At 61.4% G+C, this 41,018-nt stretch carries 36 protein-coding genes, 2 tRNA genes and 1 rRNA gene; 26 read left to right on the forward strand and 13 right to left on the reverse strand.

Annotated features, from left to right (window positions below; translation table 11 throughout):
• The 6 genes from FJ319_06185 to FJ319_06210 all read left to right on the forward strand — a co-directional run.
• Positions 1 to 1,068: PGF-pre-PGF domain-containing protein (locus FJ319_06185; protein ID MBM3933879.1), on the forward strand; the 1,068-nt coding region annotated here is incomplete at its 5' end.
• 237 nt (positions 1,069 to 1,305) lie between these two features.
• Positions 1,306 to 2,403, forward strand: a complete 1,098-nt coding sequence (locus FJ319_06190; GenBank protein MBM3933880.1) for a hypothetical protein — start codon at positions 1,306 to 1,308, stop codon at positions 2,401 to 2,403.
• A gap of 24 nt (positions 2,404 to 2,427) precedes the next feature.
• Positions 2,428 to 3,885, forward strand: coding sequence for a menaquinone biosynthesis decarboxylase (locus tag FJ319_06195; protein ID MBM3933881.1), 1,458 nt, complete (start codon positions 2,428 to 2,430; stop codon positions 3,883 to 3,885).
• Positions 3,882 to 4,766: a 4-hydroxybenzoate octaprenyltransferase gene (locus FJ319_06200; GenBank protein ID MBM3933882.1), complete on the forward strand. Its 885-nt coding sequence runs from the start codon at positions 3,882 to 3,884 to the stop codon at positions 4,764 to 4,766. Before FJ319_06195 ends, FJ319_06200 begins: the two co-directional genes overlap by 4 nt.
• Positions 4,767 to 4,788: 22 nt before the next feature.
• The gene (locus tag FJ319_06205) at positions 4,789 to 5,376 is read left to right on the forward strand and encodes a UbiX family flavin prenyltransferase (protein MBM3933883.1); all 588 of its coding nucleotides are present in this window, start codon (positions 4,789 to 4,791) and stop codon (positions 5,374 to 5,376) included.
• 121 nt (positions 5,377 to 5,497) lie between these two features.
• Positions 5,498 to 6,067, forward strand: a complete 570-nt coding sequence (locus FJ319_06210) for a thiamine pyrophosphate-binding protein (GenBank protein ID MBM3933884.1) — start codon at positions 5,498 to 5,500, stop codon at positions 6,065 to 6,067.
• A gap of 108 nt (positions 6,068 to 6,175) precedes the next feature.
• On the opposite strand, the gene FJ319_06215 is transcribed toward FJ319_06210, so the two are convergent.
• Entirely contained in the window at positions 6,176 to 6,931 is a 756-nt protein-coding gene (locus FJ319_06215) for a hypothetical protein (GenBank protein ID MBM3933885.1), read from the reverse strand.
• 198 nt (positions 6,932 to 7,129) lie between these two features.
• Between FJ319_06215 and FJ319_06220 the strand changes: the two genes are divergently transcribed.
• The 3 genes from FJ319_06220 to FJ319_06230 all read left to right on the forward strand — a co-directional run bounded on the left by FJ319_06220 (position 7,130) and on the right by FJ319_06230 (position 11,362).
• On the forward strand, positions 7,130 to 7,792 hold the full coding sequence (locus FJ319_06220) for a histidinol phosphate phosphatase domain-containing protein (GenBank protein ID MBM3933886.1): 663 nt from the start codon (positions 7,130 to 7,132) through the stop codon (positions 7,790 to 7,792).
• 421 nt (positions 7,793 to 8,213) lie between these two features.
• A 23S ribosomal RNA gene (locus FJ319_06225) occupies positions 8,214 to 11,179 on the forward strand.
• 108 nt (positions 11,180 to 11,287) lie between these two features.
• Positions 11,288 to 11,362 (forward strand) — tRNA-Met (locus tag FJ319_06230).
• Between the two features lie 152 nt (positions 11,363 to 11,514).
• Here the strand turns inward: FJ319_06230 and FJ319_06235 are convergent.
• Positions 11,515 to 13,056 carry an FAD-binding oxidoreductase gene (locus FJ319_06235; protein MBM3933887.1) on the reverse strand — a complete coding sequence of 514 codons (1,542 nt, stop codon included), beginning with the start codon at positions 13,054 to 13,056 and terminating at the stop codon, positions 11,515 to 11,517.
• Between the two features lie 210 nt (positions 13,057 to 13,266).
• On the opposite strand from FJ319_06235, the gene FJ319_06240 reads away from it, so the two are divergent.
• Together FJ319_06240 and FJ319_06245 are read left to right on the forward strand one after the other, a co-directional pair.
• Positions 13,267 to 15,063, forward strand: coding sequence for an ABC transporter ATP-binding protein (locus tag FJ319_06240; GenBank protein MBM3933888.1), 1,797 nt, complete (start codon positions 13,267 to 13,269; stop codon positions 15,061 to 15,063).
• On the forward strand, positions 15,063 to 16,910 hold the full coding sequence (locus tag FJ319_06245; protein MBM3933889.1) for an ABC transporter ATP-binding protein: 1,848 nt from the start codon (positions 15,063 to 15,065) through the stop codon (positions 16,908 to 16,910). The genes FJ319_06240 and FJ319_06245 overlap by 1 nt, the downstream gene beginning before the upstream one ends.
• On the opposite strand, the gene FJ319_06250 is transcribed toward FJ319_06245, so the two are convergent.
• Positions 16,907 to 17,329 (reverse strand): RidA family protein, encoded by a 423-nt coding sequence (locus FJ319_06250; GenBank protein ID MBM3933890.1) that lies wholly within the window; start codon positions 17,327 to 17,329, stop codon positions 16,907 to 16,909. The two genes, FJ319_06245 and FJ319_06250, sit on opposite strands and share 4 nt — an antisense overlap.
• Positions 17,330 to 17,480: 151 nt before the next feature.
• Here FJ319_06250 and FJ319_06255 point away from each other — a divergent pair, with 151 nt between their 5' ends.
• Positions 17,481 to 18,827, forward strand: a complete 1,347-nt coding sequence (locus FJ319_06255) for an MFS transporter (protein ID MBM3933891.1) — start codon at positions 17,481 to 17,483, stop codon at positions 18,825 to 18,827.
• A 4-nt stretch (positions 18,828 to 18,831) separates the two neighbouring features.
• Here FJ319_06255 and FJ319_06260 read toward each other — a convergent pair whose 3' ends face one another.
• The 3 genes from FJ319_06260 to FJ319_06270 all read right to left on the reverse strand — a co-directional run bounded on the left by FJ319_06260 (position 18,832) and on the right by FJ319_06270 (position 22,045).
• Positions 18,832 to 19,296: a GyrI-like domain-containing protein gene (locus FJ319_06260; protein ID MBM3933892.1), complete on the reverse strand. Its 465-nt coding sequence runs from the start codon at positions 19,294 to 19,296 to the stop codon at positions 18,832 to 18,834.
• Position 19,297: 1 nt separating this feature from the next.
• Positions 19,298 to 20,263 carry a pirin family protein gene (locus tag FJ319_06265; GenBank protein ID MBM3933893.1) on the reverse strand — a complete coding sequence of 322 codons (966 nt, stop codon included), beginning with the start codon at positions 20,261 to 20,263 and terminating at the stop codon, positions 19,298 to 19,300.
• 324 nt (positions 20,264 to 20,587) lie between these two features.
• Positions 20,588 to 22,045: an RtcB family protein gene (locus FJ319_06270; protein MBM3933894.1), complete on the reverse strand. Its 1,458-nt coding sequence runs from the start codon at positions 22,043 to 22,045 to the stop codon at positions 20,588 to 20,590.
• A 132-nt stretch (positions 22,046 to 22,177) separates the two neighbouring features.
• Between FJ319_06270 and FJ319_06275 the strand changes: the two genes are divergently transcribed.
• A complete protein-coding gene (locus tag FJ319_06275; GenBank protein MBM3933895.1) occupies positions 22,178 to 23,287 on the forward strand; it encodes a DSD1 family PLP-dependent enzyme in 1,110 nt (369 codons plus the stop codon).
• A 67-nt stretch (positions 23,288 to 23,354) separates the two neighbouring features.
• Complete coding sequence (locus FJ319_06280; protein ID MBM3933896.1) at positions 23,355 to 24,458, forward strand: hypothetical protein; 1,104 nt, start codon at positions 23,355 to 23,357, stop codon at positions 24,456 to 24,458.
• Between the two features lie 602 nt (positions 24,459 to 25,060).
• Here FJ319_06280 and FJ319_06285 read toward each other — a convergent pair.
• The 4 genes from FJ319_06285 to FJ319_06300 all read right to left on the reverse strand — a co-directional run bounded on the left by FJ319_06285 (position 25,061) and on the right by FJ319_06300 (position 27,824).
• Positions 25,061 to 25,810 carry an SDR family oxidoreductase gene (locus tag FJ319_06285; GenBank protein MBM3933897.1) on the reverse strand — a complete coding sequence of 250 codons (750 nt, stop codon included), beginning with the start codon at positions 25,808 to 25,810 and terminating at the stop codon, positions 25,061 to 25,063.
• 216 nt (positions 25,811 to 26,026) lie between these two features.
• Complete coding sequence (locus FJ319_06290) at positions 26,027 to 26,305, reverse strand: MoaD/ThiS family protein (GenBank protein ID MBM3933898.1); 279 nt, start codon at positions 26,303 to 26,305, stop codon at positions 26,027 to 26,029.
• A 28-nt stretch (positions 26,306 to 26,333) separates the two neighbouring features.
• Positions 26,334 to 26,579, reverse strand: coding sequence for a FeS-binding protein (locus tag FJ319_06295; GenBank protein ID MBM3933899.1), 246 nt, complete (start codon positions 26,577 to 26,579; stop codon positions 26,334 to 26,336).
• Positions 26,580 to 26,594: 15 nt separating this feature from the next.
• Positions 26,595 to 27,824 carry a threonine synthase gene (locus tag FJ319_06300; GenBank protein ID MBM3933900.1) on the reverse strand — a complete coding sequence of 410 codons (1,230 nt, stop codon included), beginning with the start codon at positions 27,822 to 27,824 and terminating at the stop codon, positions 26,595 to 26,597.
• A 234-nt stretch (positions 27,825 to 28,058) separates the two neighbouring features.
• Here FJ319_06300 and FJ319_06305 point away from each other — a divergent pair, with 234 nt between their 5' ends.
• Entirely contained in the window at positions 28,059 to 28,706 is a 648-nt protein-coding gene (locus FJ319_06305; GenBank protein ID MBM3933901.1) for a peptidase S16, read from the forward strand.
• A gap of 4 nt (positions 28,707 to 28,710) precedes the next feature.
• Here FJ319_06305 and FJ319_06310 read toward each other — a convergent pair whose 3' ends face one another.
• The gene (locus FJ319_06310) at positions 28,711 to 29,424 is read right to left on the reverse strand and encodes an alanyl-tRNA editing protein (protein MBM3933902.1); all 714 of its coding nucleotides are present in this window, start codon (positions 29,422 to 29,424) and stop codon (positions 28,711 to 28,713) included.
• Between the two features lie 324 nt (positions 29,425 to 29,748).
• On the opposite strand from FJ319_06310, the gene lhgO reads away from it, so the two are divergent.
• The 4 genes from lhgO to FJ319_06330 all read left to right on the forward strand — a co-directional run bounded on the left by lhgO (position 29,749) and on the right by FJ319_06330 (position 31,611).
• On the forward strand, positions 29,749 to 30,987 hold the full coding sequence (gene lhgO, locus FJ319_06315) for an L-2-hydroxyglutarate oxidase (protein ID MBM3933903.1): 1,239 nt from the start codon (positions 29,749 to 29,751) through the stop codon (positions 30,985 to 30,987).
• Between the two features lie 64 nt (positions 30,988 to 31,051).
• Positions 31,052 to 31,126 (forward strand) — tRNA-Gly (locus FJ319_06320).
• A 1-nt stretch (position 31,127) separates the two neighbouring features.
• On the forward strand, positions 31,128 to 31,385 hold the full coding sequence (locus tag FJ319_06325) for a type II toxin-antitoxin system HicA family toxin (protein ID MBM3933904.1): 258 nt from the start codon (positions 31,128 to 31,130) through the stop codon (positions 31,383 to 31,385).
• 1 nt (position 31,386) lies between these two features.
• Entirely contained in the window at positions 31,387 to 31,611 is a 225-nt protein-coding gene (locus FJ319_06330) for a type II toxin-antitoxin system HicB family antitoxin (protein ID MBM3933905.1), read from the forward strand.
• Between the two features lie 60 nt (positions 31,612 to 31,671).
• Here the strand turns inward: FJ319_06330 and FJ319_06335 are convergent, their stop codons facing one another.
• Together FJ319_06335 and FJ319_06340 are read right to left on the reverse strand one after the other, a co-directional pair.
• The gene (locus FJ319_06335) at positions 31,672 to 32,145 is read right to left on the reverse strand and encodes a hypothetical protein (protein ID MBM3933906.1); all 474 of its coding nucleotides are present in this window, start codon (positions 32,143 to 32,145) and stop codon (positions 31,672 to 31,674) included.
• A 347-nt stretch (positions 32,146 to 32,492) separates the two neighbouring features.
• On the reverse strand, positions 32,493 to 33,314 hold the full coding sequence (locus tag FJ319_06340; protein ID MBM3933907.1) for a 2,4-dihydroxyhept-2-ene-1,7-dioic acid aldolase: 822 nt from the start codon (positions 33,312 to 33,314) through the stop codon (positions 32,493 to 32,495).
• Positions 33,315 to 33,373: 59 nt separating this feature from the next.
• On the opposite strand from FJ319_06340, the gene FJ319_06345 reads away from it, so the two are divergent.
• The 7 genes from FJ319_06345 (at position 33,374) to FJ319_06375 (ending at position 40,719) form a co-directional block, all read left to right on the forward strand.
• The gene (locus tag FJ319_06345) at positions 33,374 to 34,537 is read left to right on the forward strand and encodes a Gfo/Idh/MocA family oxidoreductase (GenBank protein MBM3933908.1); all 1,164 of its coding nucleotides are present in this window, start codon (positions 33,374 to 33,376) and stop codon (positions 34,535 to 34,537) included.
• Between the two features lies 1 nt (position 34,538).
• The gene (locus tag FJ319_06350; GenBank protein MBM3933909.1) at positions 34,539 to 34,949 is read left to right on the forward strand and encodes a Gfo/Idh/MocA family oxidoreductase; all 411 of its coding nucleotides are present in this window, start codon (positions 34,539 to 34,541) and stop codon (positions 34,947 to 34,949) included.
• A gap of 18 nt (positions 34,950 to 34,967) precedes the next feature.
• Entirely contained in the window at positions 34,968 to 35,681 is a 714-nt protein-coding gene (locus FJ319_06355) for a hypothetical protein (GenBank protein MBM3933910.1), read from the forward strand.
• A 332-nt stretch (positions 35,682 to 36,013) separates the two neighbouring features.
• Entirely contained in the window at positions 36,014 to 37,999 is a 1,986-nt protein-coding gene (locus FJ319_06360) for a hypothetical protein (protein MBM3933911.1), read from the forward strand.
• A 219-nt stretch (positions 38,000 to 38,218) separates the two neighbouring features.
• Positions 38,219 to 38,812: a hypothetical protein gene (locus FJ319_06365; GenBank protein ID MBM3933912.1), complete on the forward strand. Its 594-nt coding sequence runs from the start codon at positions 38,219 to 38,221 to the stop codon at positions 38,810 to 38,812.
• A 3-nt stretch (positions 38,813 to 38,815) separates the two neighbouring features.
• Entirely contained in the window at positions 38,816 to 40,063 is a 1,248-nt protein-coding gene (gene phnA, locus FJ319_06370) for a phosphonoacetate hydrolase (protein MBM3933913.1), read from the forward strand.
• Positions 40,064 to 40,200: 137 nt separating this feature from the next.
• Positions 40,201 to 40,719, forward strand: a complete 519-nt coding sequence (locus FJ319_06375) for an NUDIX hydrolase (GenBank protein ID MBM3933914.1) — start codon at positions 40,201 to 40,203, stop codon at positions 40,717 to 40,719.
• Positions 40,720 to 41,018: the final 299 nt, after the last annotated feature.

The raw sequence follows: 41,018 nt of genomic DNA on the forward strand, positions 1-41,018 counted from the left end.
CCAATCGACCAGATACTTGCGCGCTACTCGCAGCCTATTCCGAAAGCGAAGGTAATTGTCGCGGATGTTCTGCAGCTTCCCCAGAACGTTCCGGCGCTACCCAGCAGGAAGGTTGTATCGCACTACATGACTCTGTCGCCTGAAGGGTTCACTGAAACCCAGATGGTGGCAGCCCATGTGACCATGTTTGTGGAGAAGGCCTGGCTGCAAGCCAACGATCTGCATGAGTGGTCCGTGGAGTTCAGCCGGTTCGATACGGCAAAGGGGACTTGGGAACCCGCTCCGGCCAAGAGGCAGCGCGAGGATGAGACCCGCGTGTTTTACACGGTAGCGATCCCGGGATTCTCGCTGTGGGCCATCACCGGCAGCAGCGAAGTCCAGGAGAACCGCTTTGACGTTGATAACCTTAAGCTTTCTACCTACACCCTTCAGCAGGGCCAGACGTCGGTTGCAAGGTTCCAGGTTACAAACCTGACCAACCAGGCGGCGGACTACTTTGGCACGTTGTGGCTGAACTCGCAGGTCGATCAGACCCAGCGCGTAACCGTCCCTGCTAATGGCACGGTCACTGTTACGTTCAACATCGCGCCGAGCATCGGCACCTACGAAGTTCGCGTGGACAGGCTGCTTGCGGACGCCAACCTGGTGGTTTCGGCTCAGCAGGCAACAGCTACGCCGGTGCCGCCCACTGCGACCGCTGTGCCTCCGACAGCGACGCCCACGAGGACGCCGGCGCCGCCGACGGCTACAGCGACCCTCGTGCCGCCGACGCCGACGGCAACACCCGCGCCGGGCGTTACGCCGGTGGCCCCGACAGCCACGGCGGTCCCGCCGACTGCGGTGCCTCCGACTGCGACGGCCGTGCCTCCCACAGCAACGGCTGTTGTGGTAGCACCGACGGCTACCACGCCGCCGGCGGTAGTGCCTACGCCGACAATTACGCCTCCGGTTGAGGAGGGCGGCGGCATAAGCCCGATTGTAATCGTGCTGGGCCTCGCAGTCCTTATCGGCCTGGGCGCGGCAGCCTGGTACTTCCTGATCAGGCCCAAGCCGGGCGCGCCGGTATAGTGCAGGTCTTGAGAAACGAGTAGTGTCAGGGGCCCCGTAACGCACGGGGCCCCTGATGTTTTTCCGACGGTGACCGATCAGCGTCACTTCTCGCCTGTGGGCAGGGAAGCCATGGCCCGTTGCGGTTGCCGGTGCATGGTCTTATAGTTATCTGGACTTGTGCCGCAACAACTTGCAAGGGATAGCCTTTTGGACCATGTCTTCCGGTCAGCTATTGAGAAGATCCACGAGTCGCCCGTGAAAATGGTCGTCGCTGTCACCGGCGGCGGTGTCCAGGCCATCTCGTGGCTGCTGACCGTCCCCGGCGCGTCCCGCACCGTTCTCGAATGCAGGGTCCCATACTCGGGAGAGGCGTTGAGGGAATTCCTGGGATTTGATCCGGCGCAGGCAGCATCGCAGGCTACTGCCGTTGCGATGGCACGGGCGTCCCTTGCTCGGGCGAGGTTGCTCGCAGGCCCGCAGGCCGCGGTTCTTGGCGTTGGGTGCACGGCGGCGCTGGCCACAGACCGGCCCAAAAGGGGCGAGCACCGCTGCCATGTCGCAGTGGCCGACGGGGCCACGATGACGGCGTGGGACCTGGTGTTCGAGAAGGGTCGTCGCAGTCGCGAGGAAGAGGACGACCTTGTGAGCCGGCTGGTCCTGTCGGGCATTTCTTCTTCGGTGATCGCAGGGAACGGCGTGGAGATCGTCCTCGCGCCGCCCGAGAGTGTGACCGAATCTCGTGTGGCCGAAGGCGACCGGCTGGGAGCTCTGCTCGCAGGCTGGACGGATATGGTGGTTGTGAATGCCGACGGAGGACTCACGGACCATCTGGGGGCAGGCACCTGCGTTTTGCCGGGCTCCTTCAATCCCGTGCACGAGGGCCATGAAGGACTCGCACGCGCAGCATCCGGCGAGTGCCACGCTGAGTCTGCATTTGAAATCTCCGTCACCAACGTGGACAAGCCGCCTCTGGGCCGGCAGACGCTGGATCGACGACTCAAGCAGTTTAGCGGCAGGCATACTGTGGTTGTGACTCGAGCGCCCACCTTCGCAGAGAAGGCCAGGCTCATGCCCGGAAGCGTCTTCGTCATTGGGGCCGACACCGCCGAGCGGCTGGTAGACCCGGAGTACTACGGCGGCAGTCCGGGAGGGATGCTCGCTGCGCTGCGGGTTATCAGAGAGCGACGGTGCCGGTTCATCGTTGCGGGGAGAGTGCGGAAGGGGGTCTTCGTGACGCTCGACGGCATAAGCATCCCGGCCGAATTCAGGGATCTCTTTCAGCAATTGCCGGAGAGTGAATTTCGCAGTGACGTTTCCTCCACCGAGATCCGCAAGAGCCTTGGGCAACAGTAATAGAACGGCAGGCAATCCCACGTCATGAAGTACAGAGACCTCAGGGAATTTATCGCGCTCCTGGAAAAAAAGGGAGACCTGCGCCGCATAAAGACGCGGGTGAGCCGTGATCTGGAGATTACGGAGATAACTGACCGGCTCGTGAAGTCCGGTGGGCCCGCGCTGCTATTTGAGAACGTCGATGGTTTCGACACCCCCCTGGCAATCAACCTGTTCGGAACGCATCAGCGCGTCGCCTGGGCGCTTGGCGTGGACCACATCGATGAGCTGACAGACCGCGTGCGAAAGCTGCTCGGCATGGTCCAAAGCCCGCCTCCCCCCGGACTTATGGGGAAGCTCAAGGCGCTTGGTGAGCTGGCGGGACTCGCGAGGGCGCAGCCGAAGCTTGTGGACAGGGCGCCCTGCCAGGAGGTTGTGCTAACCGGCGACGAGGTGGACGTGAACAGATTCCCCATCCTCAAGTGCTGGCCGGACGACGCGGGGCGCTTCATCACCCTGCCGCTGGTGATCAGCCGCGATCCGGTGAGCGGGCGTCGCAATGTGGGCACGTACCGGATGCAAGTGTACGACGGCAAGACGGCTGGGATGCACTGGCAGTCCCACAAGGTGGGGGCGCGGCAGTACCGCCGCGCGGAGGAGCAGGCGCTGGAGAAGATGCCCGTCGCGGTCGCGCTGGGCGGGGACCCGGCGACGATCTGGACGGGCTCGATGCCGCTGCCGCCGGACGTGGACGAGATCATGGTGGCCGGGATAATCCGCGAGGAGCCGGTTGAGATGGTAAGGTGCAAGACGATCGATCTCGAGGCGCCCGCCCACGCCGAGATCGTTCTTGAAGGCTACGTCGTGCCGGGGGAGTCTCGCATCGAAGGGCCGTTCGGGGACCACACGGGCTACTACTCGCTGCCGGATGAGTACCCTGTCTTTCACATAGAGGCGATAACTCACCGCAAGCGGCCCATCTATCCGACTACAATGGTAGGGAGGCCCCCAACAGAGGACTTTTTCATGGGCAAGGCCAGCGAGCGGGTGATGCTCCCCGCCCTGCAGATGGCGCTGCCGGAGGTTGTGGACTACAACATGCCGGCCGAGGGCATATTCCACAACTTCCTCATCGTGTCCATACGCAAGGAGTATCCGGGCCACGCCCGTAAAGTCATGTACGCGCTCTGGGGCATCGGCCTGCTCATGCTCACAAAGGCGATCATCGTGGTGGACGCGCACGTGGATGTGCAGAACGTCTCCGAGGTCGCGTGGAGAGTGGGGGCGAACATCGACCCCTCGCGCGATATCCTGTTCGTGGACGGCCCGGCCGATGACCTCGATCACGCGACATCGACGCCGCGGTTCGCAAGCAAGATCGGCATAGACGCCACGGCAAAGGGCAAAGGCGAGGGCAGGGCGCGCGAGTGGCCGGCGGACATCGTCATGACCGATGAGATCAAGAGGCTCGTGGACTCAAGGTGGAAGCAGTACGGGATATGACGTCCGACGCCGCATCCACACCGGTATTGCGCCGGCTCCTCAGATTCCTGGACGCTATCAAGTTCCAGGAAACGGTCTTTGCTCTGCCGTTCGCGTACTCCGGCATGGTGCTCGCCGGCCGCGGCCTGCCCGGCTGGGACCCGTTCCTTTGGATCACTGTCGCGATGGTGGGGGCGCGCACACTCGGCATGGCGGCGAACAGGCTGATCGACAGGCGTATCGACGCCGGGAACCCCCGGACCGCGAAGCGGCACCTGCCACAAGGTACTCTGAAGACGGCGGATATGGCGGCGCTGTGCGCGGTGGCCGCTGTAGTCTTCTTGCTGGCGGCATGGCGGCTCAACACGCTGGCGCTGGCCCTTGCGCCGGTCGCGGCGGGGTTCCTCATCCTTTATCCGTTCACGAAGCGGTTTACGTGGGCTGCCAGCTTCTTCCTCGGATGGGCGCTGGCTATCGCGCCATCTGCAGCGTGGATCGGCGTGACGGGGTCGCTGGCATGGCAGCCGGTGCTGCTCTCGTGCGCGGTCGCGTGCTGGGCGGCGAGTTTCGACATCCTTTATCACGCGCAAGACTTCGACTACTACACGAAGAACGGCCTGCATTCAGTGTCGCAGCAGTTCGGCGTTCGCGCGGCCTTCAGGACCGCTCGCGTGCTGGATGTTGTCGCTCTCGCTTGCCTCGTGGCCCTTGGTGTGTGGATGGGGCTTGCATTTCCGTACTTTGTGAGCTGCGTGGTCGCGGCGGCGTTCATGGTGTACAAACACAGCCTGGTTTCTCCGGTTGACATGTCCCGTGTGGGCGTTGCGTTCTTCCGGATAAATGCTTACGTCTCGCTGACCATGTTCTTGGGGACTCTCATCTCCGTGCTGGCGTTCCAATAGAGGAGACCGATTGGCCAAGTCATTGCCGGTGGTAATAGGGATATCCGGCGCGAGCGGCGCTGCGCTGGCCCGGGCGACTATAGACCGCGTGCTGAAGCTGGACGTGCCGGTGATCGTGACGGCGTCTTCGGCCGGGCGGATGGTGTGGCGCGAGGAGATGGAGGAGTCTTTCGGCGAGGCGGTGGAGCGGTGGACGGCGACGGGGCTTTTCACCCAATACGCCATCAGTGACCTCATGGCACCCGTCGCCAGCGGGACGTTCCCCACGCGGGGGATGGCGATAGTGCCTTGCAGCATGGCGACAGTGGCGGCGATCGCGCACGGCATGGCCGATAACCTGCTGCGCAGGGCGGCGGATGTTTGCCTGAAGGAGCGGCGCCCGCTGGTTCTCGTGCCCAGAGAGACGCCACTCCACGCCATTCACCTCGAGAATATGGCAACGCTGGCGCGCCTTGGGGTGACAATACTGCCGCCGGCGCCCGCGTTCTACATAAAACAGCAGTCGATCGCAGATGTTGTGGACTTCATCGCCGAGCGCACGCTGCTCGCGCTCGGGCTGACCACCGAGATGCCGCCGGGGATGGTCTATCGGAGCGGTGCGGGAGAGTAGAGGCCAGGCCTGCGAAGGCGTCCCGTACTTGAAAGCTCGGGGTTCTGCGTCTACAATTCGTAAGGTTTGATTTCGGACGGCCTCTCTAATTGGAGAGGAACATTACGCCACGGAGACGTAGATGATACCCTGCCTCGATGCCGTCAAGGCGCTCATAGCGCTGCGCAAGGACCAGATCGTCGTTCCGACGATGACGCCGAACAGGTACTGGACGAAGCTGTCAACGAACAAAGACATGGACCTGCCGATCTTCGGCGGGATGGGCAAGGCATCGTCGGTGGCGCTCGGACTGGCGATGGCGCAACCGGGCAAGCAGGTAATATGCATCGACGGCGATGGCTCGTTGCTCATGAACCTGGGCTCGCTGGTCACGATCGCCGGCATGAAGCCGAAAAACCTCGTTCACATCGTATTCGACGACCGCGCTTACCACACGACGGGCGGGCAGCCAGTGCCGGGCGCGGACGTGTACAACTTCAAGGTGATGGCAGAGGGCGCGGGCTATAAGAACAGCTACCAGTTCGACAACCTGGAGGACTGGGTAAGCGAGCTCCCCAAGATCCTGAAGCAGCAAGGGCCGACGTTTGTTTCCCTGCAAATACACTACCCGGACGGCGGCCCGGAGTTTTTCATGGCCTCCACGCGTGAGCCTGCGAAGCGGATGAGGGAAGTGCTGACGAAGGGGAAGTAGTCGGCAGTCAGCAGTTGGTAGTCGGCAAGTACTTAGCACATAAGAAGGGGCGGGATCCGTTGAGGTCCCGCCCCTTCTGTTTAGGGCCTATTCAGTTATTGCTACGGCCTAGGAGCCTGAGGGCCCCCCTACGGGCGCTGCCTGCGGCGTGGCAGCAGGCGTGCCGGTTGGCGCCGTCATGGGCGCGCTGGTCGGCGTTACGGTAGGCGCCGCCGTCGGCGAAGCGGCCGGAGAGGTGGCGTTCGGCGTGCGCGCCGGTGTTGGCGTCGTGCCGGTCGTCGGGGTGGTCTTGCCGCCGTCATCGTCGACGTTAACTTCGATTGTCTGGGCGACGTTCGTCGTCTGGTCTATCTTGATTACGACGTTCACGTTGACTTCGTCGCGAAGGTCCTCGACGTTAGTGTCGCGGTTGTTCTTCTTCACCTTCGTCTTATCGTCGTCGACCTTGATGACGACCTCTTCGCCGTCGCTCTTCAGGACGCGGACCTGGTCGTTCTGGACGTTAACGATCTTGCCTGTCACGGTCGTCTGGTTGTTGACGGTCGTAGACTGAACGACCTTGATGTTGTTGACGACCTTTACCGTGTCGGCGTTGTCGTTATCGTCGCCCTCTACATCTACCTCGACGCGCTGGCCGGTGGCCAGGTTCTCCTGCTGACAGTCAGGCGTGTCGATGGTCATATGGAAGGTCTTGCCCTCGTCCGTGACCACCGTGAGGTCGCCGTTCGCGCAGTCGATCTCATTCAGCGTGCCCACGATAGCCTGCTCGTCCGTCACCACACATCCCGCGAGAAGCAGCGATATGGGGACCCCCAGAAGGAAGACCCTCAACCCCAACTTTCGACCAAAAGCTTGTAGAGTCATGATGGACCGCCTCCTCCACTGGTCATAGAGACCGTATTCCCCCTCTATGCCTGATAAAACGTTCGGGCCTTGAACGCTGTCAGGCGCCGACCCGTTTTTAATGCCTGCCTGGCTTTGGATTTTGCGCGGGATGGGCGGGCGGCTCCCATATCTGCTACCATTTCGGCGATATCCGAACACTGGCTGCAGGAGACACCCGTGCACGACTTCCATACCCATACCTTCTTGAGCGACGGCGTCCTTTCGCCGATCGAGCTTATCCGACGCGCGATTGCCGTGGGATACCGGACGATGGCGATAACCGACCACGTTGGGCACGGGAACCTTGAGTACATCCTCAAAGTTCTTATCAAGGACTGTGAAGTAGCCAATCGGCGATGGGATATCCTGGCGCTGCCGGGGGTGGAGATCACCCATACGCCGAAGGATGAAATCGACGGGCTGGCGAGGGAGGCAAGGGCGATGGGGGCCAGGGTGGTCAACGTGCACGGCGAGACGATAATGGAGCCGGTGGAGCCGGGCACCAATTCGGCCGCTGTCAGGTCAAAGCATGTCGATGTCCTCGCGCATCCTGGGCTGATCACGCCGGAGGAGGCGGCCATCGCTGCGGGGAATGGCATATTTCTGGAGGTCTCTGGCCGGAAAGGGCACGGATTGGCTAACGGCCACGTTGTGGCGACGGCGCGGGCAGCGGGGGCGCGGCTTGTTCTGGACTCCGATGCGCACGAGTCCGGCGATTTGATGACACGTGCTTACGCGATGAAGGTTGCGCGGAGCGCCGGTCTGACCGAGGCGGATGCTACCGAACTGCTGGACCGGTCTCCATTTGAGCTCCTTAAGAAGCTGGGGATCGCGCGCTAAGACCTTCTCGGGAGCTCTTGGCCAGGGCGTGGGTGTGCTGTATATTAACCTGCGCGCGTTTTTCGGAGTGGCGGTGCAGGGCATCGGCGGAGGCTCGGGAGCGAAATTCTGCCGGGTACTTCCAAAGCTCCAAAAGGCGTGCTAAGATATAAAAACCTCTGCGGCGAAAGCCGCCTCGGGACGAGCGAAAACCTGGTAGGAACCCTAAACAAAGTTCTAAACAGGCGCTTGACTCGATTAAAATGCGGTGGTAGAATAGTCTTCTGGCCCGCGAAAAGGCGATAGTCTGGAGCGGTCTGGAAGCATAAAAAGCGGTAGGCTTGAGGTCCGCCAGCAGGCGGGCAGCGAGTCGTCGCAAGCACCTTAACAACCGAATCCTGCGCAATGTAGCAAAAACTTGCAGTAAACAGACCCTAATGTGGGTCAAGTTACTAAGGGTTTGCGGTGGATGCCTTGGGTCCAAGAGCCGAAGAAGGGCGTGGCAAGACTACGAAAAGCCTCGGTCCGCTGTCTAGCAAGCACAGCCGGGGATGCCCGAATGGGGAAACCTATACGGAGTAATATCCGTATGTCCGAAAGGACGGTAAGCGGGGGAACTGAAACATCTTATTACCCCGAGGAAAATAAATCGATGAGATTCCGCTAGTAGTGGCGAACGAAAGCGGAGGAGCCCAAACCTTTGCGACTTAACGGGCAGGAGCCCTATGTCGTGAAGGTGTTGTAACGCGCGCCTCTCCACCTCCTGGATGGAGAAAGAAGTCAAAAACCACTTCTGTAGACGAACGTGCCTGGAAGGGCCGACCATAGAGGGTGATAGTCCTGTAGACGAAACTGAAGTGGCTTCTGGCGTGCCGTTGAGTACCACGGGACACGGGAAATCCTGTGGGAAGCTGGGGTGACCACACTCCAAGGCTAAATACTCTTGGACACCGATAGTGTACCAGTACCGTGAGGGAAAGGTGAAAAGCACCCCGGGAGGGGAGTGAAATAGATCTGAAACCGCAAACTTACAAGCAGTGGGAGGGGTAGCTTGCTATCCTGACCGCGTGCCTATTGAAGAATGATCCGGCGAGTTAATCTGTACAGCAAGGTTAAGGGATAGAAGTCCCGGAGCCGAAGCGAAAGCGAGTCCGAATAGGGCAACGAGTTGTACGGATTAGACCCGAATCGGGGTGATCTACCCATGGCCAGGCTGAAGCCCAGATAGTCTCTGGGTGGAGGGCCGAACCCGTATTTAGTGCAAAAAGTTGGGATGAGCTGTGGGTAGCGGCGAAATGCCAATCGAACTCCGTTATAGCTGGTTCTCCCCGAAATGTATTGAGGTACAGCCTCGTCTCAAGTCTCAGGGAGGTAGAGCGCTGGATGGGCTAGGGGGCGTAAGCTTGCCAAACCCAACCAAACTGCGAATGCCTTGAGATGGTGAACGGGAGTGAGACAGCGGGGGATAAGCCTCGTTGTCAAAAGGGAAACAGCCCAGATCGCAGGCTAAGGTCCCTAAGTGCATGCTAAGTGTGAAAGGAAGTGGGATTCCTAAAACAGCTAGGAGGTTGGCTTAGAAGCAGCCACCCTTTAAAGAGTGCGTAACAGCTCACTAGTCGAGGGGTCCTGCGCCGAAAATATTCCGGGGCTAAAGCATGCCACCGAAGCCGCGGGCTCCGATTTATCGGAGCGGTAGGGGAGCGTTGTCAGCGCATTGAAGCTGAAGGCGTAAGCCACAGTGGAGTGCTGAGAAGTGAGAATGCCGGAACGAGTAGCGACAATCCTGGTGAGAATCCAGGACACCGTAAGTCTAAGGATTCCTACGCAACGTTGATCGACGTAGGGTAAGTCGGTCCTAAGCCGTAGCGCGCAAGCAAAGGCGATGGACAGCACGTCAAAATTCGTGCACCGCCGTTGTATCGTTATTAACAAAGGGGGGACGGGGAAAGATAGGCGAGGCGCACCCATTGGACATGGTGCGTTTGCCCCTGTAGGCCATGCCGGTGTAGGCAAATCCGCACTGGCGTTACGAGCTGAGCGGGGTGAAAACCAAAGGGCTTCGGCCCTGAAGAATCTCGCTGAATCTAGGCCTCCAAGAAAATCCTCGTTGTGAGATGCAGCGACGACCGTACCGCAAACCGACACAGGTAGACTGGGATAAATGTCCCAAGGTGAACGAGAGAACCATCTTTAAGGAATTAGACAACTTAGCCCCGTAACTTCGGGAGAAGGGGTGCCCGGGCGGTGCAAGCCGCATCCGGGCCACAGTAAACGGGCTCTAGCGACTGTTTATCAAAAACACAGGTCTCTGCCAAGCCGAAAGGCGATGTATAGGGGCTGACACCTGCCCAGTGCCGGAAGGTTAAGAGGAGAGGTTCGGTCTTCGGGCCAAAGCTTTGAATCGAAGCCCCGGTGAACGGCGGCCGTAACTATAACGGTCCTAAGGTAGCGAAATCCCTTGTCGGGTAAGTTCCGACCCGCACGAATGGTGTCACGACTGGAGCGTTGTCTCGAAGGTGGACTCGGTGAAACTGCAAGAGGGGTGAAGATGCCCTATACCCGCAACAGGACAAAAAGACCCCATGAAGCTTTACTGTATCCTGGCAGTGGACTGGGATGTCAGATGTGTAGCATAGGCGGGAGACTTTGAAGCCGCGGCGCCAGCCGTGGTGGAGTCGCCGTTGAAATACCGCTCTTCTGTGATTTCGGCCCTAACCCCGAAGAAATCGGGGGACCCTGCCTGGTGGGCAGTTTGACTGGGGCGGTCGCCTCCAAAAGAGTAACGGAGGCGTCCAAAGGTTCCCTCAAGGTGGATGGAAATCACCTGCAGAGTGCATTGGCATAAGGGAGCTTGACTGCGAGACCAACAAGTCGAGCAGAGACGAAAGTCGGGCAAAGTGATCCTACGGTTCCGAGTGGAAGGGCCGTGGCTTATCGGATAAAAGCTACTCTGGGGATAACAGGCTGATCTTGCCCAAGAGTTCACATCGACGGCAAGGTTTGGCACCTCGATGTCGGCTCGTCGCATCCTGGGGCCGAAGAAGGTCCCAAGGGTCCGTCTGTTCGCCGGTGAAAGCGGCACGCGAGCTGGGTTCAGAACGTCGTGAGACAGTTCGGTCTCTATCCGTTGTGGGCGCAGGAGATTTGAGGAGAGCTTTCTCTAGTACGAGAGGACCGAGAAGGACAGACCTCTAGTGTACCAGTTGTTCCGCCAGGGGCAGCGCTGGGTAGCTATGTCTGGCTGTGATAAGCGCTGAAAGCATCTAAGCACGAAGCCAACTCCAAGATTAGATCTCCCATCCGTATGGAATAAGGCCCCATCTAGACTAGGTGGTTGATAGGCCGCAAGTGTAAGGCGAGCAATCGCTTCAGCTAAGCGGTACTAATAGGCCGAGGACTTGACCCACATTAAGGTGGGTTTACTGACAAGTTTGACATTGCGCAAGGTTCGGTTTTCCGCACGTCGCGGAGGTGGGGCAATGGTCTGCATCAGCGGGCCAGGCCCGAATCCAACGTCGCGGGGTGGAGCAGCGGCAGCTCGTTGGGCTCATAACCCAAAGGTCGCAGGTTCGAGTCCTGCCCCCGCAACCAATAGTTGATTACAAAAGGCCCCCGGGTAACATCGGGGGCCTTTGCTTTTGCCGCAATTTTGCAGCCGAGAGATGGGCGGCGGGTGCAACGTGGTCTGCCAATGTAGCTGCACAGCATGCTGTGCACCGACATTGATCGCGCCGGGACTTCCGTTAAACGATCTCCGGCCACTTGTGGCCGCGCGGGTCCAGGACGCGCGTGGGCGAGAAGTACTCGCGGGGGTAGTCGTCAGGGCCGGGGATGCCGAGGACCTGGTCCACGACGTGGCGGGCGGCGTTGAAGTGGACGCCGGAGCCGGAGCCGCACATGCCGGCAATGATGTACTGGCGGCGGCCGTCCATGACGCCGACGATCGGGAATTCGTCGTCAGTGAAGCCGGCTGTGCAGCTCCATTCACGGGTCAGGTTCATGCGACTACGGCCGAAGCGGCGTTGCACCTCGGCGATCATGTACTTTGTTATGAAGTGCGAAGGCTTGATGCGGCCGGCGCCGCGGTAGCTGATGCGTGTGGCGTCCGAGCCGAAGATGACGCCGTCGTGGTGCTTGCCGAACCAACCCTCCGTGGACTGTATGCTTATGTCGCGCTTCATGCTGTCCGGGCCGCCCTCCACGTATCCCCCCTGCGTTTGCGTGGGGTGGAGCCTCCCGATGAACTGCGGGTGTAGAAGAGCGGTGTAGGACTCGGTCGCGTTGATTATGTACTTTGCGCGGATTGAGCCGCGGGTGGTGCGGACCTCGTACAGATCGCCCTCCGTTAGCACGTCGGTGACTCTGGTGTTGCTGAAGAAGGAAATGCGCTCGTCTTCCAGCGCCCTGCCAAGGAGCGACCACACCCACTTTGCCGGGTGCCACGAGCCGGCGCGCTGCGAGAAGCCAGCCGAGTGGTCCAGGCTCATGCCGGTGAGCTCCAGCACCTGCTTGGGCGGAATTTTGACCCAGTCGTCGAAGCCGGCCTCGCGGCCGAGGCGGACCGACTCGTCAAGGGCTTCCTGCGCCTGCACGCTGCGGCCCTGCACCCAGCCATTGCGGGCGTAGTCGACGTCGAACCCTTCGTCCTTGATCGTTTGCTGAATCATGTCCGCGTTCTTGTATGCGGCCTTGACGTACGCCGCAGCGAACTGCGAGGCGAGCCTGCCGCTCTGCTCCGGGGTGAGGTCCGCCCTGAACTTGTCAAGGTGCTTGAGGACGGTGTGCCGGGCGTAAGCGTAGAAGCGCCCCATGACTATGGTGCCCTCGTTGCGGCCGCTGGAGCCGGAGGATGCCTCGTTCATTTCAAGGACGGCCATAGTGCCGCCCTTGCGCTTCGACCAGTGGTACGCGCACGCGGCGCCGGTGAAACCCGCGCCGATGACGACGACGTCCACTTGTTGGGGCAGCGTTGCCTCCGGGTCTTTCGCCCACGGGTGGTTGGCGAGAGGGTTGGTGGCGGCGAGCCAGATGGAGGTGGTCGAGACGGCCTTTGCGGAGGTTACAGTGGTGAGGGCGTCGGGGATCTCAATGAAGGTCTGGCGGAATCCCCAACCCATGAAACGCAGGATCTGCAGGGGTCTCGGTTGGCCCGGCCACTTGATTTCCAGGTAGCTGCGGGCGGCCGCGAAATCATGGCCATGCAGGCCGGTGAGGAGACCGGCGGCGACTTTCAGGCGGAATACCGGAGAGGCCCGGGGCGCCTTCTGGTCGAGTCTTGGCGGCATCGGCGAACTCCAAAACGGACTTTCGGGGAGTTTACATCCGCCAAAATCGATATGTCAAAGCTGGTCTGCGGGAATGGGCCTTTTCGGCCACGTATAACCTTTCTTTTGTTGTTAAGCGCGCCGCGCCGTTGTAGACTAATTCCATTGTTCAAATCCGCACTTGCTCTCCCCACTTCCCTCAGGGCCTCCGGCGTAATCCCAGGCAGGTAAATGAAAGTACTTCTCAGGATTCTGAGCATGGCCGTCAACCACAAGGTCTGGTTGGCGGGTGCTTATTTCTGCATGATCGGCGGAGCAGCATCCTCGCTCCTGCTGCCGCACCTCTTTGGGGACGCCATCGATGAGTTCGCCCTCATCCTGGAAACCGGTGTATTCACGAACGCCGTCCTGGTGAGAATGGCGCTAGCCATCCTTGCAACTAGCGTTGTGATAGGCCTGATGGGGTTCGGCCAGTCCTTTTTCGCACAGTCGCTCAGCGAGGCGACCGTATACGACATCCGCAATAACTTCTTTGACAGGGTCCAGCGTCTGAGCTTCGCTTTCCACGACAAGCAGCACACCGGCAACCTGATGTCCCGGGCGATCAGCGACGTGGAGTCGATGAGGGTATTTGTCTACATAGGCCTCGTCGAGCTGCCCTGGCTCGTGCTGGTCTTCACCGCCACCGGCGTGCTGATGGTTATGGTGAACTGGAAGCTCGGGCTGGTTGCGGTGACGATCATGCCGATAATAGGCGCGATCTCGATAGTAATCCGCGGCAAGATCCGGGGCACCTGGAACGAGATCATGGAGTATATGTCCAGGCTCAGCACGGTGCTCCAGGAGAACCTGACGGGGGTCCGGGTGGTCAAGGCGTTCGGCATCGAGCGTTTTGAGCAGGCCAAGTACGACGTTCACAACACGGATGTGCGGAAGCGTTACTTCCGCCTGTCTAAGCTGCAAGCGTCCAATAACACAATGGTGGGCACTACATACTTCTCCGGAATGGGCCTGACGCTACTTTTCGGCGGCTACATGGTGGTCAACGGCGAGATGACGGCAGGCCAACTAGCCCAGTTTCTGTTCTACCTGCAGATACTTATGGGGCCGATCTGGAGCATCGGCGGGCAGGTGAACGCGGTGGCGAGGGCCCTCCCGGCGGGACAACGCCTGTTCGAGATACTCGACACAAAGTCGGCGGTTGTTGAGCGCGAGAAGCCCCTGGAGCCTCAGAGGACCCGGGGCGCAGTAAGGTACGAGGGCGTCAACTTCAGCTATAAGGCCGGAACGCCGGTCCTGAAGAACGTGGGCATCGCGGCGGCGCCGGGACAGGTGATAGCCCTGGTGGGCGCGCCGGGCAGCGGCAAGAGCACTATCGTTAACCTGATGCCGCGGTTCTACGATGTCGACTCCGGCCGCATCACCATCGACGACATAGACATCAAGGACGTTTCGCTGAAGTCTTTGCGGCGCAACATCGGAATTGTCCAGCAGGACGTGTTCCTCTTCGGCACGACAATCCGGGAGAACATCGCGTACGGCCGCGAGGACGCGACTCTAGAGGAAGTGATCGCCGCCGCGAAGGTGGCGCAGCTCCATGAGCACATTGCGTCGCTGCCCGCGGGCTATGAGACCGAGTTGGGCGAGCGGGGATCGACGCTGTCCGGCGGGCAGCGCCAGCGCCTTTCCATCGCCCGCGCGGTGCTTCTGGACCCGCCGATTCTCATCCTCGACGACTCAACATCCAGCGTGGACGCGCATACGGAGGAGCAGATCCGGACCGCGATGGAGGCGGTGATGAAGGGCCGGACCACCTTTGTAATTGCGAACCGGCTGGGCACCGTGCACCGGGCCGACCAGATCCTCGTGCTCAAGGACGGGCAGATTACGGAGCGCGGGACGCATATGGAGTTGCTCGCCAAAGGCGGGATATACAAAGACATTTACGACCTGCAGCTGAGGCCGCAGGAAGAGGTGCTGCACGAGTTCGACGTGAACACGCCTTCGGCGCTGCAGGAGGCCAAGTAGTGGCAACCGCAGTCAAGCTTGATGAGAAGGCCCGGAAGGACCGCGAGAAGCTGGAGAGCGAGACTTTCGGCTCCGCCTATAACAAGGCGGTGGTGGTGCGCTTCGTCAAGTACGTGGCGGCGCTGCCGATCCGGAAGATGGTGCTCCTGGCATTCGTCTCCCAGGTCCTGTACGGCGTCACGATAGTCTGCCTGCCGTGGATCATCAAGCTGGCCGTGGACGGCTACATCCTCAAAGGCAACCTGGACGGCCTGAAATGGGTCGTCCTCCTGTTCTTCCTCAACTTCGGCTTGAACAGGGTGGGCCAGTTCTTCATGGAGGTCTCGCTGATCCGGGCCGGGCAGACGATCCTCTACAGCCTGCGGCGTGACATGTTCGCGCACATGCAGCGACTCTCCCTTTCCTTCTACAACAAGACCGAGGTTGGCCGCCTCATGTCGCGCGTGCTGGGGGACGTGGGCCAGCTCCAGGAGCTGCTCACCATGGGCGTGGCTATGACGGGCGACCTTATCACGCTCGTCGGGATCACAATTGCGCTGGCGCTGATTGACGTCAAGCTCGCGCTCCTTTCGCTTTGCTTCCTGCCGGCGCTCTTCATCATCGCTTATTTCTGGCAGCCGAGAGCGAAGAAGTCGTTCATCCGCGCTCGGCAGGCTATTTCCACGGTCAACGGCGAATTGAACGAGAACATCACGGGCGTCCGTGTAGTCCAGAGCATGAACCGGGAGCAGCGGAACCTCCAGATATTCGACGGCAAGAACCGCGAGAACTTCAACGCGACCGTTGCGGCAACGAAGATATCCACCAGCCTGGTCCCGATTGTCGATATTCTGAGGGCCCTGTCAATCGGAGCGGTCATATTGCTCGGCGCACGGATGGTCGCGGCCGGCGAGATCGAAGTGGGCGCGCTGCTGGCCTTCATGCTCTATATCCAGCGATTCTTCGAACCTATTCGCAGCTTGACCACGCAATACACCCAACTGCAGCGTTCTATGGCTTCCGGCGAGCGCATCTTCGAGCTGCTGGACACGAAGACCGAAGTGATGGACGCTGAAAACGCGAAGGACCTTCCTCCGGTGAAGGGACGCATTGAGCTCCAGGGTGTCCGGTTCGGATATGCCCCGGGACAGGAGATCATAAAGGGCGTCGACCTGGTTATTGAGCCGGGCGAGACCGTCGCAATCGTGGGACCCACCGGCGCCGGGAAGACGACGCTGACCTCACTTATCGCGCGTTTTTACGACGTGCCGCGCGGGCAGGGCGCAATACTGGTGGACGGCCAAGACATCCGGGATGTGACGCGTCACTCGCTCTCTCACCAGATGAGCATGGTGCTGCAAGAACCTTTCCTGTTCTCAGGCACGGTGAGAGAGAACATACTCCTGGACCATTCGGATGTGCCGCAAGAGAAAATGGTCGAGGCGGCGAAGGCCGTGGGTGCGCACGACTTCATAATGAAGCTGGAAGACGGCTACGAGACGTTCCTTGAAGAGCGCGGCGTGAACCTGAGCGTCGGCCAGCGGCAGCTCATTAGCTTCGCGCGCGCTATTGTGGCGGACCCGAAGGTGCTGGTGCTTGACGAAGCGACCGCGAACATCGACAGCAGCACCGAGCTCCAAATTCAGAAGGCGCTGCAGGTGCTGCTGAAGGGGCGTACGGCTATTGTGATCGCCCACAGGCTATCGACCATCCGCGGAGCGGACAAGATAGTCGTCCTCGATAAGGGACGGGTGGTAGAGGTGGGGAATCACAACGAACTCACGTCGCGCAATGGGCTATACGCGCACCTGTGCCGCATGAACTATGCATCGCTCCAGGGTGCGATGGAAGCGCACGCGAGGGGCTAGGTCTTTCTGCCCTCCGGGATCACCGCGAAGACATCGATTTCGAAGTCCACATACGGCTCCGCGAGCGCCTTGCACACGATGCCGGTGGAGACCGGGTAGACGCCCTTCATGTGCCTGGCGATGACAGGGTACACGAGGTAACGGTACTCTCGTTTTGTGACGTATGGCGTCACCTTGCAGATATCCTCCATCTTCGCGCCGACTGCCTCCAGCAGCGTTTTCACGCACTGCATTGCGTTCTCCGCCTGCGCCGCGGGATCTCCACGCCCGACGAAACCCTTCCCGTCCAGCGTGTACCCGGTCTGGCCCTGCAAAAACACCAGGTTCCCCGCTCTCACCGCTTTTGCGACACCGTATTCCAGGTCCGGAAACATCGGTCCGCCTTTTGTCGACATCAGTCCGTAGCGCTCGTGTTCCATTGCATCTCTCCTTATGTGCTCCGCCGAACCTGCGGGTCCCTGTCAATGGGGTTACTGTATAACACTTTCACCCAAATTTGCCTATTCACATGAGACGCGTTTCATGCATGATACTGCGCGCGTCGTTCATTGAACTCGAGCGAGCCCTGCGTTGCGAATAGAGCTGCACCACCGAAAGCCGGCCCGGACCGGCGCCTTTCAAAGGCCATCAACCTTCAGGTCAGAGTACGACCGCCCGGAGCGCAAGCGCGGCGCGCGGCTCATGCTGGGAGAGTCTGTCGTGTCGGCCGTGGTGCAGGGCATTAACGGCAACTTCATGGGTGCGTTCGCCCTCAAATTAGGCGCGTCTACGCTCCAGATGGGGTGGTTCAGCGCCATGGCGGAGCTCTGCTCGGCCTTCTCCCAGCTCATGTCGCCGAGGGTCGTGGGCTGGATGCACGGCCGCAAGAAGATGATCATCACGACAGCGATAGTCAGCGCCCTCCCGTGGGGGCTTATCGCAATGACCCCCAGCCTGCCGGAGGAATACCGGGTCTGGGCGTTCATGGTGGTGGCCTCGCTGGCGCTGTCGCTGCTCATCATGTCGGACCCCGCGTGGGGAAGCTGGATAACCGATCTAGTCCACACTAGCCGCCGCGGGCGCTATATGGGGCTGCGCGGCTCCATGGTCACGCTGGTCTCGGTCGTCATTGGCCTGAGCGGCGCGTTCATGCTGGACCGGCTCCACGGCGCGGTGATGTGGGGATTCGCGATAGCGTTTGTGATTGCGCTCATCGCCAGATTGGTCTCGGCGCTCCTCTTCACCCAGGTCGTGGACCCGAGGCCGGACATCCGGCTGCGGCCGGGTGTAGCGCCGTGGCACCTGTTTGACCATATGGGCGCCACGAAGCTTGGGCGCTATAACTTGTTCATCCTGGTGTTCCACTTCTCGATGGGCTTCGCCAGCCCGTTCTTCAGCGTGTACCTGATCAGAGACCTCGGAGTTTCTTATACGACATTCGTCACCCTTGGGGTAGTCTCGAATATCGCCGTGGTACTGACGATGCCGTTCTGGGGGCGCATCGCGGACAAGAAGGGCAACCTGTTCGTTCTGGGCATCGGCGCGGCGTCGGTGGCGGTGTGGCCGGTGATGTTCATTGCCGTCTCGGAGATCTGGTACCTGTACGCGGTGCATATCATCATCGGCGTGCTTTCGGCAGGGTGGGGCCTCGCGGTACTCAATTTCGTGCTTGAGAGCGCTGACGAAGCGGACCGGCCGGCTGCAGTGGGGGCGTTTCGCGCAATGGCGTCGCTCGGCCTCTTCTCCGGGACGATTATCAGTGGGGTGCTCGCCACCCGCATGCCGACAATCCTGACGTACCAGATTGCGACGATGTTCCTAATCTCCGGAGGGATGCGGTTGGTTAGCGTCGCGGTGCTGTTGCCGCGTGTGGCCGGGAAGAAGGACACCGATGCCGCGCCGGCCAAACCGGCCGTCGCGGCCCAGGGCGGAGATTAGGGAGTCACTTCAGCAGGTAGTACACGTCCGTCTGCGCCTTCGACTGGTCGCCCGTCCAGTGGCCGTAGACCTCCCAGTTCGGGCCGCGCATAGTGTGGCCGTTGCGGGCGCACCATGCGTGGATGGCCCGGTGGGCCTCGCCCAGTTTGCTGTAATCGCCGGTGTGGGTAGTCACCGCGACTGTACCGCCCGGAGTGACCGAGGTCATTACGCGGGACGAAGCGGGCAGGGTGGCGTCTATCTCCACGCCGAACTGGGCGTCGAAGGTCATGTCGCCGTCCGAGTGGCCGAGCGGGTAGTAGATGACCACATTGCGGCCGAAGGATTTGAAGTCGTTCTTCCTCAGCAGGTCCCAGACCTCTCCGAGATACACGGGGATGGCCGTGGATAGCTCGGAGAGCTTCACGTGCGCGCGGACGGCCGCGATTGGCCGCGAGGCGATCTGCGAGGTCCTCGCCTCGTATGGCACTTTACCCCTCCGCCCTCTTCGCCGGGATGACCCCCATCTTGCCCGCGTGGTAGTCCTGGAACGCCTGGATGAGCTCCTCGCGCGTGTTCATGACGAACGGGCCGTACCATGCAATATTCTCTCGAATCGGCAGGCCGCCGAGGACCAGCGCCTCGACGGTATTTGAGCGCGCGTCCTGGACGGCGTCTGCATGCAGTGTAATCTGGTTGCCCTTGCCGAGCGCGACGGTCTGGCCCTCCCTGATCGGCCGCCGCTCGTCGCCTACTGTGCCGTAGCCCGCGAGGATGTACACGAGGGCGTTGAAATCCGGCTTCCACGGGAGCTGCAGGCGCGCGCCGGCGCTCACGCTGACGTGGGCGTAGGTGATGGGCGTGCGCGTGGCGCCGGGGCCGCTGTGGCCGCCGAGGTCGCCGGCGATGAGGCGGATGAGCGCGCCGCCGTCCTCAGACGCCAGGAGTTTCACTCTATTCGCATCCACGTCCTGGTACTGGGGCGGCGTCCACTTGAGCGCCTTCGGCAGGTTCACCCAGAGCTGCGTGCCGTGGAAGAGGCCGCCCTTTGTGAAGATGCGCTCGGTGGGCATCTCAGAGTGCACGATGCCCGCGCCCGCGGTCATCCACTGCGTCGCGCCGTCGGTGATGAGGCCGCCGCCGCCGTTGGAGTCGCGGTGCTCCAGCTCGCCGTCCATCATGTAAGTGACGGTCTCGAAGCCGCGGTGCGGGTGGTCCGGCGCGCCCTTCGCCTCTCCGGGGGAGTACTCCACCGCGCCCAGGTGGTCCAGCATCAGAAACGGGTCCGTGAGGCGCAGGTCCAGGCCGGAGAAGGCGCGGCGGACCTCGAAGCCCTCACCCTCAAGCATCCTGGGCGCGGTAACGACGGTCACTACGGGACGGTCCACGGCGTCCTCATGCGGTCGCGGCATGACGCGGGGGAGGGTAAGGATGTTGTCTGGGCGTACGGCTGGCATGTGTGCCTCGCTTGGCGTTGCATTTGGTTGTACACGCAATTAGATGCGCGGTTGGTTATGGAGATTTTACCCTAAAGAAGGAAGATCAAGCGCCGAGGGCGCAGAGCGGAGACGCAGAGAAACGCAAAGTTAAGACAAGGGTGGGGCCGTGTTGTGGTAGCACGGGCATTCGTAGGGGCGTTCTATGAACGCCCTCGTTGACGTGGAATTCGGTTGATGGAACCGCAATAGTAACCAACATGGGCGTTCATAGAACGCCCCTACGTTACATTATCCTCTACCTTTCTCTGCGTCATCGCCTCTGCGTCCTCTGCGCTTAATCTCCTATCCCTTAATCACCCCGAGCGGCCGTAGCCGGGCCACGTGCTTGCAGAGGCCTGCGCCGGCGGAGACGCGGACGACATCTTCCACGTCCTTGTACGCGGCGGGGGCTTCCTCCGCGAGGGACTCCCAGCTATTGGCCTGTGCGATGATGCCCTGGTCCTCCAGCTCCTTGCGGATGTCGCGGCCCTTGAGGAGCTTCTTGGCCTGCGTGCGGCTCTCCAGGCGGCCGGCGCCGTGGCAGGTGGAGCCGAAGGTGAGGCCCATCGCGCGAGGGTCGCCGACGGCGACGAACGAGTAGCGGCCCATGTCTCCGGGGATGAAGACGGGCTGGCCCACCTTGCGATACTTTTCCGGGATGTCCGGGTGGCCGGCTGGGAAGGAGCGCGTCGCGCCCTTGCGGTGGACGCAGAGCTTCGTGAGCTTGCCTTCCACCATGTGCTTCTCAATCTTCGCCATGTTGTGGCTGACGTCGTAGACCTGGCGCATCCCCATCTCTATCCACGACTTGCCGAAGACCTGCTCGAACGACGTGCGCGCCCAGTGGGCGATGCACTGGCGGTTGGCCCAGGCGAAGTTGGCGGAGGCGTTCATCGCGCGCAGGTACTCCTGGCCCTCCGGCGAGGTCACCGGCGCGGAGGCGAGCTGTCGGTCAGGGATCTCGATCTTGTAGCGCTTCGTCGCCGCCTCCAGGACGCGGAGGGAGTCCGTGCACACCTGGTGGCCGAGGCCGCGCGAGCCGGTGTGGATGAGGACCGTGACCTGACTCTTCTCGTGGATGCCCATCGCAGCGGCGGCCGTCTTGTCGAAGACCTCGTCCACGGCCTGCACCTCAAGGAAGTGGTTGCCGGAGCCGAGAGTGCCGAGCTGCGGGCCGCCACGCTCCTTGGGGCGGTCGCCCACGGCCTCAGGGTCGGCGTGGCCCATCGCGCCGCGCTCCTCGGTGACTTCGATATCCGCAGGGTCGCCGTAGCCCTGCGAGACGGCCCACGACGCGCCCTGGTTGAGGATGCGGTCGATCTCCCGGATACTCAGCTTCAGCTTGCCCTTGCCGCCGACGCCGGTGTCTATCTCCCGGTAGAGGACGTTCACCAGCTCCCGGAGCCTGGGGCGCACCTCGTCCTCGGTCAGGTCCGTGCGGAGGAGGCGGACGCCGCAGTTGATGTCGAAACCGACGCCGCCGGGGGAGACGACGCCGTCGCCGTCTGCGAGGGTGGCCGCGACGCCGCCGATGGGGAAGCCGTAGCCCCAGTGAATGTCCGGCATCGCCATCGAGTGGCCGACGATCCCCGGCAGGCACGCGACGTTCGCCACCTGGTCGATGGACGGGTCCTCCTTCATGACCTCCAGCAGCTTGTCGTCCGCGAAGATCATGCCGGGGACGCGCATGCCGGGCTTGTAGGTCCTGGGCAGGAGCCAGCGGTTCTCGTCGATGCGGGTAAGGACGTTTTTCCAGTTCATAAGAACAGGTTAACATATTCGCTACACAGCCCTGATAGACTCCCTTATGCCGTTGTGCTATTCTGCCTTAGGCCATGCGCTCCATGCGCGGGCCTTTTGCGGACTACACGCCTCACAGGAGCGAACTTCTTAATGGAACGCCCGATTTTCAAGCCGGTCGGCACGCCGGTAGAGCAGCTGGATACGCCGAGCCTCATCGTTAATATTGAGGCTCTCGAGAGCAACATTGCCGCCATGGCCGGCTTCTTCAAGGACAAAAAGGCGAAGCTCCGTCCCCACATTGAGGTGCACCGCACGCCCGCCATCGCCCACAAGCAGCTTGCCGCGGGCGGCACCGTGGGCGGCATAGCCGTCTCCACCGTGGGGCAGGGCGAAGTATTCGCACAGAGCGGCTTTACAGACGTCTTCGTCGGAAACGTGATCGTAACCGGGCCCAAGATCGCCCGCCTTTGCGCCCTCGCCAGGCAGGCGAAAGTAACCGTGGCGGTCGACAGCCTCAAAAACGTCGGAGACCTTTCGGAGGCCGCTGTAGCCAACGGGGTGATGCTCAATGTGGTCGTCTATGTCCACACGCGCGTTAACTTGCTCGGCGTGGAGCCCGGCAAGCCTGCCGTGGACCTCGCGAGGGCCATTAAGAGCGCCCCTGGCCTAAACTTTGCGGGCCTGATGTCCTACGAGGGCCGAATCCTCCCGGAGAACGGCAACGACCCCGTTGCCGAGTCAAAGAAGTGGGCGCAGGTGGTCCTGGATACACGGCAGGACATCGAAAAGGCGGGAATCAAGGTAGATGTCGTTAGCCTGGGCAACACCTCCAACTACCAGACGGTCGCCGCCATGCCAGGCGTGACGGAGGTCCCCGCCGGAACGTATGCCCTGATGGACGCCCGCTATGCCGGCAAGGTGCCGCAGTTCAAGTCCGCCGCCAAGGTGCTCTGCACCGTGACGAGCCTGCCCGAACCCGGCCTGATTATCACCGACGGCGGCCAGAAGACCATCGGCGCGGACACGGGGCTCCCGGCGATCGACAACGTTCCCACCTACCGCGTGAAGGGCCTCAGCGCCGAGCACGGCAGCATCTTCGCCGACCACGCCGTCACCGCCAAATTCAAGCTCGGCGACAAGGTATGGGTCACCCCGTTCGACATGGGGACCTGCGCCAATTTGCACGACTATATCTTTGCCGCGCGTAACGGGAAACTTGAGGCCGTTTGGAATGTGCAGGCGCGCGGCCACTACAGGTAAGACCGTTCCCGCGGGGGAGTCTAGATGAACGCCCCCTTTTGAATCCGCATACGCAACGGAGAGCACAATGCCCGCAGAGTACAGGCCCGCAATCGGCACACCGGTATCCCATCTCGACACACCTTGCCTGGTGGTCGACCTGGACGCATTCGAGCACAACCTGAACATCATCGCGGACACGTACCGCGACAGCGTCTGCAAGATGCGCCAGCACACCAAGAACATCAAGAGCCCCGCGCTGGCCCACAAGCAGATCCGCGCCGGCGGCACGCTGAACGGCGTGTGCACCGCCAAGGTCTCGGAGGCTGAGGTAATGGTGCAGGGCGGTGTGCATGATATTCTGATCCCGAACAACGTCGTCACCCGTGAGAAGATCGCCCGCCTCTGCGCCCTGGCAAAGGAGGGCGACATGAAAGTCTGCGTGGACAACACCGAGAACGTGCGCACGATCTCGGACGTGGCTGAGGAGTGGGGCGTAAAGATCGGCGTGCTGATCGAGGTGGACACGTCCATGGGGCGCGGCGGCATTCGCAACGTGGCGCAAGGCGTGGAGATTGCGAAGCTCGCTTCCAAACTGCCTGGCGTTGCGTTCAAGGGCGTGATGAGCCACCAGAGCGTCCAGGGGAAGCCGGACCGCGAGACACGCGTCATCGAGGCGCACAAGTGGATCAAGAAGGTGATGGTCGTCAAGGACGCCATCGAGGCGGAGGGCATTCCCGTCGAGATGGTCTCCAGCGGAGAGACCTTCTGCTACGACATATGCACGGAGATACCGGGCGTGACGGAGGTTGAGGGCGGGACGTACGCCCTGATGTCCACCGGCTTCAGCTACATGACGGAGTTCAAGATCGCCGGCAAGGTCATGGGCACGATCGTCAGCACGCCGCGCCCCGGCGTGGCCATCGGCGACGTCGGCGTGCACGCCATGGCCGGCCCCAGCGGCATGGTCCCCACCGTGGACGGCCTCCCCGTGGTTACCGTAGAGTCGATCCACGACGACCACATCGTCCTCAAGACGGACGGCAAGACCCAGCTTGTCATCGGCGACAAGTTCATGCTGCTGCCGGCCCACCAGGACATGCTTGTCAACCGCTGGGACCAGTTCATCGCCTTCCGGAACGGCAAAGTGGAAGAGGTCTGGGACATCCCCGGCCGCGGCTGCTTCCACTAGGGAGTGCAGGGGCGGGAGGTGTCGCCGCTCCGAGCGACAGATTGGGTGGCGGCCCTTTTCTTTCTCCCCCTTTGATGGGGGAGATGTCAGCTCTTTGGCTGACAGAGAGGGTGATCGGGGAGGTGGTGTGGCGGGGGTGTCTCGGATTTCGTAGGGGCAATCCCACCGTGGTTGCCCCGGCTGTTGGATCGATGACCCAGGCTGTTGGGCCGATCCCCGCCCCGGGTAGGCACAGTGGCCTACCCCTACGTTCGGCAGCGAGCGGGAGCCAAGGCATTGAGCCGAACAGCCGCCCTCACCGGTCCGCAAAGCCGGACTCTCCCGCGGAGCCGGGAGAGGAACTATGCAAGCAGCAGAACAGCCAGCACCCTCACCAGCCGCCGCGAGTCTGCCTTCACTAGGGACTCGCTATGCGCTGAACATCGGTCTCCTGGAATGCTTCAATGTCCGCGAAGGCGGACATCCGGCGAGAGATTCGCGACAGCGAACCGCCGCCCTCAGCGGCGAATTTATTCGGCCAGGTTCTCGTTGTGCTGACGTCCTTGTTCGCCGAGGCCCGAGCCCTGGGTGGACGCGGTGCTTTGCCCGCGCCGCCCGCGCCTCTAGTGGAAGTACCGCCCCGAGTCCACCACGATGTTCTGGCCCGTCACGCTGTCCGTCTTGCAGAATTCCACCACGAGTGACGCCACGTCGTCCTTTTCAGCGGGGCGCTTGAGTAGCGACGACTCGATGGAGCGCTTCTGCGCCTCAGGCGGGAGGTTGCCGGTCATGCGCGTCTCCGTCATGTAGCCGGGGGAGACGCAGTTCACCAGCACGTCGGGCGCCAGGCTGACGGACATGCACCGCGTGAGGTGGTTCAGCGCGGCCTTGGATACGGCGTAGGCGATTGACGAGCCGGAGGGGTAGAAGCCGGCGACGGACGACACGTTGACGATGCGCCCGGACTTCTGCTTCTTCATGTGCGGCGCGACGGCCTTGGTGCACAGGAACGGTCCCGTCACGTTGGTCGTCTGTATCTTGTTCCAGTCGTCCAGAGTCAGCGCGTCGAGGTCCGTGAACGGGATCCACTTGTTGTACGCGGCGTCATTGACCAGGATGTCAACCTTGCCGAGCCTTTTGACCACCGCCGCCACCATGGCGTTCACCTGCGCCTGGTCGGTCACGTCGCACTGGAACGCCTCGGCCCTGACGCCCTTCTGCGCCAGATCCTTTGCGAAGACCGTAGCGGCGTCCTTGCTGGTCGCGTAGACCACTGCAATATCCGCGCCCTGCTCGGCCAGCGCCAGGCAGATGCGCTTGCCCAGGCCGCCGCTCCCTCCCGTGACGACGGCGACCGTACCCTTCAGCTCCATTGGTGTCCTCCTGCGTGCCCCTGTGTGCTTTGTGCACGCCGGATTATACCACCGCTACCGGGCCTCCACCGCCTCCGGCTCAGGCGACCTTCTCATCGCGCGTTCGGGCCTTTGAGCCCACCACGAGGCCGGCCGCAAAAAAAAGAGGCCGTGGGCGCCCACGCCCACGACCTCTTTGTCAAAATTCGTAATTCCTAATTTGTAATTCGTAATTTCCTACGCGCCGCCCGCCACTGCCGGCACCACGCTGACCTCGTCTCCTGCCTTGAGACCGGTGTTGATGCCCTGGAGGAAGCGCACGTCTTCACCGTTGACGTAGATGTTGACGAAGTTGCGCAGGTTACCGGTGTCGTCGCAGAGCCGTTCCTTGATGCCGGGGTACTGGGTCTCCAGCGAGGAAATCACCTTCTGAAGGGTGTCTCCCTCCACCCTGACCTTGTCCTGGCCCTTGGTAATCCGGCGGAGAGGCGTTGGGATCCTCACCATTACGCTCATTTTCGAAAGTCCTCCAGTCGTCAAATTACTATCCTTCAACCATATCGCCCGAGACAGGATCGATCCTGACGCCGGTCGATCCTACCCATTCGAGCGCCTTTGTGATTTCATCCTCTTCGCCCTCCATCTCGAGGACGACCCAGCCCTGGTCTTCCCGCACGTCCGCCCTGCGGATGTTAGTTACAACGTCGAACTTGCGGCCGAGCACGTAGATCACCGGCTCCGTGATGAGCTCCGTTGAGAACGTGAACTTGACGCGTCTCCTTGTCTTCATGCCGCCTCGTTTGTGTTACTTCTTTTTCGCGGCCAACGCGGTCTGGAACGATTCGTAGTTGGGCGTGGTGTAGACCGGGTCCACCAGGTGCTCCACCGCCTCCTGCGTCTTGAGGCCGTTGCCGGTGATGTACGCCACTGTAAGCTCGTCCGGCCTGATCTTGCCCTGTTCAACGAGGCGCCGCAGGGAGGCGATCACAACGCCGCCCGCCGTCTCTGTGAATATGCCCTCAGTCTCGGCAAGGAGTTTGATTCCCTCGGCGATTTCGTCTTCGCGGGCTGCCGCAGCGGCGCCGCCGGAGGCCTCCAGCGCCTTGAGCGAGTAGAAGCCGTCGGCAGGGTTGCCGATCGCCAGCGACTTGGCGATCGTGTTCGGCTTCACAGGCTTCACGTGGAACGAGCCCTGGTCGTAGGCCTGCACCACCGGCGAGCACCCCTCGGCCTGCGCCACGTACATCTTCGTGTCCACGTGGTCGATGAGGCCGACCTCTTTGAACTCCTTCAAGCCCTTCCATATCTTCGTGAGAAGAGAGCCCGAGGCCACCGGCACGATGCAGTGGTCCGGCGCCTTCCACCCTAGCTGCTCCACGACTTCGTATGCGAGCGACTTGCTGCCCTCCGCATAGTACGGGCGCATGTTGATGTTTACGAAGGCCCAGCGGTGGTTGTCCGCCAGCTCGCTGCAGAGGCGATTGACCTCGTCGTAGTTACCGTCTACCGCCACAAGTGTAGGGCCGTAGATGGCAGCGCCGAGGATCTTGCCCTTCTCCAGGTTGGCGGGGAAGAATACGTAGGTGTTCAGTCCGGCCTTTGCGCCGTGCGCCGCCACCGCGCCCATCAGGTTTCCTGTGGACGCGCAGGCGAGCGTGTCGAACTCGAACTCTATTGCCTTTGCGGAGGCGACGGAGACGACCCTGTCCTTGAACGAGAAGGTGGGGTTGACGCTATCGTTCTTGACGTAGAGGTTGTTCAGCCCCAGCTTTCGGCCAAGGTTCTTGGCCTTGATGAGGGGTGTGAAGCCTGTCTGCATATCGACGGCGAACTTCGCGTCTACCGGAAGGAACTCGGCGTATCGCCACATCGTTCTTGGGCCATCGGATATCTTCTTCCGGCTCGTCGCCTTTGCGATCGACTGGTAGTCGTACGCTACCTCAAGGGGGCCGAAACAGAAGTCGCAGACGTATATGGGCTCAACTGGATACTCTCTGCCGCACTCGCGACAGGCAAGACCTTTTACATTAGCCAACTGCAACACCCTCCAAGGCTTGAAGACAGCCTCGCGGAGGCTGTGCTGAATTCGTAATGCGATATACACCCAGCATAGGAATGGTAACGCCCACCCATGGGGGTGTCAAGGAAGCGCAGCTATACGAAATGAGATGCGGTTTGCTCCCGGAATGGTGCACAATTGGACCCGCCGGACTTTATGCGATGACCGGTCCGCGGCATATACTAGGGATGAAACATCTGGAGGCCGAGAATGTTATCAGGCAGACGACTCTTGCCTCTGTTCCCGCTGAACCTGGTGCTCTTTCCAGGGGCGTCCACGCCCCTTCACGTCTTTGAGGAGCGCTACCGGCTGATGATGCAGCGCTGCCTGACGGACGACCGCCGGTTCGGCGTCGTGCTTATCAAGGCCGGAAAGGAGGTGGGAGAGCCCGCCGAGCCCTTTGACGTTGGCACGCTTAGCCGTGTGGCCGAGTACCAGCGTTTGGAGGACGGGCGCATAATCATGCGCGTCACCGGCGAGCGGCGCTTCCGCATTGAAAGGCTGACCCGGCTCAGGCCGTACATTGAGGCCGAAGTGGAAATGCTGGAGGAGGGCGCCGGCTCCCCGCTGGGCCCGGAGGAGATAGCCGCGGTGCGGGACGTTGCCGTGCGGCACCAGCGGCTAGTGCTGGGGATGCGCGGCGGGTGGGTGAGCGACGTGAAGCTGCCGGTGGACGCGGTCGAGCTCTCTTACCACCTCTGCGCGCTCGTGCAGTCGGCCATGCAGGAGCGCCAGCGCCTGCTGGAGGAAGACTCGCCAGCCGGGCGAATCCAGAAGGCCGTGGCGGTGCTCAACCACGAGATCGAGGTGCTCAAGGAGCACGTCGCCAATGAGCTTCGCAAGCGGGTAGGGGGCTAGCCGGTCAGGAGTCCAGCACCTCTATTCGCAGTCGCTTGTTGATCTTCCCCTTGCTCTCGTGGCCAACTACTTTTATGCGGCCTACCTCCCTGGTTGAGGCCACGTGTGTCCCGCCGTCCGCCTGCGCCTCCAGGCCGTGAATGTCGATCGTCCTAACTTCCTTGATGCCCTCGGGCAGGAGATTTATCTTCGTGCGGATGAGGTCCGGGTTTGCGAACGCCTCCTCGCGAGGCAGCACCTGTACGTGCACCGGGCGGTCCGCCTGCACCTCCCGGTTGATGCGCTCTTCAACCTCGTGGGCGAAGTCCTTCGACATGTTCTCCAGCTCGAAGTCCATGCGCGCTGAGAGAGGCTTCATGTCGCCGCCGGTCACCTTCGCGCCGTAGTCCCGCCACACCACGCCACACAGGATGTGCAGCGCCGTGTGCGTCCGCATGAGCTGGTAGCGCTTCGCCCAGTCCAGCGCCCCGTGCACCCTCGTTCCCGCCGGCGGAGGGGGCGCATCCAGCTCATGCACGACCTTACCATCAGCGCGGGACACCTTTGAGACCCTGTACTCCTTGCCGCCTGCGACCAGCGTTCCAGTGTCGCAAGGCTGCCCTCCGCCGCCGTAGAAGAACGCCGTCCGGTCCAGAACAACGCCGTTCGCCGTCGCCTCGACAACCGTGGCGTCGAACTCATTCATGTACGCATCGCGGTGGCAAAGCATGTCGGTCATGTCGGCACGGTCTCCTGGTAGGCACTTCAAGGACTGTTCCACACCGCAGGTTACCACTTCTTGTGGTGTGCGAGAAACCCGGTAGTGGTCTGGTTGGGCTAAAATCGTGCGTGACTGATTTCGGTAGGGGCAGGTCTGAGACCTGCCCTGGTTGCGTATGTATGGCGCCGCAGCAACCGGTCATCGCCGTTTACAGGCTACCCCTCGGCGTTCCGTGAGGGCAGGTCGGAGACCTGCCCATACCGCGGAGGGCCGCGCCTTTCATTCGCCAATGACCGCCTATGGTAAAATTCGCCCACGGAAATCGTTACCCGGAGACATCTCATGACCTCGCGCAGCTACGACATTGCGGTAGTCGGCGGCGGCATCGTCGGCCTTGCGACGGCTATGCGGCTGGCACAAGAGTATCCCAAGGCGAAGGTCGCTGTCCTGGAGAAAGAGAAGGACATCGCCCTCCACCAGACGGGACACAACAGCGGCGTCATCCATGCGGGTATCTATTACGCGCCCGGCTCCCAGAAGGCCAACTTTTGCTCAATAGGCGGCAAGATGCTCCGTGAGTTCTCGGACAAGCATGGCATCAAGTATGAGATGTGCGGCAAGCTCATCGTGGCGACCGACGAGAGCGAGGCCCCCAAGCTGGACGACCTCTTCAAGCGCGGCACGGCCAATGGGGCGATAGGACTGGAGATGGTGGGCCAGGAGCGGGTTAAGGAGATCGAGCCGCACGTCATCGGCGTGAAAGGCATCTTCTCCCCCGGCACAGGCATCATCGACTACAAGGAAGTCTCCCGGAAGTACCTCGAGCTTTTCAGGCAGCACGGTGGGGAGTTGTTCACAGAGTCAGGCGTCAAGGGCATAAAGGGTAAGGACGGCAAGCACTACCTTGAGACGCCTGAGAGCGAAATTGCCGCGACCTACGTCATCAACTGCGCGGGCCTGCACTGCGTGGACGTGGCGAAGATGCTGGGCCTGGAGACCGGCCTGCGCATCATCCCGTTCCGGGGCGAGTACTTCTCGCTGACTCCACAGAGCACGCACCTCGTTAAGGGGCTCATCTACCCGGTGCCCAACCCGAAACTCCCGTTCCTTGGCGTCCACTTCACCAAGCGAATCGACGGCAGTGTCGAGGCCGGCCCCAACGCCGTGCTCGCCTTCGCGCGCGAGGGGTACAACAAGTGGAAGGTTGAGCCGGGCGAGGTCTTCGGCATCGTGAAGTACGGCGGCTTCTGGAAGATGGCGAAGGTGCACTGGAAGTCCGGTATGGAGGAGCAGTACCGCTCAAAAGTCAAGGGCTCGTTCGTCCGCTCCCTCCAGAAGCTGGTGCCGGAGATCACCGGCAAGGACCTCTGGCAGCCCAGCGCAGGCGTCCGCGCCCAGGCGGTGAGCGCCAAGGGCGAGCTCCTCCAGGACTTCCGCATCGTCGGCACGCCGAAGTCCATCCACGTCCTGAACGCCCCTTCCCCCGCGGCCACGTCGTCGCTGGCGATTAGCCGCTACATCGTGGACCAGGCGAAGGACGCATTCGGGCTTGCGGAACTAGCGGCCGCGAAGCCGGGCTAGGGCCAACCCCAGCTACGCCTCCATTGACGAAAAGTGAATCTGTTTATATATTTGACGTATCGGCGCGGGAGTAGCTCAGTGGCAGAGCTCTTGCCTTCCAAGCAAGATGTCGCGGGTTCAAATCCCGTCTCCCGCTCCATATCCCTCACCCTGAAAGGTTCCATTTTTCGCCGGAACTTCGCGATGTTAGGCCCAAGGAAGCAATCCTTGCTCTACAACGCGCCGGCGGGGTTCTCCGCAAGGGTAAGGGCGACCACGTAAACATTAAGATGCCAAACGGGCAGATAGTAACCTTTTCCGGGAGGAAGGACCCGATCAAGATCGGGCTCTTGCGGGCAATGCTCAAGAAAGCCGGAGTAAGTGAGACGGAGTTCGTCCGGTTATTGGGAAGGAGCTAGGGTGGAGTTTATCGTCGTCTTGCGCAAAGCCGAAGAAGGCGGATACTGGGCGGAAGTTCCCAATCTGGAAGGCTGCTTCACGCAGGGAGATACGGTCGAAGAGGTGTTGAATAGCGCGAAAGACGCCATCTCCTCTCATTTGGCCGCGCTGGCCGAAGACGGCCAGGTAATCCCAGAGGAAGGTCGGGTAATCGTCGCTACGGTCCGGGTGCCGCAGCCAGTCTAACAAGAGCTTACGTACACTAGCCATTTGAATGGCCCCGACTTGGTCGGGGCCATTCTGTGTCTACGCGCCCGCGGTCTTCTTGCGCCTCGGCCGCTTCCCGTATTCAGCCGTCTCTGACGTCTCATTAATCTGACTGACCCTGGTCCTCAGCAGCGATTCGAAGATCTTCATCGTCACCGCCTCGCTGATCTCCTCGATCTGCTCGGTGGTCAGGACATACCGCTCTGTGGACGCGGCTTCCGAGCTGCTCTCAAGGCGCCGGTCCAGCCCATCGTAAAGCAGTTGCCGAGCTAAGGTCGTAATTCCTACGTTCGTGGCTTCAGAAAGCCGGTACAGCTTTTGCTTGTAGTCCTCATCGAGCCGAAGGGTTAGGGATATGGTAAGGGGCTTTTTGACAACGATCGTGGAAGGGTCTACCTCTTCCCATCCCGGCGTGTCATCCGTTATCTCATGCGTCGACCAATACTCCGCGGCCTCATCGCGCGTCATCACTCCGGTACTTTCTATGCCGGCCTTTTTCAGTTCTCGTTTCATTTTCCCTTACCCTTGCGACCTGCCATTCGGCGTTCCGTGACGCTGGCGTCCCGCGCAGTCACGGTGTACCATTCACCTTGATCAACGTATTCCAGGACAACGAACAGGTACCTGCCGCCTAGTGTCTGCCCGATAACGATCGTTCGACCCAACCGATTGTAGGTGTGTAATACATTCTCGACGGACTGTTCAACCTCGTCCGGCCGAACGCCGTGGCGGCCGACGTGCTCAACAGCCTTATCATCCCAAAATAGCAAGAAAATAGGCATCGAGTACGGCTCAAATGTATTACAAAGTGTGCCATTAGTAAAGGGGTTGTGTTACAAATCTCTTTACCAATGAGGCTTTTACCGCCCTTCGAGAATCCCCTTGAGATTGCCGCCCTCGTCCTTCCAGAACCTCCAGAGGGTGGCCAGGTCTGTGCCGAGGATGAAGTGGCGGACGCCCATGTCGAGGTACTTCTTGGCGTCGTCGGGCGCGCCGATGGCGACGCGCGGGTGGACCTTGTACTTGAGGGCGGTCTTTATCATGCGGTCCATGCCGTCCTTGAGCTCCTGCGCGTCCCACTGGCCCGGCTTGCCGACGCTCAGGGAGTAGTCGCCCGGTCCGAACTGCACCATGTCCAGCCCCTCGACGGACAGAATGGCGTCCAGGTTTGCGAATGCTTCGCGCTTCTCAATCATGAAGGTGATGACCGTCTCGTCCAGCGCCTTGACGTAGTTCTCCAGCCCCGCGAGAAAGTAGTCCGCAACGCGCCTGTCACCGTATCCCAGGCGTCCCTTCCCCTTGGGCGTGTCGGAGCGCGCGGCCGTAATACACTCTTTGGCGTTTTCTACGGACTTGATGTCTGCGAAGCATATGCCGTCAATACCCGCGCCGATGGCCTTCGCGGCGAGGAAAGTACGTGGCTCCTGGTCGAATTTGATCATGGCGCCCATGCCCGGGAACAGGGCCACGGTGCGGGCGAAGTGGTCAAGCCAGTCGAGGTCCCAGGGTACGTACTCCGCCTGGTACTCTACGTAGTCAAAAGTCCCCGCGTGTCCGAGTATTTCGATTACGTCCGCGGACTTTATCATCACGTTCGTGCTTACCGTGGGCTTTCCGCTCCGCAGCTTCTCGCGCAGGTAGTTGGGTCGCATGCCAAAACTCCCTTTCTTTGAATTTGCCATATCTTCTCACATTCGGTAGAAAGCGGCATTGTCCGATAGTTCACTCGCGACTATAATCCGTGCGAGTCGAAATACGCCTGCCGGCGCCGGCAATGGAGGTCGAGATGACCGAGAAGAACGCAAAGTACAGGATAGCTGTAATCGGTGGGGGCCGCAAGGGCACGCAGCATGCCCGCGCATACGCGCTGAACCCGAAGGCCGAGATTGTTGCGATTGCAGATATGGACCAGGAGAACCTGGAGCTCTTCAAGAAGCGCTTCAACCTGAAGAAGGGCTACACGGACTACAGGGAGATGCTCGCGGTTGAGAAGCCGGACATCGTCGCTCCAATCCTGCCGGTGGCGCCGAACCCGAAGGTTGTTGTGGAATGCGCATCCGCTCCCGGAGTGAAGGGCATATTCTGCGAGAAGCCCGCCTCCGTGAGCCTGGAGGAGGCTGACCGCATGGTGGAGGCGTGCCGGTCACGCAATATCAAGTTTGCGGCCGGCGACGCCTATCGCAACTATCACCAGCTCTGGGAGGCTCGTAAGGTCATAGAGTCCGGAGAGATAGGCGAGGTGCAGGCCATCAACCTGTACCAGCCTACCGACGAGATATCCGGCGGCGGCTGCCAGGGCCTGAGCGTGATGCGCATGTTCGCCTGGGACGACGAGATAGACTGGCTCACCGGCTGGGTGCGACACGACCCGTGGAGTGATAACGACCAGGGCATGGGCGGTTACGTGCGCTTCAAGAACAAGATCGAGTGTTTCATTCACCTCAAGCCGAACGCGAAGAGCGGAATCGAGATACTGTGCTCCAAGGGCGTCTTCTGGTCTGACTGGACCACCTTCCGGATGTGGAAGATGAAGGACAAGGGCCGCCTGCTGCACGATATGGAGGAGATGGTGGGCCGCTTCGAGGACGCGGAGGGTTGGGGCCCCGGCCTGGACGCCGAGGGCTGGGTGAGCATGTCCACCCGGCAGGCAGACAGCATCCAGGCTATAATCGACGCTGTTGATACGAACACTGAGCCGCGGTGCAGCGGCGACAACATGCGCCAGGTGCTGGAGATTGCCATCGCGATGCGGGAGTCGCACCAGAAGGGCTTCATCCCGGTGAAGCTGCCCATCCAGGACCGGAAGCAGAAGATCGTCCCGCACACCAGCCGGCTGGAGAACAAGAAGCCGCTCCTGGGCCACACCGAGTACTACAACCAGATGCGGCAACGCAAGGAGGCGTAGCATGGCGGAGGCGAAAAAGGCGAAGTATCGGGTGGGCATGATCGGCGGCGGCAGGAAAGGCACCCAGCACGCCCGCGCCTATGAGCTCAATCCACGGTCGGAAGTGGTCGCTATCGCGGACACGGACCCTGAGAACCTGGAGCTTTTCAAACAGCGCTTCAAGCTCAATACGGGCTACTCGGACTACCGGGAGATGCTCGAGAAAGAGAATCTGGACATTGTCGCGCCCATCCTGCCTGTTGGGCCGAACCCGGACGTTGTAATCGGCTGCGCGCGGTCCGGCAAGGTGAAGGCCATCTTCTGTGAGAAGCCGATGGCTATCAGCCTGGAGCAGGCGGACACGATGGTGGAGGAGTGCCGGAAGCGAGGCATCAAGTTTGCGTCGGGCGACGCTTATCGCAGCTTCCAGTAGCTTTGGGACGCCAGGAAGTTGATTGACGCCGGTGGGATCGGCGAAGTCACCTCGATCAACCTTTACCAGGGATCGCCGCAGATATCCGGCGGTGGGTGCCAGGGCATCAGCGTCCTGAGAATGTTTGCCAACGATGCTGAAATAGACTGGCTAAGCGGATGGTGCGGGGGCGACCCGTGGAGCGACGGCGACCAGAATATGGGCGGCCATATTCGCTTCAAAACGGGACTGGACGCGTTCATTCACAACAAGCGGGCATCGAAAAACGGCATAGAGGTCATCGGAGAGAAGGGCGTCTTCTACGCCGACTTCGAAAGCTTCCGTCTTTTCAAGTACAGGGGGGATGAGAAGAGCAGGCTGTATTCGGACCTTGTCGAGGTCCCGGGTCTATTCCCTGACGCGAAGCACTGGGGGCCGGACCTGGACGCAGACGGTTGGCAGAGCATGTCCACGCGTCAGGCGCACAGCATCCAGTCGATGATCGACGCGATGGACCAGGATATCGAGCCCCGCTGCAGCGGCGAGGATATGCGCAAGGCGCTGGAGATAGCGATCGCGTTCCGGGAGTCTCACCGCCGTGGCCACGCGCCAGTGAAACTGCCCATCCAGGACCGCTCGCAGAAAATTGTTCCCGTGGACCGCCGCCTTAAGAACAAGAAAGAGACGATGGGGGAAGCGGCGTACAAGGAGTCCATCAGCAGCCACACAAGAGCGCGCACGCCCGCAGATTGACAGGTGCACGGAGCGGGCGTAGTCTGCGTGAGGTTTGGGGAAATTCCTGGTGGGGTTGTTACTGGCGCTCGACGACCCACCCTCATCCGGCCTTCGGCCACCTTCTCCTTCAAAGGGAGAAGAGGGAATGCGCCCTGCCGCCCCACCCAATCACCCTCTCTGTCGCGTCCGCCGCGGCGGACGACATCTCCCCCATCAAGGGGGAGACAAAGCCGGGGACGGTCCGAGGGGCTGCTTCCCTCCTCTCCCTTGAGGCACCCCGATGAATCGGGGTGCCTCAAGGGAGAGGAGGGGCTAGCGCATGACGCTCACATTATCCAGCGAGGTAACCTATGACTCAACTCAATCCAGCCCGGGCGGCCGTTGCAGGGCTGCCTTCCATAAAGGCCACCAAAATCTCTGCGTCACCGGCGTGGGCGCTGATGCAGCGCCAGCTGATCGACCTGATCAATGAGGCCGCGCCCGCAATGATGCGGAAGTACTCTGAGCGCGGCAGCAACGCCTACTTCGCCGACGACGTTGACGACCAGTTCGAGATGTTCCATAACTGGGGGACGTTCTACGCCATCGGCGGCGGCGAGCACGTCCTGGACCTGGCGCTGGAGAAGTGGAACGCCGTAGCCCGCTGGAACGACGACTCCATCGTGAGCCGCAAGCGCCACTCAGAGTACTGGCACGGCGACCTGCGCCAGTACAACCAGCAGATACACAATGAGTACTACAACCTGGCCACGCCCGGCGGGGCAGACTGGCACCACATGGGCGAGGGTAACCAGGCATTCTACGCCTTCGGGCTGGCCGACCCAACGATCTCCGAGAACGTGCGCAGGGCCAGGCGGTTCGCCGCGATGTTCATGGGCGAAGACCCGAAGGCCGATAACTGGGACCCGAAATACAGGGTCTTCAGGTCGCCCATCATCACTAGCGTCGGGCCGTACAGGAACGCCACAGTGGAGTTCGCCAAGGCGTGGCTCCAGGGCGGTGGACGCCGCTGGAAAATCGGATGGTATCCTGAGTCGCCGGTGCCCACAGGTCTCCGATCCTCGCTGTACCCCGTAGTCAAAGACCTGGAGGTCAACTGGTTCGAAACGGAAAAGCGACGAAACCAGATACTCGAGATATTCAACCGCGTCGTCCTGGACGGCGATGTTGCCAACAGCCTCGCCGCGACCGCCCTCATGACGAACGCGTACCTGTACACCGGCGACGAGAAGTACAGGAGGTGGGTGCTCGAGTACGTTGAAGTGTGGATGGACCGCATCCGCAAGAACAACGGCATCATCCCGGACAACGTGGGACCGCACGGCATCATCGGCGAGCACCGCGAAGGGGTGTGGTTCGGCGGCCTGTACGGCTGGAACTACTACATGGGCATGAACGTAATCTTCCACGGCGCTACCGTCGCATCGGAATGCGCTCTAATGCTCACTGGCGACTACGGGTACCTGGACCTGCTGCGGTCGCAGCTCAAGATGCTTTTCAGCCACTCCTACAAGAGGGCGGACGGCCAGCTAATGGTCCCGACGCGAGCCAGCAGGGACGGCTGGACGCACGACACGGCCGGCAAGCCGCGCCCGTTCCGCCTGCAAGACATCGCCCACCTCTACCACGCGTCGCAGTCCGCCGAAGACCGCTCGATGATTGAATGGCTCCGCGCGGGGGACGTGGTCCGCGACTGGAACGCCATCCCCAGGCGGCACGAGAAGAACGAGGGTGAGGCCGAGGCTGCTCGCTTCCAGTACTACCAGGGCCGCAACCCCGGGTGGCCGGAACAGACCCTCAGCCAGGATTACCAGATAGCGGTGGAGGCCTTCCGCAAGATCGTGGAGGAGAAGCGCGACCCGGAGCAGCAGATCGTTGAGAACGCCAGCCCTGGCGACCCGATTATCACAAAGGGCCTCGTGAACACCACAATGGGTTCCCCGCAGAACGTCTACTGCGGCGGCCTGCTGCGGGCGACGGTCCGGTACTTCGACATCGATAACAACCGCCCGGGCCTGCCGGCGGATGTGGGGGCGCTCGTGGACAGGCTGGAGCCGCGGTTGGTGGGCATCCAGCTTGTCAACACCAGCGCTACCGAGACGCGCAACCTCATCGTCCACGCAGGCGCGTTCGGCGAGCACCAGTTCACAGAGGTCACATTCCGGAAGGAGGGCGACGCCGGTCTGACTGCCACGCGCGTGGACGGCAAGGACTTCGCCGTCACTCTCCCGCCGATGACCTCGATTCACGTGGACGCCGGGCTGCAACGGTTCGCCAACAGGCCATCATACGCATTCCCCTGGCACGGGGACCGGGTGCCAGTGCCGTTCGGATAGCTCCCTCCATTTCTCCCCCTTGACGGGGGAGATGTCGCCGCTTTGGGCGACAGAGAGGGTGTTGGGGCTGAGGGCTGGGGGCTCTGAACATAGGGGCAATCCCCCGTGGTTGCCCCGGGGTTGGGACCGGATCTAAGGGCGAGGTCATGGAGCCGAACAGCCGGGCAGGCACGGGGACCTTCCCGTACGTGCAGAGGAAAGCCAAGGCAGGAGCATCTTGTGGTCAAGGTTGTTCTTATAGGCGATTCGATTCGTATGGGCTACCAGCCATTCGTTGCGAAGGCGCTGGAGCACTTCGGGGAGGTGTGGGGGCCGGCGGAGAACGGCGGCACAAGCTCCAACGTGCTGGCCCACCTGGACGCGTGGGTGATCAACAGGCAGCCGGACGTTGCGCACATCAACGCCGGCCTGCACGATATCCGCCGGTGGTACGACGGTGGGTACATCAACGTGCCGCTGGACACGTACCTATACAACCTGGAGACCATCTTTCGGCGAGTCAAGTCCGAGACGAAGGCGCGCCTGGTCTGGGCCACCACTACGCCGGTGCACGAGGCGAAGCACAACGGCGCGCACGAGGAGGTGGGCGACTTCGAGCGCTACAACGTCGATCTCCAGCAGTACAACACCGCCGCCCGCGCTCTCGCCGAGAAGATGGACGTGGAGATAAACGACCTCTACCAGCTTGTCACGGACAACAACCCGAACCGGATACAGATGTACGACGGAGTCCACTTCAAGGACGAAGGCAACGCCATCCTTTCGAAGCGGGTCGCGGACATCATCAAGGGCGGCTGGAAGTGGAGGTGGTAGGCAATGGCGAAATCTGCCGTTGAGCTTAACGGCGTTACCTATCGGATGCCGACCAGGCCGGTCATGGTCGTGTGCATCGACGGCGGAGATCCCTCTTATATCCAGCACGGCTTGAAGCGGGGCTTCCTGCCGAATATCGCGGCGTTCGCTGCCAAAGGTTTCTCCGTCGTGGCAGAAGGCGCCATGCCTAGCCTGACCAACCCCAACAACATGTCCATAGTGACAGGTCGCCCCCCATCTGTGCACGGCATCTCCGGGAATTACTTCCTCGACCCTGCCACCGGCGCAGAGGTCATGATGAACGACCCGTCTTTCCTGCGCGCTGAGACCATCCTTTCCCGCTTCTCCCAGTCCGGAGCGAAGGTGGTGTCGATCACCGCGAAGGACAAGCTCCGCCAGATGCTGGGCAAGGGGCTGGACTTTGGGAACGGCTGCATCAATTTCTCGGCCGAGAAGGCGGACAGGGCGACGAAGGCGGAAAACGGGATCGATGACGTGCTCCGGTTCGTTGGTCTGCCGCTTGCGGACGTGTACTCCGCCGATCTATCCCACTTTGTCCTTGAAGCTGGCGTGAAAATCCTCGAGAAACACAGGCCGGAGATCATGTACCTGTCGCTCACGGACTATATCCAGCACAAGTACGCGCCGGGGACGCCGGAAGCCGACGACTTTTTCGCTAAGCTGGACCACGCCTTCGGCCGGCTGGCGGGGCTCGGCGCGGTGGTGGCGATCACTGCGGATCACGGGATGAGCGATAAGTCGAAGCCTGAAGGCTCCCCGAACGTGCTGTACCTGCAGGACGCGTTGGACGCCGAATTCGGGCCGGGCCGCACCCGGGTAATCCTGCCGATCACCGACCCTTACGTTGTGCACCATGGCGCGCTGGGCGGCTTTAGCCGCGTCTATTGCGGTGTGGGAGTCCGCCCGCGGGACGTCCAGGCGTTCGCGCGATCTCTGCCGGGCGTTGAGGCCGTCTACGACAAAAAGACCGCGTGCCGCACGTTCGAACAGCCAGCGGACAGGGAAGGGGACGTTGTCGTGATATCGAACGCGAACGCGGCGATAGGATCCTCGCAGGCGAAACATGACCTTTCGGGACTGAAGGGGCACCGGCTGCGCTCGCATGGCGGCCTGGCGGAGCGGCGCGTGCCGGTTATCCTGTCTTCGCCCCTTAGCGCCGCCTACAGGCAGCGCGCGGCAGCAGGAGTCCGAAGCTACGAGATCTTCGACTACGCAATCAACGGGACGTAGGGGCGTTCTATGAACCCCCTCGTTGGAGTGGAATACCGTTGATGCCTACCGTAATCCTTGGCAACCAGGGCGTTCATAGAACGCCCCTACGATAGCTGCCTCCAACATAACGTATCTATTTATTCCTGAGGGATTACATGTACGGCAGCAGGCGCATGATCTACAAAGGCAAAGTGATCTCGCTGGTCGAAAACACGGTCAACATCGCCGGCAAGGAGATCAGGCTGGACCAAGTGGAGCACCCCGGATCGGCGACTGCCGTCCCGGTGTTGCCGGACGGCCGGATCATCCTTATCCGCCAGTACCGGTTCGCGATCTCTGACTGGCTCTGGGATATACCCGCCGGCCTCCTGGAGCAGGGCGAAGCGCCGGACGCATGCGCCGCCCGCGAAGTGGCCGAGGAGATCGGCTGGACCGTCGGCAAGCTTGAGTCTCTAGGCTCTATCGTCACGTCGCCGGGCTTCTCTAACCAGCGCGTCTTCATGTTCGTCGCGCACCTGCAGACTCAGGTGCAGCACTCCCGCGAGCACGGCGAGATCATGACGATGCATACGAAGGACTGGGCCGAGATTGAGGGCATTCTGGCCCGGAACGAACTCTTAGACGCGAAGACGCTCGTGGCGCTCTACCGGTACGAAGCGATGCGGAGGCGGTAGGGGCCGTCTGAAACGGCGCAATGGCGTCTCGAACGCGCAATATCCAGTTGACGCCGATCTCTCTGGGGCGGCGTGATTTGGAGAGCGCTGAAGGCGCGAGATAATTTACCCCAGGGTGCAGCCCACGTAGGCTTTGCGGAGTGGGCGTAGCCCTGGGTACCGGACCGAAGAATATCCTAACGGCCTTGTAAGATAAAAAGAGACTGGCTGATGTATAAAATGTGAGATAGCGCGGCAGGCCGATCAGGCCTTGGTCCGACATTGTCGAGACCGTCCTTCAGCGAGGCCGCCGCGCAAAT

Source organism: SAR202 cluster bacterium, from assembly GCA_016872355.1.
GTDB lineage: Bacteria > Chloroflexota > Dehalococcoidia > Lucifugimonadales > VGZY01 > VGZY01.

Excerpts from the sequence above, each read along its gene's own strand:
- FJ319_06350 (MBM3933909.1), top strand. The coding sequence starts at position 34,539 with ATGGCGGAGGCGAAAAAGGCGAAGTATCGGGTGGGCATGATCGGCGGC.
- FJ319_06195 (MBM3933881.1), top strand. The coding sequence starts at position 2,428 with ATGAAGTACAGAGACCTCAGGGAATTTATCGCGCTCCTGGAAAAAAAG.
- FJ319_06290 (MBM3933898.1), bottom strand. The coding sequence starts at position 26,305 with ATGAGCGTAATGGTGAGGATCCCAACGCCTCTCCGCCGGATTACCAAG.
- lhgO (MBM3933903.1), top strand. The coding sequence starts at position 29,749 with ATGACCTCGCGCAGCTACGACATTGCGGTAGTCGGCGGCGGCATCGTC.
- FJ319_06235 (MBM3933887.1), bottom strand. The coding sequence starts at position 13,056 with ATGCCGCCAAGACTCGACCAGAAGGCGCCCCGGGCCTCTCCGGTATTC.
- FJ319_06280 (MBM3933896.1), top strand. The coding sequence starts at position 23,355 with ATGCCCGCAGAGTACAGGCCCGCAATCGGCACACCGGTATCCCATCTC.
- FJ319_06360 (MBM3933911.1), top strand. The coding sequence starts at position 36,014 with ATGACTCAACTCAATCCAGCCCGGGCGGCCGTTGCAGGGCTGCCTTCC.
- FJ319_06305 (MBM3933901.1), top strand. The coding sequence starts at position 28,059 with ATGTTATCAGGCAGACGACTCTTGCCTCTGTTCCCGCTGAACCTGGTG.
- phnA (MBM3933913.1), top strand. The coding sequence starts at position 38,816 with ATGGCGAAATCTGCCGTTGAGCTTAACGGCGTTACCTATCGGATGCCG.
- FJ319_06285 (MBM3933897.1), bottom strand. The coding sequence starts at position 25,810 with ATGGAGCTGAAGGGTACGGTCGCCGTCGTCACGGGAGGGAGCGGCGGC.
- FJ319_06275 (MBM3933895.1), top strand. The coding sequence starts at position 22,178 with ATGGAACGCCCGATTTTCAAGCCGGTCGGCACGCCGGTAGAGCAGCTG.
- FJ319_06310 (MBM3933902.1), bottom strand. The coding sequence starts at position 29,424 with ATGACCGACATGCTTTGCCACCGCGATGCGTACATGAATGAGTTCGAC.
- FJ319_06215 (MBM3933885.1), bottom strand. The coding sequence starts at position 6,931 with ATGACTCTACAAGCTTTTGGTCGAAAGTTGGGGTTGAGGGTCTTCCTT.
- FJ319_06210 (MBM3933884.1), top strand. The coding sequence starts at position 5,498 with ATGATACCCTGCCTCGATGCCGTCAAGGCGCTCATAGCGCTGCGCAAG.
- FJ319_06250 (MBM3933890.1), bottom strand. The coding sequence starts at position 17,329 with ATGGAACACGAGCGCTACGGACTGATGTCGACAAAAGGCGGACCGATG.
- FJ319_06240 (MBM3933888.1), top strand. The coding sequence starts at position 13,267 with ATGAAAGTACTTCTCAGGATTCTGAGCATGGCCGTCAACCACAAGGTC.
- FJ319_06270 (MBM3933894.1), bottom strand. The coding sequence starts at position 22,045 with ATGAACTGGAAAAACGTCCTTACCCGCATCGACGAGAACCGCTGGCTC.
- FJ319_06265 (MBM3933893.1), bottom strand. The coding sequence starts at position 20,263 with ATGCCAGCCGTACGCCCAGACAACATCCTTACCCTCCCCCGCGTCATG.
- FJ319_06200 (MBM3933882.1), top strand. The coding sequence starts at position 3,882 with ATGACGTCCGACGCCGCATCCACACCGGTATTGCGCCGGCTCCTCAGA.
- FJ319_06375 (MBM3933914.1), top strand. The coding sequence starts at position 40,201 with ATGTACGGCAGCAGGCGCATGATCTACAAAGGCAAAGTGATCTCGCTG.
- FJ319_06335 (MBM3933906.1), bottom strand. The coding sequence starts at position 32,145 with ATGAAACGAGAACTGAAAAAGGCCGGCATAGAAAGTACCGGAGTGATG.
- FJ319_06340 (MBM3933907.1), bottom strand. The coding sequence starts at position 33,314 with ATGGCAAATTCAAAGAAAGGGAGTTTTGGCATGCGACCCAACTACCTG.
- FJ319_06295 (MBM3933899.1), bottom strand. The coding sequence starts at position 26,579 with ATGAAGACAAGGAGACGCGTCAAGTTCACGTTCTCAACGGAGCTCATC.